Annotated in this window: 59 protein-coding genes, 1 pseudogene and 1 riboswitch (2 of these 61 only partly in view); of the genes and pseudogenes, 25 read left to right on the forward strand and 35 right to left on the reverse strand. The window is 45.4% G+C overall.

Annotated features, from left to right (window positions below):
• The 3 genes in view from ACT6R0_RS15685 to ACT6R0_RS15695 are tightly spaced (at most 23 nt apart) and all read right to left on the reverse strand, a layout consistent with a single transcriptional unit that may run on beyond the window.
• Nucleotides 1-630 carry the 5' portion of a bifunctional UDP-3-O-[3-hydroxymyristoyl] N-acetylglucosamine deacetylase/3-hydroxyacyl-ACP dehydratase gene (locus ACT6R0_RS15685; protein WP_444654600.1) on the reverse strand. Its footprint begins 759 nt before the window's first position, so the window shows 630 of its 1,389 coding nt (coding positions 1-630); it begins with the start codon at nt 628-630; the stop codon falls past the left edge of the window.
• Nucleotides 631-642: 12 nt separating this feature from the next.
• Nucleotides 643-1,668, reverse strand: a complete 1,026-nt coding sequence (gene lpxD, locus ACT6R0_RS15690; RefSeq protein ID WP_444654601.1) for a UDP-3-O-(3-hydroxymyristoyl)glucosamine N-acyltransferase — start codon at nt 1,666-1,668, stop codon at nt 643-645.
• 23 nt (nt 1,669-1,691) lie between these two features.
• Nucleotides 1,692-2,936, reverse strand: coding sequence for an HD domain-containing protein (locus ACT6R0_RS15695; protein WP_444654603.1), 1,245 nt, complete (start codon nt 2,934-2,936; stop codon nt 1,692-1,694).
• A gap of 180 nt (nt 2,937-3,116) precedes the next feature.
• On the opposite strand from ACT6R0_RS15695, the gene ACT6R0_RS15700 reads away from it, so the two are divergent.
• Complete coding sequence (locus ACT6R0_RS15700) at nt 3,117-3,395, forward strand: hypothetical protein (protein ID WP_444654604.1); 279 nt, start codon at nt 3,117-3,119, stop codon at nt 3,393-3,395.
• A gap of 197 nt (nt 3,396-3,592) precedes the next feature.
• Nucleotides 3,593-5,197, forward strand: coding sequence for a class I SAM-dependent methyltransferase (locus tag ACT6R0_RS15705; protein ID WP_444654605.1), 1,605 nt, complete (start codon nt 3,593-3,595; stop codon nt 5,195-5,197).
• Nucleotides 5,198-5,299: 102 nt separating this feature from the next.
• Here the strand turns inward: ACT6R0_RS15705 and ACT6R0_RS15710 are convergent, their stop codons facing one another.
• Complete coding sequence (locus ACT6R0_RS15710) at nt 5,300-5,695, reverse strand: hypothetical protein (RefSeq protein WP_444654607.1); 396 nt, start codon at nt 5,693-5,695, stop codon at nt 5,300-5,302.
• Between the two features lie 362 nt (nt 5,696-6,057).
• The gene (locus ACT6R0_RS15715; RefSeq protein ID WP_444654609.1) at nt 6,058-6,432 is read right to left on the reverse strand and encodes a hypothetical protein; all 375 of its coding nucleotides are present in this window, start codon (nt 6,430-6,432) and stop codon (nt 6,058-6,060) included.
• Nucleotides 6,433-6,584: 152 nt separating this feature from the next.
• On the opposite strand from ACT6R0_RS15715, the gene uvrA reads away from it, so the two are divergent.
• From uvrA to ACT6R0_RS15735, 4 genes are all read left to right on the forward strand, one after another.
• Entirely contained in the window at nt 6,585-9,422 is a 2,838-nt protein-coding gene (uvrA, locus tag ACT6R0_RS15720; protein WP_444654610.1) for an excinuclease ABC subunit UvrA, read from the forward strand.
• Between the two features lie 33 nt (nt 9,423-9,455).
• Nucleotides 9,456-10,181: an LOG family protein gene (locus tag ACT6R0_RS15725; protein WP_444654611.1), complete on the forward strand. Its 726-nt coding sequence runs from the start codon at nt 9,456-9,458 to the stop codon at nt 10,179-10,181.
• Between the two features lie 291 nt (nt 10,182-10,472).
• Nucleotides 10,473-13,286: an aminopeptidase gene (locus ACT6R0_RS15730; protein ID WP_444654612.1), complete on the forward strand. Its 2,814-nt coding sequence runs from the start codon at nt 10,473-10,475 to the stop codon at nt 13,284-13,286.
• A 244-nt stretch (nt 13,287-13,530) separates the two neighbouring features.
• Nucleotides 13,531-15,936 carry an alpha-ketoacid dehydrogenase subunit alpha/beta gene (locus ACT6R0_RS15735; RefSeq protein WP_444654613.1) on the forward strand — a complete coding sequence of 802 codons (2,406 nt, stop codon included), beginning with the start codon at nt 13,531-13,533 and terminating at the stop codon, nt 15,934-15,936.
• A 78-nt stretch (nt 15,937-16,014) separates the two neighbouring features.
• Here ACT6R0_RS15735 and ACT6R0_RS15740 read toward each other — a convergent pair whose 3' ends face one another.
• The 3 genes from ACT6R0_RS15740 to ACT6R0_RS15750 all read right to left on the reverse strand — a co-directional run bounded on the left by ACT6R0_RS15740 (nt 16,015) and on the right by ACT6R0_RS15750 (nt 18,033).
• Nucleotides 16,015-16,395: a hypothetical protein gene (locus tag ACT6R0_RS15740; RefSeq protein WP_444654614.1), complete on the reverse strand. Its 381-nt coding sequence runs from the start codon at nt 16,393-16,395 to the stop codon at nt 16,015-16,017.
• A 99-nt stretch (nt 16,396-16,494) separates the two neighbouring features.
• A complete protein-coding gene (locus ACT6R0_RS15745) occupies nt 16,495-16,671 on the reverse strand; it encodes a hypothetical protein (protein ID WP_444654615.1) in 177 nt (58 codons plus the stop codon).
• 9 nt (nt 16,672-16,680) lie between these two features.
• The gene (locus ACT6R0_RS15750; protein WP_444654616.1) at nt 16,681-18,033 is read right to left on the reverse strand and encodes an NAD-dependent succinate-semialdehyde dehydrogenase; all 1,353 of its coding nucleotides are present in this window, start codon (nt 18,031-18,033) and stop codon (nt 16,681-16,683) included.
• A 126-nt stretch (nt 18,034-18,159) separates the two neighbouring features.
• Here ACT6R0_RS15750 and ACT6R0_RS15755 point away from each other — a divergent pair, with 126 nt between their 5' ends.
• Both ACT6R0_RS15755 and ACT6R0_RS15760 read left to right on the forward strand, forming a co-directional pair.
• A complete protein-coding gene (locus ACT6R0_RS15755; protein ID WP_444654617.1) occupies nt 18,160-19,431 on the forward strand; it encodes an OmpA family protein in 1,272 nt (423 codons plus the stop codon).
• 76 nt (nt 19,432-19,507) lie between these two features.
• Nucleotides 19,508-19,906, forward strand: coding sequence for a glyoxalase (locus ACT6R0_RS15760; RefSeq protein ID WP_444654618.1), 399 nt, complete (start codon nt 19,508-19,510; stop codon nt 19,904-19,906).
• A gap of 69 nt (nt 19,907-19,975) precedes the next feature.
• Here ACT6R0_RS15760 and ACT6R0_RS15765 read toward each other — a convergent pair whose 3' ends face one another.
• The 19 genes from ACT6R0_RS15765 to ACT6R0_RS15855 all read right to left on the reverse strand — a co-directional run bounded on the left by ACT6R0_RS15765 (nt 19,976) and on the right by ACT6R0_RS15855 (nt 37,168).
• Nucleotides 19,976-20,653 carry a DUF2461 domain-containing protein gene (locus ACT6R0_RS15765; protein ID WP_444654878.1) on the reverse strand — a complete coding sequence of 226 codons (678 nt, stop codon included), beginning with the start codon at nt 20,651-20,653 and terminating at the stop codon, nt 19,976-19,978.
• Entirely contained in the window at nt 20,650-21,069 is a 420-nt protein-coding gene (locus ACT6R0_RS15770; protein WP_444654619.1) for an META domain-containing protein, read from the reverse strand. Before ACT6R0_RS15770 ends, ACT6R0_RS15765 begins: the two co-directional genes overlap by 4 nt.
• An 81-nt stretch (nt 21,070-21,150) precedes the next feature.
• Entirely contained in the window at nt 21,151-23,178 is a 2,028-nt protein-coding gene (locus ACT6R0_RS15775) for a hypothetical protein (RefSeq protein ID WP_444654620.1), read from the reverse strand.
• A gap of 29 nt (nt 23,179-23,207) precedes the next feature.
• The gene (gene fabG, locus ACT6R0_RS15780; protein ID WP_444654621.1) at nt 23,208-23,954 is read right to left on the reverse strand and encodes a 3-oxoacyl-[acyl-carrier-protein] reductase; all 747 of its coding nucleotides are present in this window, start codon (nt 23,952-23,954) and stop codon (nt 23,208-23,210) included.
• 224 nt (nt 23,955-24,178) lie between these two features.
• Nucleotides 24,179-25,180, reverse strand: coding sequence for a TerC/Alx family metal homeostasis membrane protein (locus tag ACT6R0_RS15785; RefSeq protein ID WP_444654622.1), 1,002 nt, complete (start codon nt 25,178-25,180; stop codon nt 24,179-24,181).
• A 14-nt stretch (nt 25,181-25,194) separates the two neighbouring features.
• On the reverse strand, nt 25,195-26,709 hold the full coding sequence (locus ACT6R0_RS15790) for a helix-hairpin-helix domain-containing protein (RefSeq protein ID WP_444654623.1): 1,515 nt from the start codon (nt 26,707-26,709) through the stop codon (nt 25,195-25,197).
• A gap of 268 nt (nt 26,710-26,977) precedes the next feature.
• Nucleotides 26,978-28,366, reverse strand: coding sequence for a PP2C family serine/threonine-protein phosphatase (locus ACT6R0_RS15795; RefSeq protein WP_444654624.1), 1,389 nt, complete (start codon nt 28,364-28,366; stop codon nt 26,978-26,980).
• Nucleotides 28,366-29,430 carry a TerY-C metal binding domain-containing protein gene (locus ACT6R0_RS15800; protein WP_444654626.1) on the reverse strand — a complete coding sequence of 355 codons (1,065 nt, stop codon included), beginning with the start codon at nt 29,428-29,430 and terminating at the stop codon, nt 28,366-28,368. Before ACT6R0_RS15800 ends, ACT6R0_RS15795 begins: the two co-directional genes overlap by 1 nt.
• 69 nt (nt 29,431-29,499) lie before the next feature.
• Nucleotides 29,500-30,135, reverse strand: a complete 636-nt coding sequence (locus tag ACT6R0_RS15805) for a vWA domain-containing protein (protein WP_444654627.1) — start codon at nt 30,133-30,135, stop codon at nt 29,500-29,502.
• Nucleotides 30,136-30,145: 10 nt separating this feature from the next.
• Nucleotides 30,146-30,562, reverse strand: a complete 417-nt coding sequence (locus tag ACT6R0_RS15810; protein WP_444654629.1) for a hypothetical protein — start codon at nt 30,560-30,562, stop codon at nt 30,146-30,148.
• Nucleotides 30,563-30,565: 3 nt separating this feature from the next.
• Entirely contained in the window at nt 30,566-31,228 is a 663-nt protein-coding gene (locus ACT6R0_RS15815) for a TerD family protein (RefSeq protein ID WP_444654631.1), read from the reverse strand.
• Between the two features lie 46 nt (nt 31,229-31,274).
• Nucleotides 31,275-31,631 (reverse strand): hypothetical protein, encoded by a 357-nt coding sequence (locus tag ACT6R0_RS15820; protein ID WP_444654632.1) that lies wholly within the window; start codon nt 31,629-31,631, stop codon nt 31,275-31,277.
• A gap of 32 nt (nt 31,632-31,663) precedes the next feature.
• Entirely contained in the window at nt 31,664-32,212 is a 549-nt protein-coding gene (locus ACT6R0_RS15825) for a TerD family protein (protein ID WP_444654633.1), read from the reverse strand.
• A 12-nt stretch (nt 32,213-32,224) separates the two neighbouring features.
• Nucleotides 32,225-33,202 carry a hypothetical protein gene (locus tag ACT6R0_RS15830; protein ID WP_444654634.1) on the reverse strand — a complete coding sequence of 326 codons (978 nt, stop codon included), beginning with the start codon at nt 33,200-33,202 and terminating at the stop codon, nt 32,225-32,227.
• Between the two features lie 194 nt (nt 33,203-33,396).
• A complete protein-coding gene (locus tag ACT6R0_RS15835; protein ID WP_444654635.1) occupies nt 33,397-34,485 on the reverse strand; it encodes a toxic anion resistance protein in 1,089 nt (362 codons plus the stop codon).
• Between the two features lie 10 nt (nt 34,486-34,495).
• Nucleotides 34,496-35,104 (reverse strand): TerD family protein, encoded by a 609-nt coding sequence (locus ACT6R0_RS15840; RefSeq protein ID WP_444654637.1) that lies wholly within the window; start codon nt 35,102-35,104, stop codon nt 34,496-34,498.
• A 4-nt stretch (nt 35,105-35,108) separates the two neighbouring features.
• Complete coding sequence (locus tag ACT6R0_RS15845; RefSeq protein WP_444654638.1) at nt 35,109-35,660, reverse strand: TerD family protein; 552 nt, start codon at nt 35,658-35,660, stop codon at nt 35,109-35,111.
• Nucleotides 35,629-36,489: a phosphoribosyltransferase family protein gene (locus ACT6R0_RS15850; protein WP_444654639.1), complete on the reverse strand. Its 861-nt coding sequence runs from the start codon at nt 36,487-36,489 to the stop codon at nt 35,629-35,631. The genes ACT6R0_RS15845 and ACT6R0_RS15850 overlap by 32 nt, the downstream gene beginning before the upstream one ends.
• A complete protein-coding gene (locus tag ACT6R0_RS15855) occupies nt 36,464-37,168 on the reverse strand; it encodes an HAD family hydrolase (RefSeq protein WP_444654640.1) in 705 nt (234 codons plus the stop codon). Before ACT6R0_RS15855 ends, ACT6R0_RS15850 begins: the two co-directional genes overlap by 26 nt.
• Nucleotides 37,169-37,299: 131 nt before the next feature.
• On the opposite strand from ACT6R0_RS15855, the gene ACT6R0_RS15860 reads away from it, so the two are divergent.
• The 11 genes from ACT6R0_RS15860 to ACT6R0_RS15910 all read left to right on the forward strand — a co-directional run bounded on the left by ACT6R0_RS15860 (nt 37,300) and on the right by ACT6R0_RS15910 (nt 43,819).
• Nucleotides 37,300-37,665 carry a VOC family protein gene (locus ACT6R0_RS15860; protein WP_444654641.1) on the forward strand — a complete coding sequence of 122 codons (366 nt, stop codon included), beginning with the start codon at nt 37,300-37,302 and terminating at the stop codon, nt 37,663-37,665.
• A complete protein-coding gene (locus tag ACT6R0_RS15865; RefSeq protein ID WP_444654642.1) occupies nt 37,665-38,207 on the forward strand; it encodes a GNAT family N-acetyltransferase in 543 nt (180 codons plus the stop codon). The genes ACT6R0_RS15860 and ACT6R0_RS15865 overlap by 1 nt, the downstream gene beginning before the upstream one ends.
• Complete coding sequence (crcB, locus tag ACT6R0_RS15870; protein ID WP_444654644.1) at nt 38,204-38,581, forward strand: fluoride efflux transporter CrcB; 378 nt, start codon at nt 38,204-38,206, stop codon at nt 38,579-38,581. The genes ACT6R0_RS15865 and crcB overlap by 4 nt, the downstream gene beginning before the upstream one ends.
• A gap of 163 nt (nt 38,582-38,744) precedes the next feature.
• On the forward strand, nt 38,745-38,885 hold the full coding sequence (locus tag ACT6R0_RS15875) for a hypothetical protein (protein WP_444654646.1): 141 nt from the start codon (nt 38,745-38,747) through the stop codon (nt 38,883-38,885).
• Between the two features lie 421 nt (nt 38,886-39,306).
• Nucleotides 39,307-39,513, forward strand: a complete 207-nt coding sequence (locus tag ACT6R0_RS15880) for a hypothetical protein (protein WP_444667415.1) — start codon at nt 39,307-39,309, stop codon at nt 39,511-39,513.
• A 16-nt stretch (nt 39,514-39,529) separates the two neighbouring features.
• On the forward strand, nt 39,530-39,724 hold the full coding sequence (locus ACT6R0_RS15885) for a hypothetical protein (RefSeq protein WP_444654649.1): 195 nt from the start codon (nt 39,530-39,532) through the stop codon (nt 39,722-39,724).
• Between the two features lie 43 nt (nt 39,725-39,767).
• Complete coding sequence (locus tag ACT6R0_RS15890) at nt 39,768-40,052, forward strand: hypothetical protein (protein WP_444654650.1); 285 nt, start codon at nt 39,768-39,770, stop codon at nt 40,050-40,052.
• Nucleotides 40,053-40,139: 87 nt separating this feature from the next.
• Nucleotides 40,140-40,595: a DUF6146 family protein gene (locus tag ACT6R0_RS15895; RefSeq protein WP_444654651.1), complete on the forward strand. Its 456-nt coding sequence runs from the start codon at nt 40,140-40,142 to the stop codon at nt 40,593-40,595.
• Nucleotides 40,596-40,624: 29 nt separating this feature from the next.
• Nucleotides 40,625-40,930: a DUF6787 family protein gene (locus ACT6R0_RS15900; protein ID WP_444654652.1), complete on the forward strand. Its 306-nt coding sequence runs from the start codon at nt 40,625-40,627 to the stop codon at nt 40,928-40,930.
• Between the two features lie 211 nt (nt 40,931-41,141).
• A riboswitch (SAM riboswitch) is annotated at nt 41,142-41,252 on the forward strand.
• A 144-nt stretch (nt 41,253-41,396) separates the two neighbouring features.
• The gene (locus tag ACT6R0_RS15905) at nt 41,397-42,575 is read left to right on the forward strand and encodes a trans-sulfuration enzyme family protein (RefSeq protein WP_444654653.1); all 1,179 of its coding nucleotides are present in this window, start codon (nt 41,397-41,399) and stop codon (nt 42,573-42,575) included.
• 11 nt (nt 42,576-42,586) lie between these two features.
• Nucleotides 42,587-43,819, forward strand: a complete 1,233-nt coding sequence (locus tag ACT6R0_RS15910; protein ID WP_444654655.1) for a homoserine dehydrogenase — start codon at nt 42,587-42,589, stop codon at nt 43,817-43,819.
• A 294-nt stretch (nt 43,820-44,113) separates the two neighbouring features.
• On the opposite strand, the gene bshB1 is transcribed toward ACT6R0_RS15910, so the two are convergent.
• The gene (gene bshB1 / locus ACT6R0_RS15915; RefSeq protein ID WP_444654657.1) at nt 44,114-44,830 is read right to left on the reverse strand and encodes a bacillithiol biosynthesis deacetylase BshB1; all 717 of its coding nucleotides are present in this window, start codon (nt 44,828-44,830) and stop codon (nt 44,114-44,116) included.
• Between the two features lie 234 nt (nt 44,831-45,064).
• Between bshB1 and porX the strand changes: the two genes are divergently transcribed.
• From porX to tnpA, 4 genes and pseudogenes are all read left to right on the forward strand, one after another.
• Nucleotides 45,065-46,618 (forward strand): T9SS response regulator signal transducer PorX, encoded by a 1,554-nt coding sequence (gene porX / locus ACT6R0_RS15920; RefSeq protein WP_444654659.1) that lies wholly within the window; start codon nt 45,065-45,067, stop codon nt 46,616-46,618.
• 14 nt (nt 46,619-46,632) lie between these two features.
• Entirely contained in the window at nt 46,633-47,040 is a 408-nt protein-coding gene (tsaE, locus tag ACT6R0_RS15925) for a tRNA (adenosine(37)-N6)-threonylcarbamoyltransferase complex ATPase subunit type 1 TsaE (protein ID WP_444654661.1), read from the forward strand.
• Nucleotides 47,041-47,089: 49 nt separating this feature from the next.
• Complete coding sequence (locus tag ACT6R0_RS15930; protein ID WP_444654879.1) at nt 47,090-48,289, forward strand: alanine dehydrogenase; 1,200 nt, start codon at nt 47,090-47,092, stop codon at nt 48,287-48,289.
• A 401-nt stretch (nt 48,290-48,690) separates the two neighbouring features.
• Nucleotides 48,691-49,153, forward strand: a pseudogene (gene tnpA, locus ACT6R0_RS15935) (IS200/IS605 family transposase).
• Between the two features lie 17 nt (nt 49,154-49,170).
• On the opposite strand, the gene ytxJ reads toward tnpA, so the two are convergent.
• A complete protein-coding gene (gene ytxJ / locus ACT6R0_RS15940) occupies nt 49,171-49,563 on the reverse strand; it encodes a bacillithiol system redox-active protein YtxJ (RefSeq protein WP_444654663.1) in 393 nt (130 codons plus the stop codon).
• A gap of 128 nt (nt 49,564-49,691) precedes the next feature.
• Between ytxJ and clpB the strand changes: the two genes are divergently transcribed.
• Complete coding sequence (gene clpB, locus ACT6R0_RS15945; protein WP_444654665.1) at nt 49,692-52,298, forward strand: ATP-dependent chaperone ClpB; 2,607 nt, start codon at nt 49,692-49,694, stop codon at nt 52,296-52,298.
• 67 nt (nt 52,299-52,365) lie between these two features.
• On the opposite strand, the gene ACT6R0_RS15950 is transcribed toward clpB, so the two are convergent.
• Both ACT6R0_RS15950 and ACT6R0_RS15955 read right to left on the reverse strand, forming a co-directional pair.
• Entirely contained in the window at nt 52,366-52,989 is a 624-nt protein-coding gene (locus ACT6R0_RS15950) for a porin family protein (protein WP_444654666.1), read from the reverse strand.
• Between the two features lie 72 nt (nt 52,990-53,061).
• On the reverse strand, nt 53,062-54,195 hold the full coding sequence (locus ACT6R0_RS15955) for a cysteine desulfurase family protein (RefSeq protein WP_444654668.1): 1,134 nt from the start codon (nt 54,193-54,195) through the stop codon (nt 53,062-53,064).
• A gap of 96 nt (nt 54,196-54,291) precedes the next feature.
• Between ACT6R0_RS15955 and ACT6R0_RS15960 the strand changes: the two genes are divergently transcribed.
• The gene (locus tag ACT6R0_RS15960) at nt 54,292-55,263 is read left to right on the forward strand and encodes a hypothetical protein (protein ID WP_444654670.1); all 972 of its coding nucleotides are present in this window, start codon (nt 54,292-54,294) and stop codon (nt 55,261-55,263) included.
• A 31-nt stretch (nt 55,264-55,294) separates the two neighbouring features.
• Here the strand turns inward: ACT6R0_RS15960 and ACT6R0_RS15965 are convergent, their stop codons facing one another.
• The 4 genes from ACT6R0_RS15965 to rocD form a co-directional block, all read right to left on the reverse strand.
• Complete coding sequence (locus ACT6R0_RS15965; RefSeq protein ID WP_444654671.1) at nt 55,295-55,855, reverse strand: Smr/MutS family protein; 561 nt, start codon at nt 55,853-55,855, stop codon at nt 55,295-55,297.
• The gene (locus ACT6R0_RS15970) at nt 55,842-56,036 is read right to left on the reverse strand and encodes a hypothetical protein (protein WP_444654672.1); all 195 of its coding nucleotides are present in this window, start codon (nt 56,034-56,036) and stop codon (nt 55,842-55,844) included. The genes ACT6R0_RS15965 and ACT6R0_RS15970 overlap by 14 nt, the downstream gene beginning before the upstream one ends.
• Before the next feature lie 82 nt (nt 56,037-56,118).
• Nucleotides 56,119-56,574, reverse strand: coding sequence for a hypothetical protein (locus ACT6R0_RS15975; RefSeq protein ID WP_444654673.1), 456 nt, complete (start codon nt 56,572-56,574; stop codon nt 56,119-56,121).
• A gap of 31 nt (nt 56,575-56,605) precedes the next feature.
• A protein-coding gene (gene rocD / locus ACT6R0_RS15980) for an ornithine--oxo-acid transaminase (protein ID WP_444654674.1) crosses the window boundary here: on the reverse strand, nt 56,606-57,199 show its end. It continues 651 nt past the right edge of the window; 594 of the gene's 1,245 nt are visible here — the last part of the coding sequence; its start codon lies beyond the right edge, outside the window; it ends in the stop codon at nt 56,606-56,608.

Genomic DNA, 57,199 nt, shown 5'->3' on the forward strand with positions numbered 1-57,199 from the left:
AAGGTCGCCGCCTTTTATAAGGCCATTATCCAGCAAAGCCTCTAATTCATGAAGAAAGCTGAAAGTCCTGGATTCTGATATCTCTGCTTTAAAATCGCTGATGTGCTTCAGGGTAGCGTTTTGTGTGCCCAATACTTTAGTACCAAAGTCAACCATTGTAGTTACCTGGTATTCATCGGCAGGCATCACTATTATCTCGCTGCCGGTAGCCTCATCTGTATAAGAGATAACTTCCTTCACGATATATTCGATACGCTCTGCATTTTGCTCCACTACGCCTACTTTCTCTATGGCTTCCACAAAGAATTTAGACGAACCGTCCATGATCGGCGGCTCAGATGCGTCAAGCTCTATGATAACGTTGTCCACGTCGCAGCCCACAAAAGCGGCAAGTACGTGTTCTGAAGTCTGTATCTTGACACCTTTCTTCTCAAGGTTGGTGCCTCTTTGGGTATTGACAACATAATTGGCATCAGCCTCTATAACGGGCTGACCTTCCAAATCTACCCTAACAAAAGTATACCCGTTATTTATTGGAGCCGGTTTAAAGGTCATTGTTACTTCCTTGCCTGTGTGCAGGCCGACACCCTTGAGGGATATTTCACTTTTGATTGTGGTTTGTTTAACCATTACCTATACTGTTTATTGTTTGTTTATTTTCTGTTTGATATCTTCAATGTCCGATACGATCTTAGGGAAATTCCTAAAGTGCACATAGGATTTATTGAAGTCGTTGTACGCCAGTGCCGGGCTTCCCTGAATAATCTCGCCATCAGGAATGCTTTTACCCACACCCGATTGCGCCTGGATGCGTACATTATTGCCTATTGTAATGTGCCCGACAATACCCACCTGCCCGCCAATGACACAGTTCTTCCCGATCTTGGTAGACCCTGCCACACCGGTTTGCGAAGCAATTACTGTATTTTCACCTATGGTTACATTATGGGCTATCTGTATCTGGTTGTCAAGCTTAACGCCTTTCTTGATGATGGTCGAACCCATTGTGGCCCTGTCCACTGTTGTACACGAGCCAATATCAACGTTATCCTCAATGATCACGTTGCCTATCTGTGGTATCTTGGTATACGACCCGTCCTCGTTCGGCGCAAAGCCAAAACCGTCCGACCCAATGATAGAGCCGGAATGTATCGTGCAGTTGTTGCCTATTTCGGTTTCAGAATATACACGTACGCCGGCAAACAATATGGTATTGTCACCAATGACCACATTATCGCCCACAAAAGTATTAGGGTATATTTTTACGTTCTCGCCAATTTTTACATTCTTTCCAATGTAGCAAAAGCTGCCAAGGTAGAGCCCGTCGCCATAGGTAGCGCCTTCGGAAATAACCGATGGCTGCTCGATACCGCTCTTCATCAGCTTGACCTGGTTGTAGTACTCCAGTAATTTTGAGAAGGACTGGTAGGCATCATCCACCTTGATAAGTGTAGTGGTAAGGCCGTTCTCAGGCTCAAAGGACCTGTTCACAATGGTAATGGTCGCCTGTGTGGAATATATATAGGGCAGGTATTTGGGGTTGGCCAAAAAGGTAAGCGACCCATCGGTGCCTTCCTCTATCTTGGACAACTTATAGACTTCTGCCTGCGGATCACCCACAACATCGCCTTCCAGTATGCCTGCTATCTGTTCTGCTGTAAATTTCATCCCGACAAAAATATAAAATTAAATTAAATTGCCGCTTCTTCCAAAAGTACTTTTGGAAAACACAGGTAATACTTGGTCACGGGCTTTGAGAGTGCTTTCAGGTTCAGCTGGTCAGAAGCTTCTACCACATCCTCAATGGTCTTGTCTTTTTTCAGTATATGTATCGGCTCGCCGGTCTTATTATAGGCCTGGTTCTTTATCTTTCCTTTAAATACAAAGTACTCCGCCTCCTTATCCGTAATACCCAGCTTCGTGATCAGCTGCTCTCGCAATACTTCCACCTGTGCCTTATCTACTTTTTCAGCACGCATTTTTATTTTTAAAAGGTCGCGGTTAATGATCATGCGGCTCAGTTCGCTCAGCACATGGTCATTGTGGAACTGCCATGACTTGATGGCACACATAATATCGAAATCGTCCAGATAAGAGAATTTCCTGAGGACATCATCATTAAAGTCCTCCAGGCTTATCTTATTCTCAAGGAAGAACTGCAATGGCGTGCTGGCTCCCAAATGCTCCCCTTTTTGCGTAAGCTCTTTGGCACGCTTTAGTATTTTAGTAAGGATAAGTTCTGCCGCAACACTTGTTTTATGCAGGTAGCACTGCCAGTACATAAGCCTGCGCGCCACAAGGAATTTCTCTACCGAATAGATCCCCTTTTCCTCGATCACCAGTGTATCGTTATGCACGTTGAACATTTGTATCAGGCGCTCGCTGTTGATGTTGCCCTCGGCAACACCGCTGTAAAAGCTGTCCCGCTTCAGGTAATCCATCCTGTCCATGTCCAGCTGGCTCGAAATGAGCTGCAGCATGAACTTCCTGTCATATTCACCTCTGAATATCTTTATGGCAAGGTCCAGCTTTCCGCCAAATTCCTCATTTAGCCTGTCCATGAACAATAGCGATATCGACTCGTGGTGCACATTCTCTACAATGCTGCGCTCCATGGCGTGGGAGAATGGACCGTGGCCAATGTCGTGGAGCAATATGGCAATGTCGAGCGCGGTCTCTTCTTCCTGTGATATTTCTATACCCTTGAATTTTAGCACCTGTACCGTACGCTGCATGATGTGCATGCAGCCCAAAGCATGGTGGAAACGCGTGTGGTGCGCACCGGGATAGACCAGGTAGGACAATCCCATTTGCGAAATGCGGCGCAGGCGTTGAAAATAAGGGTGCTGGATAAGGTCGTATACCAGCGGATTGGTTATGGATATGAACCCGTAAATAGGGTCGTTGAGTATTTTAAGCTTGTTGATCTCGCTCACAGGAAGGCAATTTATGGCAAAGATAGTAATTAACCCCGCGCGTAGCGAGGATTTTTAACAATACCCGTAAGGATAGTTAACTTAAATTATTAATAGGCGTTAAAATGAGGTTAATCAATTGATTAATAGATAGACATTACATAAAGATCGCCTAATTTTACTAAACAAACAAATGACGCTATGAAAAAGCTATTAGTCACATCCGCAGCGTTCCTTGCCTTTACGGCACTGGCAATTGCCCAGGAAAAGCAGGACGTGACCCAGCGCATACAGCCTGTCATCACCCACCAGCAGGTAAAAAATGATGAAAAGGCAGCAATTGAGCAGCGTAAAAAGCTGGAAAAAGAGCGTCATGCCCAACTGGAAAAGCAAAAGCGTGAGGAGAGCACAAAAGTCACAAGCACAGATAATGATAAAATACTGCCTAAGAAAACTTCAACAACTGTCGGAGAACAATAATAACGTTATTTTTTGTTACTTAGGTTATTGAAGGAGAGCCTTGCAAAGGAATTTGCAGGGCTTTTTTTATTAGCCGTTGCCCAAAGGAGTACTTCGCGCCCCTACCTTCCTCCTTCTAAAAAAGGAATTTAGCCAACATCTGCCGGTGTGGACTTAAGAATAATCCTTATTTTTGAGAAACAAACACTCTCAAGACCATGACAGACAGATCCCAACTCCGCAGTTCTATTTTCAGGCACCTCGACGGATTAGCCGTTGCACCGGTAGCAATAGCACTGAAGAATAAAGGCATTTGTGACCACATACTGAAGGAAAAAAAGCTACATCTGTCTGAACTAACAGCTTACGGATCCAATGAAGGCTACCTCAATGTAGGTCTGAGGGTGCTGGCATCGCAGGGATTTATAAATTATGAAGTGGATAATGCCACACAGGAGATCACCATTTCGGTCAATGAAAAAACGGATACTGCCTTTTCACTGTTCTATTTATACGAAGATGTGGTCGACCTGCTGCAATTCTCCACGCAATTCCACCCACGGTTGTTCGAGGACGCCCCGTTCGAAAAGCTTAACCTCATTTTTGAGAAGTATAAAAAAAATTACGGCATTGACTTTTCGGAAGACAGCCTTATCAATACGCTACAGCATCAGGTCTTAAAGCATGTCGAAGGTTACCTCATAGGGCCAACGGTCGTACGGCTGGCCATGAACGGGATGTTCCATAAGTATTTCATGGAAACCTCGTTCAGTCCGGAGGAGTTCCACAAAAGCCCTGAGAATTTCAAGAAGATACTCGATTTTTTTGTGCATCTTGGATGGTTTTTGGAAAAGAACGGCAATTACCAGTTTACTGAAACGGGATTGTTCTATGCCCGGCGAGCGAGCGCATATGGCGTTACGGTCTCTTATCTGCCTACATTTGCCCGGATCGAAGAACTTATGTTCGGCGACCCGGCAGCCCTGCGCATGGTTGCCGATGGCGAGAACGAGATACACGTAGACCGCGAAATGAACGTATGGGGAAGCGGCGGAGCGCACGATACCTATTTTAAAGTCATCGATGAGATCCTTGTAAGATTGTTCAACCTACCCATCGAGCAGCAGCCCAAAGGCATACTCGACATGGGCTGCGGCAACGGGGCTTTCCTGCAGCACATTTTTGAGGTGATCGACAGGCAAACCCTCCGTGGCAAGATGCTTGACGAGTATCCGCTGTTCCTTGTGGGTGCCGATTATAACCAGGCGGCATTGAAAGTGACCCGCGCCAACCTCATCAAGGCCGATATATGGGCGAAAGTGATCTGGGGCGACATTGGCCGTCCGGACCTGCTGTCGGATGACCTGATGGAAAACTACAACATCGACCTAAAGGATCTGCTGAACGTGCGCACGTTCCTGGATCACAACCGCATTTGGGAAGACCCAAAGAACTTTAGCGAAAGCAGGGTAAGCCAGTCGACCGGGGCGTTCGCGTACAGGGGCAGGCGCATCAGCAACAACCTTGTAGAAGATAACCTGCTGGAACATTTGCAAAAATGGTCGCCGTATGTGCGAAAGTTCGGCCTCCTGCTGATCGAGCTGCATACTATCGACCCAAAACTTACCGCCGCCAACCTTGGCCGCACCCCCGCCACTGCCTATGATGCCACCCACGGCTTCTCCGACCAGTACATTGTCGAGATCGATGTCTTCAATCGCGTTGCCGCCGAGGCAGGCCTGTTCCCCGACCCGGCCATCTTCAGGCGCTTCCCTGATGCCGATACGGCTACGGTGAGTATTAATTTATTGAAGGGGGAGTGATATTTTTCGGAACACGGATGACGCGGATTGGGCGGATGGTCGCGGATTTTCAGGCATGAGTGAAGCTGTCATTGCGAGCGGAGGAACGGAGCGCGGCAATCTTTATTCCTCAATCGTAGCAATCTTCCACTCGGAACCATCAAAAGTCAAAAATATTTTGTTATAGTAAAAAGTCCCGTCAGGGTACGTTACTTTTTCATTTAAATAAAACAGATCACCATCAGCTTTAGAAATTTCGGAAAACTCAACTTCTACTCCCTCGAAATTCGGAAAGCCGTTTTCCTGTATCGACCTGATCAATGAAAGTTTTAATAACTCAGCTGTTTCAGAAATCAGTTCTTCGTCATTTGGCTCAAAACCAAGAGAGACCTTATCTAAAATTATCTTTGCCTCAGCAATGAAGTCTTTTGAATTTATTATCGCCTCCATATCTCTATTATTATATGCGGATTCTAAGGAAAGGATGGCGTTTTGGGGGGTATTGTAGTTGTATGTCATTGCATTCTAATATGTCCTCCTTTTACCTTACGAGCAACATGGTGTGTCAATGCTATTGCGCTATTTTGCTTTCAGGATTATATTTGATTACACCTCAAGCTAGTTGTGATCTTGGAGATTATTAAAAATAATTTAATTTCATATATTAATATTACTTTTTTCTAATATAGATTAACTTTCCAGTACCTCCATAGGCAAGAATCTTAGAGTAAACATCGTCACCTTTTTGTAATGATTTTTGAAAATTAGTATGTCTAATTCTTTTTGCTTGTTCTGACATTTTCCCTTTTCTTTCAAGAGCATGGAGGAAACTACTCAGCATATTTTCTGTACATATAAATTCCTCAGCAGACAATAAATCACTAGGACTGCTTAAATATTTGTTTCTGCTGCAATAGATTTAATAATCGTTCAACTCTTATTTCAAGACTATTTGCAATATTTTCAATGCTAAAATTTCTAAGATACGATAGCATTGGATGATGATTCGAATTTAAATTGTTTTTTATCTTTATTGGTTTAAATTTCTTTACAATATTTTCGGCCTTAGTCTCCTCTTTGGAAAACGTTTCATATTGCATAATTTTTAATGCAATTAGTCCATGAATATATCTTCTATCTTTTTTATCCTGATATGTTTTATCTATATCAGTAAGAAAAGACAAAAGTTCTCTATCATTAAAACTTTCATTGCTGAAAAAAATTTCAACTTCAGGAAATGCAGATGTTAAATTCATAATATAATATTAACCAATTTAAAAGTATAAAAATTTTATTATCTTAATTAAATTTATACAATTCAAAACTTTATTTTAACATTCCCTTATCCTCCGCCCCCACCTAAACTCTCCCCAAAAATCAGTAGCTTTGCGGTTTGCACAAAAATGCTATGCCAGATACCGATTTTTCAGAAAATATAGAAGTGTTGGGCGCCCGTGCCCACAACCTCAAGAACATAGACGTTACCATTCCGCGTGAAAAGCTTGTAGTCATTACCGGGCTTTCTGGCTCGGGGAAATCGTCGCTCGCGTTCGACACCATTTATGCCGAAGGGCAGCGTCGCTACATCGAGACGTTCTCGGCCTACGCACGCCAGTTCCTGGGTGGCCTGGAGCGCCCGGATGTGGACAAGATCGACGGACTCTCGCCCGTTATCGCCATCGAGCAGAAAACGACCGGCAAAAGCCCGCGCTCGACCGTAGGCACCATTACCGAGATCTACGACTTCCTGCGCCTGCTGTATGCCCGTGGCGCCGATGCCTACAGCTACAACACCGGCGAAAAGATGGTGAGCTATACCGACGAGCAGATAAAGGAACTCATCGTAGAGAAGTTCGACGGCAAGCGCATTACGATACTGGCACCGATCGTGCGTTCGCGTAAGGGCCATTACCGCGAGCTGTTCGAACAGATCTCCAAGCAGGGCTTTCTGAAGGTGCGCGTGGACGGCGAAATAAAGGACATTGAGAGCGGCATGAAGTTGGACCGCTACAAGGTCCACGACATTGAAACGGTGATCGACCGCATGGCGGTGGATACCACTCCCGAAACCGACACCCGTCTGGCCAACAGCATTAAGACCGCCATGTACCACGGCGAGGACGTGATGATGGTCATTGAGCACGAAAGCGGCGAGGCGCGCTACTACAGCCGTAACCTTATGTGCCCGTCATCGGGCATCTCCTACCCCAACCCGGAACCGAACAACTTTTCATTCAACTCGCCTAAGGGCGCGTGCGACTACTGCAACGGACTGGGTGTCATCAATGAGATCAACCTTAAAAAAATAATCCCGAACCCGAAACTGTCCATCAAGCAGGGCGGGTTTGCGCCGCTTGGCGAATATAAAAGTTCCTGGATATTCAAGCAGCTGGAGACCATCGGCGAGAAATTCGATTTTAAGAATACTGACCCTATAGAGAAAATTTCTGCGGAAGCGATGGAGATGATACTCAACGGCGGGAAGGAAAAGTTCACGGTCTCCTCCAAAACACTTGGGGTGAACCGCGAATATAAGATCGATTTTGAAGGCATCTCCAACTTCATCAAGAACCAGCACGACGAGAGCGGTTCGGCCTCCATAAAGCGCTGGGCCAAGGATTTCATGGACGAGGTGGAATGTCCCGTTTGCCACGGTTCGAGGCTGAAAAAGGAATCGCTCTACTTCAAGGTGAACGGGCAGAACATCGCCGAACTTTCGGCCATGGACATATCCGACCTTGCCGAATGGTTCGAGAACCTGAACGACAACCTTTCTGAAAAGCAGAAGGCCATTGCTTCGGAGATCGTAAAAGAGATCAAGGCACGCCTTAGCTTTTTGGTGGATGTTGGCCTGAACTACCTATCTCTTAGCCGCAGTTCGCGCACGCTTTCGGGTGGTGAGGCACAGCGCATCCGGCTGGCCACACAGATAGGATCGCAGCTTGTGGGCGTACTGTATATTTTGGATGAGCCGAGCATCGGCCTGCACCAAAGGGATAATGAAAAACTCATCAAATCATTAGAACAACTGCGCGACATAGGCAACTCGGTAATTGTGGTAGAACACGACAAGGACATGATAGAGCGCGCTGATTACGTGATTGACATAGGCCCGGCAGCAGGGCGTTTCGGCGGGCAGATCGTCAGCAAGGGAACACCCGCAGAACTCCTGAAAGAACATACGCTTACGGCGGCCTACCTAAACGGCGAAAAAGAGATCGCGGTACCCAAAAAACGCCGCGAAGGTAATGGCAAGTTGCTGAAGCTGACAGGCGCTACCGGCAACAACCTCAAAAACGTTTCCATTGAATTGCCTTTGGGCAAAATGATATGCGTTACGGGTGTGTCGGGTTCGGGGAAATCGACACTGATCAACGAGACACTCTACCCTATACTTAACGCGCATTTCTTCAATGGCGTAAAGAAACCCGCACCATACAAAAAGATCGAAGGCCTGGAGCATATCGACAAGGTGATCGACATCGACCAGTCGCCTATTGGGCGCACGCCACGTTCCAACCCTGCAACATACACTGATGTATTCAGTGAGATACGCTCCCTGTTCACGCAAACGCCGGAGGCCATGATACGCGGCTATAAACCGGGAAGGTTCAGCTTCAACGTAAGCGGCGGGCGCTGCGAAACCTGCGAGGGCTCAGGTTTGCGCGTCATTGAGATGAACTTCCTGCCGGACGTATATGTGGAGTGCGAAACCTGCCAGGGCAAGCGCTTTAACCGCGAAACGCTGGAGATACGCTACAAGGGCAAGTCCATTTCGGACGTGCTGGACATGACGGTTGATGATGCGGTGCCGTTCTTTGAGAATATCCCCAAGATATACCGTAAAATTAAAACGATACAGGACGTTGGACTGGGCTACATCACGCTGGGGCAGCAAAGCACAACGCTTTCCGGTGGCGAGGCACAGCGTATCAAACTGGCATCGGAACTGTCAAAAAAAGATACAGGAAATACCTTCTACATACTCGATGAACCAACGACCGGACTTCACTTTGAGGACATCCGTGTACTGATGGAGGTCATTAACAAGCTTGTGGACAAAGGAAATACTGTACTGATCATAGAGCATAATATGGATGTGATCAAACTCGCCGACTACATCTTAGACATTGGCTATGAGGGTGGTAAAGGCGGAGGACAGCTTGTTGCGAAAGGAACACCCGAAGAAGTGGCGAAAAACAAAAAAAGCTATACGGCGCATTTCCTGAAAAAAGAACTATCTTAGGCGCCGTTTGTTTAAAATTTTAAGACGATAATTATGGCAAAAGAAAAATATAACAGTGAAGACGAATGGATCCACGAAGGGCTGAAGCAAAAGCCTTGGAATGAGATCCGGAGCAATGACTCGTGGGCGATCTTCAAGATCATGGCAGAGTTCGTGAACGGTTTTGATACCATGGCAAAAATTGGCCCGTCGGTATCGATATTCGGTTCGGCCCGTACCAAGCCCGATGACAAATACTACCTGCTGGCAGAGAAGATCGCCGAGAAGATCGCAAATGCCGGTTATGGTGTGATCACAGGCGGTGGCCCGGGTATCATGGAGGCCGGGAACAAAGGCGCAAGCCGTGGTGCAGGCCCGTCGGTGGGGCTTAACATCGAGCTTCCGTTCGAGCAACATTTCAACCCGTACATCGACCATGACAAGAACCTGAACTTTGATTACTTCTTTGTAAGGAAAGTAATGTTCGTGAAATATTCTCAGGGATTTGTCGTAATGCCGGGCGGTTTCGGTACCCTGGACGAGATGTTCGAGGCGATCACGCTCATCCAGACGAAAAAAATAGCAAAGTTCCCGATCATTCTTGTTGGGCGTGAATTTTGGGGAGGACTGATGGACTGGATCACTACCGTAATGATCGAGCGTTACCACAATGCCAGCCCGGACGACCTGAAGCTGATAAAGATAGTAGACACAGAGGATGAGGTGCTGGAGGTTATTGATACCTTCTACAAGAAATACAGCCTGAGCCCGAATTTCTAATGTGTATTAACCACATAGATACATAGGCATAAATTGACCGCAAGGATTTTATAGCAGCACAAAGTGAAGCGTTGCTTCATTCTATGTGACATTATGATCCCTAAACTCAAAAACTATGGAAAGTATGTACCTATGTGGTTAAACTATTTTCGGACAGTGTTGTCCTTTTAACACTCCAAAAAGCAACCCAGCGCACAATTTTACATCTTTAAAAAAGTTATATACGCCTAACAAATCCATGCAGCAACAAATACCGTAATCTATAACGTGAAGTTTACAAAGTCTTACCTATTGCTTTTATTACTGTTTTCAGGCTTTTTGCATGCCCAGCATCAAAACCGCCTGCTCGCAGAGGTGGACTTTGAGGCCAAAACAATTACGGTCCGGCAGGAGATCGTGTTCCGCAACACATCCGCTGATACCCTGCATGAGTTCATACTCAACGACTGGAATAATGCATATTCCGGTAAGGAAACACCACTGGCGAAACGCTTTTCTGACGAATACATCCGCGCCTTCCACCTGGCAAAGGATAACGACCGCGGTAGCACTACGATAACATCTGTAACAGACAACAACAACCGCGCCCTGAACTGGAAGCGCCCCAAGGGCCATCCAGACCTGGTAGAACTGCAGTTAGCCAACCCCATTTATCCCGGCCGTACGGTAAGCTTTACTTTTGAATATTTGGTAAAGGTCCCCAATGACCGCTTTACAAAATACGGCTTTGACAACAATGGCAGCTTCATGCTAAAGGACTGGTACCTGGCGCCTGCAAGACTGGAAGGTGATAAATTCGTGCGCTACAGCAACGAGAACCTGGATGACATTGCCAATTCGCTTTCCGATCACGAACTGACACTGACCGTACCTAAAGGCACATTTGTAGCCTGTGAACTTTATCAGGGCAACAAAGTTGATAAAGGCGACCGGCAGGAATATTACTTCATAGGAAAAGCGCGAATGGGCTTCATGCTGGCACTGGAAAAGAAAAACACTTTTGAGATCCATTCCGGCAGCCTTGCGGAAGTAAGCACCAACCTGAAGAACAATGGCGTGCCGGATATTCAGAGGGCAGCGCTGATCAGCGATATCGTGCAATTTACCGCCGAAAATCTTGGTCCTTATCCTCATGGCAAAATACTGATCACACAGGCACAATACGACCGTAACCCTGTGTATGGGCTTAATCAGCTCCCCTCCTTCCTGAGGCCTTTTCCGGACGCGACCATTTATGAGTTGCGCTTCCTGAAGATCTATCTGGACATTTACCTTAAAAATACGCTGAGGCTCGACCCAAGAAAAGATAACTGGATATACGATGCCATCCAGATGCAGCTGATGATAAAGTATATGGACCGGTACCACCCCGACCAGACGATGATGGGTACACTGTCGAATGTAGGCATCCTGAAGGGGCACAATCTGTTCAACATACAATTCAACGAGCAGTACAGCTACCTGTGGCTGCTGATGGCACGGAAGAACCTCGACCAGCCCATAGGCGAACCCAAGGACACGTTCATTAAATTCAACGAGCAGATCGCGGGAAAATACAAGGCCGGGCTTGGCATTGCCTATTTAGATGATTATCTGTGTAATGATGCCGTAGAGCATTCAATTGCGGAATTTTACAAACTGAACACAATTCAGGCGGAAACCGACCGAAAGGACCTTGAAACCATCCTGAGATCGAGAACGGACAAGAATATTGATTGGTTTTTTGAGACCGTTGTGGACAGCCGCAAGCTTATCGACTATAAATTTGGCGATGTAGACCGCACCAAAGATTCGATCACTGTGACCATAAAAAATGTTACAGGTACCAATGTGCCTGTATCAGTTTATGGGATCAAAAAAGGCAATGTGGTATTTAAGCAATGGCTGGAAAATATCAGCACCGACAGTACGTGTACGTTTACCTTTGCCAGGCAGGATGCCGACAGGCTGGCCATTAACTACAACAATGAGATCCCGGAGTTTAACCGACGTAACAACTGGTACAGGCTGGGCGGATTGTGGCCAAATGACAAGCCTTATAAATTCACCCTCTTCCAGGATATTGAAGACCCCAGGTACAATCAGCTTTTTTATGTGCCGAGCTTCATTTTTAACCTGTATGACGGTATATCGCCCGGACTGCGTTTCCATAACAAGTCGATGCTGGATAAGCCGTTCATTTTCGACCTTAACCCGGTGTACTCTATCAAAACCGGGCAACTGATAGGCTCGTTCTCGATGATGTACAACCAATATATACGCGAGCAGGAGCTGTTCAATATCCGTTATGCTGTAGGCGGCTCGACGTTCCATTATGCACCTGATGCACGCTATATAAAATTCACCCCGTCTGTGCAGCTACGCATACGCGAGGAAGACTACCGGGAGAACAAAAGGCAAACGATAATGCTTCGCCAGGTATTGGTCAACAGGGAGGATTCGAAATATGTAGCCACTACCGACCAAACCGAAAACTATTCGGTATTCAACGCACGCTATAGCAAATTTGAGTCGGAGATCACACGCCACTATAATTTCTTTACTGACCTTCAATTAGCCGGACAATTCGGGAAATTGTCAGGAGAGATACAATTCCGGAGGCTTTTCAACGACAACAGGCAGATCAACCTAAGGCTGTTCGCGGGAACATTCCTGTACCGCAGCACTTCATCGGAATTCTTCAGCTTTGCGCTCGACAGGCCAACCGATTACATGTTCGACTACAACTTCTACGGGCGTTCGGAAACTACCGGATTGTTCAGCCAGCAATTCATCATGGCAGAAGGCGGCTTTAAATCGAAGTTCGAAGACCGCTACGCCAACCAATGGATGACCACGGTGAACGGTAGTTTCAATATCTGGAACTGGGTGGAGGTATATGGCGATGCCGGACTTTTCAAAAACCATTTTGACGGCGCCCGGTTTGTATACGACAGCGGCATACGCCTGAACCTCGTACCTGACTATTTCGAACTGTATTTCCCGGTATACTCTTCTAATGGATGGGCCTTCAGGGGGCCGGATGCCTACAGCGAAAAGATACGCTTTGTGGTAACCATCAGTCCGGGTACTCTTATTAATTTGTTTACGCGCAAATGGTTCTGATTTGGGTCAGCACGATATGCGAAGGTCTTTATCATCCCTTTTACTTTTCTTTAAATACCATAAATATCTTTAAGATCGCAAAATAAATGTACTATGTGTAATTTTTATTTTGTTTCACTGCAAAAATATCATTCAACACTCAGTTATTTCTGTTTTCATTATTAATAGTGAAATCAAATTTCGATCCACTTTTTATGTTATCTCATTCTTTTAATTACATTTGTATCCTTACAACACCAATTTTATGACGGAGACAGAAACTAAAAGATCGCTTTCTTTCGAAGATTTCAGGGCCGAGGTGCTCAAAGATTATACGCTTGCCGTAGTGAGTCGTGAGTGCAGCCTGCTGGGCCGCCGCGAAGTGCTTACCGGAAAAGCCAAATTCGGCATATTCGGCGATGGTAAGGAAGTGCCACAGATTGCCATGGCGAAAGCCTTTAAAAATGGCGACTTCCGTTCGGGCTACTACCGCGACCAGACCTTCATGATGGCTATAGGCCAACTCGACATACAACAATTCTTTGCCGGGCTATACGGCCACAGTGACCTGGAGCATGACCCTATGTCGGCAGGCAGGCAGATGGGTGGCCACTTTGCCACACACAGCCTTGACGAGAATGGTAACTGGAAGAACCTTACGCAACAGAAGAACTCAAGTGCCGACATATCTCCTACCGCCGGGCAAATGCCAAGGCTGTTAGGATTGGCGCAGGCCTCTAAAATATACCGCAACGTAACGGGGATCGAGAACAAGACCAACTTTTCAATTAATGGAAATGAGGTGGCCTGGGGTACGATAGGAAACGCCAGTACATCGGAAGGGCTTTTCTTTGAGACCATCAATGCAGCAGGCGTACTGCAGGTACCGATGGTTATGAGCGTATGGGATGACGATTACGGCATCTCTGTACACGCCCGCTACCAGACTACAAAAGAAAACATATCAGAGATACTGAAAGGCTTCCAACGTGATGAAAATGCCAAAGGATATGAGATAATAACAGTAAAAGGATGGGATTACCCTGAGTTGGTTTCAGCTTATGAAAGGGCTTCGGAAATTGCCCGTAACGAACACGTTCCGGTACTCATCCACGTATACCAACTGACACAGCCGCAGGGACACTCAACCTCCGGGTCGCATGAGCGCTATAAAAACACTGACCGCCTTGCATGGGAGACAGAATACGACTGCCTTGCACAAATGAGGAAGTGGATGCTGGAGAACAACATTGCAGGCGAAGATGCTCTGGTCGCGATAGAGGAACAAGCTAAAAAAGATGTGCTTGAAGGAAAGAAAGCTGCCTGGGCCGCTTACGTAGATCCTATTAAGGAGGAACAGAAAGAACTCGTTGCCGTGCTGAACGCAGTGGCTTCGCAAAGTGCCAATAAAGTATTCATCGAAAAATACATAAATGAACTTTCATCCATAAAGGAGCCAATACGCAAAGACCTTTTGATAACTGCGCGTAAAGTATTGCGCATGGTATCGAAGGAGGACTGCAAGGGCGCACTATCACAATGGATCACTGATTATACCGAAAAGATACAGCCGAAGTTCAGTTCGCACCTGTTCTCACAGTCGGACAAAAATGTATTTGCCGTTAAAGAGGTCGCCCCTCAATATGACGAGAATGCCGAAGATGCCGATGGCCGCATGGTAATGCGCAACAACTTCGACGCTATTTTTGCAAAGCACCCCGAGACAATGGTCTTTGGTGAGGATTGTGGCAACATAGGCGACGTGAACCAGGGCCTTGAAGGCATGCAGGAAAAATACGGCGACTTCCGCGTCTGCGATGCGGGCATCCGTGAAGCAACTATACTGGGACAGGGTATTGGGATGGCGATGCGCGGCTTACGCCCTATTGCAGAGATACAATACCTTGATTACCTGTTATATGCCATCCAGATAATGAGCGACGACCTTGCCACCCTGCAATACAGGACAGCGGGCAGGCAGAAAGCTCCGCTGATCATCCGCACGCGCGGGCACAGGCTGGAAGGAATATGGCACTCGGGCTCACCGATGGGCATGATCATTAACGCCATCCGCGGCATACACGTATTGGTACCAAGGAACATGACCAAGGCTGCAGGTTTTTATAATACATTATTAGAAACTGACGAACCGGCACTGGTGGTGGAATGCCTAAACGGTTACCGCCTGAAGGAAAAAATGCCTACTAACCTTGGGGAATTCAAAACCCCTATAGGTGTGGTGGAAACAATAAAAGGAGGTTCGGACATCACATTAGTATCTTACGGCTCAACGCTGCGCCTTGTGGAGCAGGCCGCAAAAGAGCTGTTGGAGGTCGGCATTGATGCCGAGATCATCGATGTGCAATCGCTATTGCCATTTGACATAAACCACGACATTGTAAAGAGCGTGGCTAAAACCAACAGGCTCCTTGTGATAGATGAGGATGTACCGGGTGGCGCGTCGGCATTCATACTACAGCAGATACTGGATGAGCAGAACGCTTACAAGCATTTAGACAGCAAGCCGGAAACGCTTACCGCCAAAGCGCACAGGCCATCGTATGGAACTGATGGTGACTATTTCTCGAAACCGTCTGTCGAAGATATTTTTGAAAAAGTATACAGCATAATGAGCGAAGTGAAACCGAATGACTTCCCCGAACTTTATTAAGTTTTCACCACGGTTAACGCCATAAATGAAAGCCGCCCGAAACTATCGGGCGGCTTCTTTTTACTATATGCTTAGCTTTTATAGAAAAGCAATTATAACGGCAAATACCAACTGTAACAGTACCAGTACCCACAGAACGGTTTTGTTTGGAGCAACGGCCTCCTTTAGCGCACTGATCGCCCTTTGCTTTAAAAGTTCGTACACATCCACATTACCCTTAAGGTCATCATCCGTTATCTTGATCTTTCTAAGTCCATACCCCAATGCCCTCCGCACCCATGCATTTTCAGAACTGTCTTTAACAGCCTGCAGCATCCGCAATTTTTCGCCGGCGTATACTTCTACGGCCCTGCCACGGTGGTTAGCGGTAGTCCTCATCCTTTCGATCACTTTATCTAACACCGGATAAAGCAGTGGTTCGGCTTTATCGCTTACGAGCCGGTGGATCACTTTACTCACGACATATTTATAGCCGAGCGTAACCAATACCACCGAGCAGCAAAATATAAGGAATATCAGCAGGCTTTCCCATGGCTTTGCTATTATTATTCCTAATAATCAGGGCTTTCCCCCCACATGCGGTGCGACGGCACCCGGGCCATCTTCATTGAGCAGGAAGATAAAAGCAATAGTTAGACTGATAACGAGGGTAGCTGCTGCCAGGTCATAAATTTTTAAAAGTGTTATGACAGCCATCGATGAAACTTTGGCGAAGTATTTAATTTTATCTAACATACCTGACAGTTATTTTATATAAACAGTTTTTACATTCACAAATTCTTTCAGCCCGTCCTCTGCAAGTTCACGTCCAAAGCCTGAGTTCTTTACGCCACCGAATGGCAGTGCGGGATCCGACTTTACCATCGCGTTGATAAATACGGCGCCTTCATTAAAAAGGTGCGCTTTTGCAGCCACGCCTTTGGTATCCTTCGTGAATATGGAAACGCCAAGCCCAAATTCGGTAGCATTGCTAAGCTGCACGGCCTCTTCAAAAGTACTGAATGTCGTTACCGCGGCAACCGGGCCAAAAACCTCTTCCCTAAATACAGGCATATCAGTTGTAACGCCTGTTAATATTGTAGGTGTATAAAAAGCATCCTTCCGCTTTCCTCCGGTAATTATCTCAGCTCCCATTCCAACCGACTTTTCAACCTGCTTTTCTATTTCAATGGCAAGGTCCTCCCGCGCCATCGGACCAACTTGCGTCGACTCATCCATGGGGTCGCCGGCCTTTAGCGTTTCCACTCCTTTTTTGAAACCATCAAGGAAAACATCGTATAGAGTGTCATGAACTAAAAAACGCTTGGCAGCAATGCAGCTTTGTCCGGTATTCTGCATCCTTGCATTTACAGCTACAGCAATTGCATCTTCAACGTCAGCATCTTCGCAAACAATGAAGGCATTGCTGCCGCCAAGTTCTAAAACTGCCTTCTTGATCTGTTTTGCTGCCGCTGAGGCTACCGCAGCGCCTGCCTTTTCACTTCCGGTAAGTGACACTGCCTTAACTATCGGATGGCTGATAACAGCCTCTACCTGTTCACCTGAAATGAGCAGGTTCGAATAGATCCCCTCGGGAAAACCTGCTTCCCTAAAAAGTTCTTCGATCAATATCCCGCAACCGGCAACATTTGATGCATGCTTTACTACCACCGTGTTCCCGGCAATAATAGCCGGTATGGCAAAGCGAAAAACCTGCCAGTAAGGAAAATTCCATGGCATTACACCTAATATAACACCAAGCGGGTCATATCTCGCATAACTCACTGCCGCATCGGTAACGATCGTTTTAGGTTGCAGAAAATGTTCGGCGTTATCAATGTAGTACTGGCATAAAAGAGCACATTTTTTTACCTCTGCCACGCTTTGCGCGACGGGTTTCCCCATCTCAACAGTACACTTTTCTGACAATAAATGTTGGTTTTTTGTTAATGCAAATACTAAAGTTTTAATAAAATCAACCTTCTGACCCACTGGTAGTTCACTCCATCCTTTAAAAGCGTTATCACCCCTTGTAAGCACCGTATTTACCTGTGATTCAGAAAAATAATCGTATTTTGACAAAAAATATTTGTTAAAAGGATTGGTTGTGAAAAACATTTTCTACTTTTGTTTAAAATTCTGTTATAAAAATAACACAATTTCTTAAACTAAAAATAGTTACTTTTGCCCCAAAATAAAGTATCTTTAATTAACGACAATACTGATAAACAATAAACAATTATTATGAAGAAAGTTGTACTCCCATTATTAATGCTATGTCTTGCCCCGGCGGCGTTAAGAGCCCAGGAAGATACTAAAGTCAGCAACGACTACAATAAGTGGTCGATAGATGCCAACTTTGGTACCAACAAAGCTGCTAACCCACTTACAGAAGGCTACCACATGCAGGTAACGAACCTTTTCCACGCTGACCTTGGATTCAGGTACATGTTCAATACTAAATTTGGTCTTAAGCTACACGGTGGTTACGACGTACTTAATGACGATGGTGACGGAAGTCTTGAGTTCCAGTCAAAGATCATCAGCATCGGACTACAGGGATATGCCAACCTTGGGCGTATCATGGAATTCGAAACATGGACAAAAAGGCTGAACCTGTTAGGCCACATGGGGGTTGGAGTATCTCAATTCACTAATGATAAGCGTGAAGGCGATACAGCATTTGAAGGTGAAGACCACCTTGGTAACTTTATAATAGGTATGACAGGACAGTTCAGGATATCTGACAGGGTTTCCCTAAATGCCGATTTCACTATGATAAATAACTTCTCACAACACAAAACGTGGGATGGTGGCGAATATGATCAAACGTACCAGGGCTTTGACAGTACTCTGTACAATGCAACTATCGGTCTTTCTGTTTACCTTGGTAAAAACCAGAAACACGCTGACTGGTTCGTTGAAGAAAAATCAAATGAGCTAATGGATCTTGAAGATCGCCTTGCAGAACTTGAAACAATGATGAACGACACCGATAAAGATGGTGTGCCTGATTATCTTGACAGCGAGCCGAACACGATCACAGGAGTTGCTGTTGATAGCAAAGGAAGAACTATTGACAAGAACCAGAACGGTGTTCCTGATGAGCTTGAGTCGTACATTGAGAACAACAACAAGCAAATGGAGCAGAAGATCACACAGGTTGGTGCCGGAGTTGAACAACTTATCAATGATGGTTACGTGAACGTATACTTCGACTTTAACAAAGATACGCCGAACGCACAGTCTGTAAATGGTATCAACTTCCTTATCACATACCTGAAAGAGAACCCTGGAAAATCTGCTGACGTAATTGGATATGCTGATGAAGTTGGAAATACAGATTACAACAAAGACCTGTCTGAAAGAAGGGCCAAAAACGTTAAGCAAATACTTGTTGATGCTGGCATCGATGCAGGAAGGCTTAATATAGTTGGTAACGGTGCACAAAGCCTTGGAAATGATTCTAAAGCTGTTCGCCAGACCGTAAGAAGGGTTACCTTCATACTGAAATAGTAAGTAGTTAATAACTATATGAAGATCCCCCGCCAAAAGCGGGGGATTTTTTTTATCTTTAAAAGAAACAAGCATAATGAATGATCGCGATAAAGGATTGATAGCATTACGAGGTAATGCCATAGGCGAGATATTACCTAACTCAGGCAGGGAAGAGATATTCCAAAACCAAACCATAAGACCCATACTCAAGCTGCAAAACGACATTTTTGTAGAATCCTTCCTCAATTACGTGAACAAGTCGAAAAGCGATTTTTACGGGTTCTCAACAGAAAAAAAAATGCAGTTCATAGACAATGCTGTCCACAAGGATATCAAGTTCAGGAATGCTTTAAAAGGAATGGTAATGGCCATGTTTACCGTAGAGGAATTCAGGGAGTACACACTAAATTCATCCAACCTTAACAAGCGTATGATGAACATGCTCATAGAAAGGCTAAAGGACCAGATACAGCTGCTGGTAAGGCAGGAATAAAGAGATAGCCACGAATTGAATGAATTCCCGAACTTAGAGAATATCATCACAATTGGTGGCTATTACTTACTATTCAATAATGCTTTCACCATTAAGATCGGTAGAAAGCACATCGCTCATATAGTCAAAAAAGGGGCGCATAGCCTCAAATGTGGCGATCACTTCCTCTTTAAAGTTTTTAGAAAGCACTTCCTTATCGGAAAAGTTTCGCACCAACAGGAATTGCTTCTTTTTGATCAGCTCGATGGCAGGATGGTTTTTATCAAATCCTTTGGGCGAGGTCTTTACCCCTTCGCCCCTAAGTTCACCAAAATACTGAATGAATTGAGCGTCGGATGCTATAGCCTTTATCTCGCTGTCATCCATCTCAAACTCTTTGCGTATGCGAAGCAGGTCGGGGGCATTGGGTTCCCAAAATCCGCCTTCCACAAAGCTGTTGCCTCCCGGCTGTATGTGCAGGTAATAGCTTCCCCGCAAGGCAGGCTTAGTACGTGAGAACCATGCGCTGAAATGATTTTTATACGGTGTCTTGTCTTTTGAAAAACGGATGTCGCGATATATGCGGAAGATCTGCATCTTGTCTATAGAGTCCAGTTTGCGCAGTTCTTCATCTACTTCATTAAAAAAAGACTTTACCAGCGCATCATTTGCCTGGAAAGCCTTTTTGTTATCTGCGAACCATTCCCTGTTGTTATTCTCTGTAAGGTCCTTTAAAATATCGAGAACGGGTTTTGTTATCATAATTATTTCTTCGGCACGAAGACAAGGCGCTCATCCACCCCTTCCATTAGGGTAAGCTTGTCCTTCTCTACTTTAGCCGTATTTATTTTTTCAATTGCCTTAAAATATTCGTTCTCAATGCTGCCCTCACAATACATCTTGGTCGCCATTATCTGGCTGACATTCATTCCTCCTTCATCATTCAGGTTGTACGAGCCTCCATAGCCATTGCAGCTACTGTTACCTGAGATCTTGTGCTCCTTGTCGAATATCGCGGTCGGAACACCATTCGGCAGGCTGGCGGCATCCACTTTCTTTCCGTTAATGGAAGATAGCTCCCACGCAGTTTGTGTAAGCAGGTCCATGGGCTGTGTTGCTTTGGCACTAAGGCATCCCGTAAGCCCTAAAGCAACTATGCTGAAAATTGCGAAGATTTTTCTCATGTGTTTTAAATTTAGTTATTTTACCAAATTTAGTCACTATTACGGTAAGAAAAATAGCATTTATAATAACTTTAGTACTGCCTACAGCAGTCCGTTGTACTTGCGTATGAACCATTCCGCAGCAAGAGATACAGCAAGGATGACCAGCAGCCACACCCAGTCGATGAGTGGCGATCTTTTAATTATCTCTTTTTGTGTGGCTTTATAATCCTCATTTTTCAGGAGGAATTCTGCCAGTTGATCTGCCTGTGCCGGGTAGTAGACCGCACCGCCTGTATTGGCAGCTGTTTGCTTCAATCGTGCAAGGTCAGGATTTACGAATTGTTTCTCTATCTCAAAATCAAGTACTTCAAACGCGCCATTGTAGGAAGTGTTGGATGAAGCTTCTCTTACCGTAAAGCTGTACTGCCCTGCGGCAAGCCCGTCGAGATTTACTTTATACTCATTGCTGCCTTTAAGGAAATCATAGTTTTTAGACGCTCCTGTCAGCTTATTTTTCAACTGGATGGAAAGGCGTGCATTCTCCTCAAACTCATAGTTCTTATTAAAATACTGGGCCGTGACCTGTATGACTTCACCCGAATTGTAAAAGCTTTCATGGTTTACTACCAATGATCTGCGTTTCGAGTTCGATGCCAAAAACTGTATCGTCTTATCCATGAAAATATCAAACTGCTCGAACGACTTTGTGTTCTGGTGGCTTTCCATCCTCCATTTCCAGATGTTCTCTCCCAAGAGGTATGCACTGCGCTGTGGCCCGTTCTCCGAGAAGACCATAAGTGGGTTCTCTGTACGCACATTGCGTATTCGTGCCTGCAAGAGTACGTTCGTATTCTCTCTTGGCGTAATTGTCCCAAAAGGGTGCTGTAATGGCGGGAACTGCCCGAAACCAATATCGGTGGCCGCAAACAGGTTGAACTGGCTTTCGAAGTCGGCAAGGTAGTCCTCCCGTTGCGAGCTCATCCTGAAATTCAGTTGATCTTGCGTTTGGTTCAGCAAATTAAAATCGGTAGAAAGGCCGGTAATTGTAAAAGTATTCAATCCTGTGGCCTTGTTCATTTCCAAAAGCTGGCGAAACGATGCATCCGGCTGGTACAGTATCAATATATTGTAATCCTGCAAGGACGTAACTTCATTAGGCTTCAATACTGTTACCTTGCGTTGCTGGTTGGTTTCTATCGAACGCTTCAGCGCACCTAAGTCAGGGTGGTTTACTGATGCTACCAACGCTACTTCCGAACGTTGGTCGATAACCTCCACCGCAAAATTCTTGGTGTTATTGTATTTGTTCTTTTCCATTTCCGCAGAAGAGATCACCGCGCGGAACGTCTGCACGCCCACTTTGGAGGCGTCTAAAAGCACAGAGAGCGACTGTGCCTTCTTATCTTTGGAAAAGGCTACGCTTTGCTTATTCAATACTGAATTGCCCTGCATGATGCTAAAAACAGCATTCACATCCTTGTTGCCGCTGTACTGCAGGAACACTTCCACAGGGAATTTGTTCTTTAAAAAGGCATATTTGTTCACATTCACCTGGCTCACGCGAAGGTCAAGAAATGTAGTTGTGTCGCCCAATACAAGTGGGTATACCGAAGTATTTTCGCGGAAACTGTACACATAGTCGTTACCTATCGTCTGGTTGCCGTCTGACAATAACACCACAGGATAGGCAGCATTGCGGTACAATTGCTTCAGGTTCTGCGCCGCCTGGTCAATGTGTGTCTGCTTCCCTGTAAAGTCAGGAGTTTTACCCGATTCAAAAGTTTCATCAAAGGTATAGAGCTGTACATCGAATTTGTCTTTCAACGCACTGTTCGAGGCTAGCTTTTCGGCCAATTGTTTTGCGAGGGGATCCTGCCCCAATTCCTTTATGGATAGCGAATTGTCCAGCAATATGGGCAACGGTGTTTTTACCGTTTCCAGGTCCTTGCGCGTGATCACAGGGTTGATGAGCAGTACGAAAACCGAGAACAACGTTATAAAACGAAGCAAAGCCAAAAAGATATGCAGCCTGCTTCTCTTTTTGGCTTTAAAAAGATATTGGTAAAACGATAATGCAAATGCTGCCAGTGCCGACAGTAGTAGCCATAAAACAGTGGATGCAGTCATTCTATAGTATCGTCAGTTTTTGATTTTTATTATGTAAGCATTCCGCCATCCACGTTAAGTGTCTGTCCGGTGATGTAGGCCGACATTTCCGAAGCAAGGAATACGCAGGCATTCGCAACATCTTCAGGAGAGCCGCCACGTTTTAGCGGAATCGCATCAGCCCAGCCTTTTACTACATCTTCAGGAAGCTTGCCTGTCATTTCAGTTTCAATGAAGCCCGGTGCGATCGCGTTGCAGCGAATGTTCCTTGAACCCAGCTCCAGTGCCACCGACTTTGTGAAGCCGATCACACCTGCCTTAGATGCCGCATAGTTGGTCTGCCCGGCGTTACCCTTCACACCTACTACAGAGCTCATATTGATGATAGATCCGCTGCGTGCCTTTAACATGGTGCGCTGTACTGCCTTGGTCATGTTGAAAACCGATTTTAGGTTCACCTCGATCACTTTGTCGAAATCTTCTTCCGATATCCTCATCAGGAGATTATCTTTTGTTATGCCCGCGTTATTGATAAGGATGTCTACCGTACCAAAAGTCGCTACAACATCGTCAACCAGTTTTTGCGCCTCATTAAAATCGGCCGCGTTGCTCTGGTAGCCTTTCGCCGAAATGCCATAGCCTTTAAGTTCTTCCTCAAGTGCCTGTGCCGCCTCGACAGAAGCGCTGTATGTAAATGCCACATTGGCGCCGTGCTGTGCAAAAACAACAGCAATGCCACGGCCTATGCCCCTGCTCGCGCCGGTAATGATAGCCGTTTTTCCTTGTAATAATTTCATGTTCTGTTTCGTTAGTTTTGTCTGTAAGAACAGCAAATATAATAAGAGTATATTTAATTTACCTAAATACGGATATTAGATTTCCTAATAAACTTATGTGTCGGATCTTTTCAGATCTTACCCCCTCCCCAATAGCTATCGGGAGGGGGCGAGGTTAAACATTAAAAAACCTGACAGGCTAATAAAACCTGTCAGGTCTGATGATATTTATAAAACTCATGTAGTTACTCCGCAGCCTCTTCTTTCTTTTCCGGGAATAGGACCGATGCCAGTACCGAAAGCACCAATACGCCGCCCACTACCATCAATGAGTGAATAGATTCGATATGGAATATAGGCGCAATGACCATCTTAACCCCAATAAACGCAAGGATAATCGCAAGGCCGTATTTCAGCTTGCTGAACAGGTGGATGAAGTTCGCCAACAGGAAGTACAGCGCCCTTAGTCCCAATATCGCGAATATATTCGATGTATACAGGATGAACGGATCGTCCGGTGCGATGGCGAAAATAGCCGGAATGGAATCTACCGCGAACAAAAGGTCGGTAAACTCGATAACACCCACCACAACCAATAGCGGCGTTGCAAGTTTCTTACCGTTCTCGATTGTAAAGAATTTATCACCGTCATAGTTCTTACTCACTTTAAAGAACTTATGTACTACCCTTGCTCCCGGGCTTGTATTGAAATCCTTTTCTGCGTCGTCATCGTCTTCGGCAAACCATGATTTGATACCGGCATAGATAAGGAAGATACCAAACAGCGTCATTACCACGTTGATCTTAACCATATAACCAAGCACCTCCATTTCAGGAAGATAGGTCAGCTTTATCAATCCTACTCCACTGAAAATGAATATTGCACGGAGCACCAATGCCCCTATGATACCCCAGAATAGCACCTTATGATGATTTTCCTTAGGAACATTGAAGAACCCGAATACAAGGATGAATACAAAGAGGTTATCTACAGAAAGCGCCTTCTCGATCCAATAGGCCGACTGGAATTGAGAGAATTTCTCAATACCCATGTAGTAATAGATCACACCGCTAAAAGCCATAGACAACGTGATCCATACCAGCGACCAGGCGATGGCTTCTTTATTGGTCACCGTGTGGCTCTTCTTATTGAATACCCCAAGGTCAAGCAATAGCATCAATATGACGACGACTGAAAAAACGGATATAATACCCGGGTGATTAATTAATGAGTCTACTTTCTCCATCTCAAATTTTAGTATTAATTGTTATTAGTAATAGTGATCAGTGCAAGCCTGCCTCCTTCCTGCGAAGATAGCAGTATTTTCTTTCCGTTGGTCAATTCTACCATCGAACCTGCCGGTATATCCTTTCCTTCGCTAACATCCTTCATGTGTTCCAGTTTTTGGTTCACGAAAACCCATTTGCCTTCAAAGAATGTAAAGTACCCTACCGGTAACTTCTCCCTGGGGTCAAGCCTTTCGTTGCGCACAATATTCCGGTTCACGTGCCAGTTGAAAAGGTACTGGTTATTATACACCATCAGCCTTTGGTTGTCGGGCTTCCACACCCCGGGGCTGAACTCGTAATAAAAATCCAGCATCGGGAGCGTCCCCTGGTGCTTGGTCCCGCAAAATGGGCATTTCGGAACGCTCGAGTTGTCAAACACATACCATTGCTGGGTGCAGTTGGCATTATCGCATTTCTGCATCAGGTCAACGGTCTTCAGCAAGGCCTGCTCCCATGCTTCGGCAGGTGGCCGCATTTGGGGATCGTGCAATCCTTCAATGAACGCGCGGTTGAACATTTCCGTGAGGTACGGCCCCAAAATGGTGTATGGCAGCGCGTTGATGTCGGCCCACGGCATATCCCATTTCGAGAACCTGTTGGGCTTCGGCCTGTTGGTCTGGTCGGTAGGGTGTTCAATGAACAGCGCCTTCTCCCCCATCGACAGCAGGTCGTCTTTTTCAGTGTCCAGATCATGCACCTTGCCGCCCTTTAGCGGGTGGCGGTGAAGCAGGAACATATATATCAGTACCGGAAGCGCGTGCAGGTCGGTTAGCCTGCTGGGTAATTTCCGGTTAGGGTCATTCTTGTTTAAATGTTTTGTCGCCAAAACTTCGGGCGCGATAAATTCGGCAGTGCCAATTACTTCGGCAGGGAACAATCCCGGCACCACCAACCCGTCAAGGTCGATCATGCAGGCGGCCTTTTCTACCGGGTCGATCAACACGTTGTTGTAAGAAAGGTCAGAGTGTGCTAGTCCCATCGCGTGCATTTTCTTTACGCCGCGCACCAGGTTCACGCATATCTGGAAATAGCTCAGCCAGTTGCCAAGTTCCGATCTGGCCACCCTTAACGGGAACTGCTCATTCCTGAACTTAGCGGCGGCAAACCATTTACCGTTCTTCTCCTTGCCTTTAATAAGGTCGCCCGTTTCATGTCCTTTCGCAAAAAAGAACTTTCCTTTGTAGGCCGGCACGATAATACCTGTGAACCCATTCTGTTCTACTACATCGGTTGGCCAGCGGAACACTTCTTCAAGATAATAATCCGCTGCTTCCTTATTCTTTATCTGCGGGAGGTAATAGCCGGTAATGCGCTTGAGGCGTTCCTTTTGGTTATCATCCAGCTTATCGCGAAAAAATGCCACCACATAACTCTTGTCGGGGCTGAAGTACACATCTTTCATTCCGCCGCGCATCGGTTCGCCATTATCAGCAAACTCATACGTTTTATTAGGGTCGTTCACCGAACGTACAGTTCTTATTTCCATTATACTTTTAAAATGTGGCTGCTATCAGGCCAGATGTTGAAAACAATTTAACCACATAGATACATAGCCTATGTTTCTCAATACATTGTTGTCCATCAATCAGGACACATAAGTTTGAAGCTTTGCTTCATTCTATGTATGACTATTCAAAATGTAATGCCTTCCTAACTTTTTAACCACACGGAAAGCCTATGTCCCTATATGGTTAAAAAATAATTCAAGCGACAAAGCCATTAACAAATCAACCCATCAACAAATCAACTTTTTCTCAAAATAATATGGCCAGCGTACGATCATCATGGTTGCCGGGGCTCCAAAAATCCATCCAGGTGGCAAGCCTGTCCCGTATACCATCATTGCCCCTCCTCATTCCGATCAGCTCTTCGTGATGCTGGCTTTCAAGGTCAATATCCTCAAAAAAGCTCCGCCACTTCTCTATTTTAACAAGGTTGGCCTCCACTTCAAATTTCGGGTCGTATATCCCGTCTGTCATTAGTACAAAATATGAGAGATCTGTTACAATTTCAACGTTAGATCGCTCATCAAAATCATCTGCCCTGAAAATTTCGGGCATAGTGATGAAGCGTGTCCCGCCACCAAATTCGCCCACGTCCAGTTTATTCATCAGTTTCACTTCCGTCATGTCTTTATTGATCAAAGCCATCGGACAGTCGCCAACGCTGAAGGTCATGAAAACCGACCCCTCAGGGTAGTGCTTTACCAACGCAAAGATGAGTGTGGCATGAAAGGCATTGAGTGGCATCTCCGCTTCACGCGAAAAATCCTCTATTTCCTCAAAAGCATAGTTAGCCGCCCCCGAAAGGTACGGCAATGCCAATTCTTTTATTTTTTCTTTGGCATTCGACGAAACTGCTTCGTCAATTACTACCGACTGTGCAGCAGTAAACCGCTGCTTCAGGTAGTAAACTACAGCATTGCAGGCGATCTCCGAGCCTTTTCGCCCTGCCGGTGCCGAACCTGCGCCATCTGAAACTGCGATGACATTCCAGCCATTCTCCAGTTCTGCGTAATCGTAATCATCATCGCGATAGCCGCCTGTATTGGCGTGCGACCTGCCGCGCCAAGAGGCTACAACAAGCGTCTTGCCACCCAACTGAACTATTTCAGCTACATTATCAGGTTTGGCATACAGCCCGTTGGCATCGCTGGGAATATCCTTCCATAGCGACTTTGGGTCGGCATTGATGATGATCGAAAGCTTTTTGACATTGGGCTCCGCGCCTTCTTCCTCGCCTTCAAAGTTATAAGAGAGTTCGATCGTTATATCGCCTGCCTGTTCCGGTGTTCCTGATATTGTGCCTGAAGCCTTATCATATTCAAGCCCTGATCCTTCAAAGCCCGAAAGTGAATATTCGGTAAGGTCATTAAGGTTTAAGGCATCTAGATCAAACACCGCAGTGTATGGCTTGCCTGCCATCCCGTTAGGGAAAGTAATGTACTGTCTGGCTATGTCCAGCCGCCTTGCCCTAATTTGCCATGCCTGTGTCATTTGTACCTGTAGTTGCCTTATGAGGCTTACGTTCTTAATGTTTTCCTCCCGCGCGGCAAATTCAAGGAACTCCTTTTCAAATTGCTGCGGGCTGTGTATGCCCTGGTTGCCCAGGAGCGTAAAAATGTATTTCTGGATGTCGTTCATTATCCCTGCGCCCTGCCAATGTTGAAGCCGCCATTGCCTCCTCCACCAGAGGTATATTTACCCTGGGATCCGCACCACGGGCACGTGCTCACTTCTTCCTCACCTATGCAATGTATCTTGCGGCAGCAGCATACAGCCAGTCCGTACTGGTTGCCACAGCAAGGGCAGGTAGGCGCGCCTATCAGTTCGTCGCTGCTAACATTGTTCTCGTACGACTTATCGGCCAGCTCATAGTAGGAATTGTCCACAGGATACGCCCCCATCAGCCTGAACGCCCGGGTCTCAAAATTCATCCCGCCAAAATTAGAGGGTTGGGAAACTTTGCCATACTTCATCAGGTAAGGGCGCTTGGTGTTTTGGCACTGCGCGGCAAATACCACAAAATTATCGTCAACATAGCCGCCTCGGTCATAGTCGCCGGGCTTACTCAGGTCGATCTTCGATATTGTCTCATCATCCGTCTTGGCAAGTTCAAAGCCCGTGGAATTATTCTCCACACTGATGCTACTTGTCTTGATAGAATCGGTAACCCATTTAAAGAATGCTTTATACGACTGTGCACTGGTGTTCTTAAAATGCATCACATCGTTGCTCAGTTCGCCCAGCAGCCTCATGTCGGTCTCATCCCCAAAAGAAATGGAAACCATATTGGCCGTGCGTGCCCAGTTCTGTTTCCATTCGGCAATAGCAGCCGAGGTATCATCGGTAGGCACGCCATCGGTAAACAGGAACACGATCGGTTTCCAATCGCCTTTCTGCTCATAGGTTGTCTTTACAATATTGCTGCGAAGCTCGTACATCAGGTGGCCTAATCCTTTGCTAAGGGAGGTGCCACTGCCAATGGGGAACTTCGGCGGGTAAAAGCTCACGATCTCCTGAAGAGGGACCAGCGTTTTTGCCTGCCCGGCAAACACGATGATAGAAACCCAAACGGTTTCCAGCGCATGCGGATCTGATTTTAATGCCTGTATGATGGTGGCAAGCCCTTCCTCCACTTGCTGGATGGGTTCGCCTACCATGGACTCTGAAATGTCGATCAAAAAATATATCGGAAGCCTTCTCATAGTTTTTTGTTTAACCTCACCCCCAGCCCCTCTCCAAAGGAGAGGGGAGCAGGGCAACGTTGATTATAATTAAATAACAACCGTAATTTCATCAGGTGGTGGCGGGAGGCGTGTTTCCTCGCCTGTACCTTGGCTCTTGTTGCCCTGCTCAATGGTTTCAGACACCCATTTGAAGAATGTCTTCAATGTTTGGCTATCTGCCGAATCAAGGTGTACCACATTATCGGTCAGTTCCTTCAGCATGGCATCATTGGCCAAATGCCCGGCGGCACAGCCTACTACCGCTCCAAAGTTGTACGCACGCACCTGCACCGTTTTTTCGCGGTACAGTTGTATGTCAGACGGTTTGCCGTCGGTGAACAGGAACAATAGCGGCTTCCAGTCGCCCTTTTGGGTTTCTGAGCTTTTGATGATGTCCTGCTCCACTTTATTAAGTACGAAATCAAGCGCCGCGCCGGTATTGGTCGGCCCGCTCTGAGGGCAGGTGATCTCCGGCAGGCGGAACTGTACCAGCTCTGTGAGCGGCACAACTTCCTTCACCTCTCGGTCGAAGGTTATGATGCTCAGCCATAGCGAATCCAGTGCCTGGGCGTCGCTGCGCAGCGTATTTACCATCCCGCTAAGGGCATTGTTCAGGGCATGTATGGGCTCGCCATACATGGACCCTGATGTATCGAGTAAGAAATAGACAGGTAATCTTCTCATGGTCGGAGTATTAGTTCCTTGGGACATTATAGGTAGGCTGGTCGTCGTTTTTCGGCTGCGTGTTGTATGAAACATTCCCGTTAATGTTATACGTAGACGTATCGGCTTCCGGATCGTTCTGTATCAGGTCGCTCATTACGGCACCGGTCACATCCTTGCCGCCGCTAAACTGGTTGTACATCGCCCCTATGGTGTAGATAGGACCCCATGGGATACCCCACCAGCCCACTACAGCATTAACGGCCACATGCTTGTAAGAATATTTGAAAGTACCTTCGCCCGGCCTTATAAAATAAATGGACGACGGCCTTTTAAATGTCGCCAATACAACAGATATAGTGTAAGGAAAGTAAACGAATTTCCCACCCTGCCCTACCATTTCCTTTATCTCGGAAACGCGCAGGCCTTCAATATTTTTTATTTTCATGGCTTACAGGTACGACTGTACGATCCTTTTGATGGTCTGTCCGAGGAATACATCCTCTGTAGGATCGCCTATCGCACTGAATTTCCATTCATTGTTCCTCTTGTACAGTTTGCCCATGATTATCGACTGCTTGCCTGCATATTGTCCTTCGGCAGAAACGTTGTATTGCGCAAATACCGAGTTTACCCTTGTAGGTGTGCCTTCATACATCCTGATCTTTGAATAAGGTATCTGAGAGAAGTCCTCGCGCCCTGCATTATTCAGGAAGAAGAATATCTGGTTAACGTTCGCGTTGATACGTGTAAGATCTACTGTAATGATCTCATTGTCAAGGCCGTCATCGCCGCCGGTATCACCCTGAAGGTCATCACCCGTGTGCTTAAGCGCATTGTCAACAGATACGAGCTTGCCTTTAGGAAGGCCAAATTGCTGTAATACCTCAACCCTGTAAAGCGGAGAGTACAGGTGGTCGCATATATTGTTCTGCTCATCGATCATGATGCAGCTAAGGTCAAGGTCGATATTGGTTACTTTTTTGCCAAGGCCAAGGAAACCGCCTTTAGTTTCGATAGCACCCCAGTTCACACCTACGCAGAAGTTGGTAAGGCTTTCGCCCGAAGATTTTCTAAGGTCAATTTTTTGGCCTTTCGTTAAATTAATTGCCATTTGTTTTATGTTTTATTGGTTGATAATAGCTTTATAATATTTCAAATTAACTGACTAAATAATCTCTCCAGCCAGCTACAATATTCCTGAAGTCGATTGTTGCTACTTTAGGATAATCATCTGTATTTTCTATATAAAAAACGGTAAAAAGAGGGTCGACTAAAACCAAAAACCTGTCGGATCCAGTCTCAAATTCATGAATCTCACCCCTTAATACAGCTTCTATGCCTGGCAATAATGCTTCGTTAATCATTTCAACATCTCGCCAATCAATTAAAAAACTTGAAAGATAAATATTATTTGTTTCTGCGATTTTTACCTTACGGGAAGGATGGCCTCCTTGAAAAATGAGCAACTTTTCGCGAAAAACAATCTCATATTTTTCTATCAATGACGAATCCATTTTAAAGAAATGTTATTTCTAAAATTGAATATTTAATTGTATTTACCCAAAAAGTCCTGCAGGCCGCCTTTCATACCATTGCCTACAGCTTCGAATTTCCATTCGTCGTTCCTTTTGTAGATGCGGCCAAACTCCACCGCTGTCTCTATAGAGAAATCTTCATCCAGCTCATATTTCACAAGCTCAGTACCGTTAGTATCCACGATCCTGATGAACGAATTGCGTATCTGCCCGAAGTTCTGCCTCCTGTCCGCAGCCTTGTGGATGGTTACCACAAAACATATCTCAGCAACATCCGCCGAGATCTTCGACAGGTCTATCGTTACGGTCTCGTCATCACCGGCACCTTCGCCGGTAAGGTTGTCGCCCGCGTGAACCACAGCGCCATCGGGAGATGTGAGGTTGTTATAGAATACGAAATGGCTGTCGCTAACCAGCTTGCCGTTCGCGCCCAATATGAATACCGACCCGTCGATGTCATAGGCTTCACCGCTGCCGGTATTAGAGTCCCATCCAAGGCCCACAGTGAACTTTGGGGCCGATATATTTTGTCTTTGTCCTTTTTCTAAATTAATTGCCATTGGTTATATTGGTTATTTCGAATTAATATTAATATTCAGCATTGCTCTTAAAATGTTGGTCTGCTCGTCTACGTTCTGTAACTCATCAAGAAAATCTACCCCGGATATTTTTTCAAGGTAGCCTTCCAGCACTTCTTCCACATTGGCAGGAAGAAACGTTTTTACAGTTGCCTGCTTTTCCTTGAGCGCATCGGTCTTTGCCTTCAGGTCGATAATGATCCTCGTCTTGGACGAAAGGTTCTTCGACAGGTCAAACCCCTGTGCCGTCTCAGTGTCCAGAAAATAAAATGCCTTGGCACTGCCTATGAAAACGAATTTATCATTCGAGTCTAAAAAATCATATACCTCAACGATCTCGTTCCCGTGCACCAGCCCGCAGGCGAACTTTACCCTGAAGCGGTTTTTGTTGAGGCGGCCCAACAGCTTTTTCTCTATACTTGCGAACTCGTTGCGGTAACAGCTTCTTGCATCCATGTCGGTCAGTGCGAGGAACTGCGATGCATCGATCTCGCGGTAAAACTCCCCTGCCCTTTTGGCGGCGAACAGCATGACATCACCCCACCCGAACACTACCTGCTCGCCTGTAGCAAGCATACTGTATAGCTGTTGCAATTTGGCAGCCATATTGGCCGAATGCTCCCTCACTTCTGCGGTGAAGTCAACAGCTATAGTCTCACTTTGCAGCTTGCGTACGATGTCCTCATTAATGTAGATCTCGTCCGAGATAAGCAAATACTGCTGCTCTTTGGACTTTTTCAGCTTTTGGAACAGGTCGATCAAACTACTTGTATACTGCACGTGGAACAACTCCAGCTTGTGCGGGTCGAGGTTCCTGTTACCGTCGAACAGATTGTGTATCACCTGCGTACGGATAAAAACAGCAAAGAGGTCCTTGTGGCTGAAAAAGTTCGATAGCGTCTTTAAAACCCTTAGCCTCTTACTGCTGTCCTTAATTATTTGTGCATATATTTCGTCCTGCTCCTGCGTCATCTACATTTTATCTTCACCTCATGATAAAAGTGTGTACATATTTTAACCACATAGATACATAGCTTTTTGTAGCTATTGCATAAAGCGGTATAGTCGATCATAGAATGAAGCTTTGCTTCATCCTGTGTGTAACTATCCAAAACTATAATTTCACACTCCACACTATGTATCAATGTGGTTAATAATTTACGTGTTTAGCTTACAACACCTTTTTTCAATTCGGCCTCCAGGTTTTGCAGCCCGGCATCGAGCTCCCTGCGTGTCTGGTTGCCCTGCTCGTGTATCTGCTTCACTTCGGCAAGCGTATCTATAAGCGATTTTGTGGTTTCCCTAAGTGTATCAAGCGACACTATGGTATTCTCATTCTCCCTTGCCACCTCAATGCTGTTCTGCTGAAGCATCTCGGCATTTTTCCTGAGAATGGTATTTGTCGTTTCCGATACCTTGCGCTGCACCTCAATGTTCTGCCTTTGCCTTTGCAATGCTACTGCAAGCGTAAGCTGGTTTTTCCACACCGGCATAGTGGTGGTCAGTATCGACTGCGCTTTTTCAGCCAGCGACGTATTGTTGTTCTGTACCACGCGTATCTGTGCCAGCGATTGTATCAGGATAAAGCGCACCACCTTCATGTCGGCCAGCCTTTTATCAAGCCTGTTAATAAAGGTACGCTTGTCAGATATTTCATAATCCTGGTACTGTGAAGCATTGGCCTCCATCTGTGCCAGTTCTTCGTTCAGTTCCTTGTAGCGGATCTGCCCGGCGATGATGAATTTTTCGATCTCCTTAATAAGCTGAACATTCCCATCGAACATGGTTTGCAGCGAAGTATTATCTTTAACGGAATTGATCATCCCGGCCTTTACCTTGTTGCTGATCCTGTCTACGTTGGCTGTGATCTTATCATATTTCTGGAACAGCTTCTTCACATCGGTCACCATCTTACTAAGCAAAGGTATCTTCGAAATGAAGCGTTGGAACGCGTTCTGGTTCAACTCATCTACATCAATGTAATTCAGTTCGGCCAAAAGCTCGTTGATAAGCGTGCCTACATCACCAGCCTGCTGTGCCCTAACATTACTCAGGAAGGTATCACTCTGTTTTGATATGGTATTCTGTATCTCAGCCCCATAGTTCAGTATCGAATTGGCATCCTTTTCATTCAACTGGTTGGCAATAGGCCTGTAATCGGCCATTTGCTGTTCGGTAATGGCAGCAAGGTTCACATTCCCTTCCTTATCCATTGGCCCCGAAAGGGCTGTTACCGTAACTTCGTTATTTTCCATTGTTTTGGTTTTACAGGTGGTTTTGCTGTATCGTTACCACGGTTTCCTCAAGTTTCCTGTCGCGTGTAGGCACACCCACCGCGTTGAATTTCCAGTCGCCATTCCTTTTGTAGAATACACCTAACACCATCGATACGCTGCCTTCAAAAGCCTTATCGTTGGCAACGTCATACTTGGCAAATACCTCCTGCACACGGGTTGGCGTACCTTCGTAGATCCTGATGGACGCGAAGGGGATGTCCTTAAAGTCCTGGCCGCGGAAGCTGTTGATAAAAAAGCCCAGGTAATGCGCGTTTGGCGACACTTTAGAAAGGTCTACCGTGATCACCTCATTGTCCAGGCCGTCATCGCCGTTAAGGTCGCCCGTAAGGTCGTCACCGCTGTGGCGGATGGCCTGGTCGTTGCTCTTCAGCTGCCTGAAGCTTACCGTATCAATGTTCCTTTTATTTTCGTCATATATGGCGCAGCTCGCGTCAAGGTCTACCGGCTCTTTCTTGGTACCGAATAATCCTTTTTTCTCGATCGCGCCCCAGTTAATGCCTACGCAAATGTTCTGCAGTTTAGAGCCGTTACTCTTTTCGAGGTTGATGCGTTGCCCTTTTTCTAAGTTTATAGCCATTTTATTAGTTGTATTTATTTAGGTATTCCTGAAGTCCGCCACGCTGTCCTACTCCTACCGCCTCAAATTTCCATTCGTTGTTCCTCTTATAGATGCGGCCGAATTCTACGGCAGTCTCGATAGAGAAATCTTCTTCAAGCTCATATTTTACAAGTTCTGTACCGTTGGCATCTACTATGCGTACGAATGAGTTCCTTACCTGGCCAAAGTTCTGCTTGCGCGCCTCAGCATCGTGAATGGTTACTACTATGCATATTTCAGAAACCCTTGGGTCAACCTTTGACAGGTCAACGTTGATCGACTCATCGTCGCCATCGCCATCACCTGTAAGGTTGTCGCCCGTATGCTCTACCGCTTCATCCGGAGACTTCAGGTTATTATAGAATACAAAAAACTCATCGGCAACAAGCTTCCTGTTCTCATTCATAATGAATACAGAGGCATCAAGGTCAAATGACGCACCTGTAGATGATGTGTTGGTGTCCCAGCCGAGGCCTATTGTAAATTTAGGTGCGTTCAGCGTTTCACGCTGGCCTTTCTGTAAATTGATAGCCATAATTATTCGTTTTTTTATTGGTTAAACTATTGTTGATATGATCAAGATTAATCTTATACTCATCTATTGTATGGTAGTTATTGCTTACTGCGAGGGCAAACAGCATTTGCCGCATTTTTTTCTTCATGGACGATAAAAGTAGCGAAAAATCGTTCTCCTCCAACTTCAAAATGTATTTTACGATACGGGTATTGAACTCAAAAGTATCCGACCGCATTACATCCATAAGGCTTTGCACATCTTTAACAAAAAAATAATTATAGTAGTTCTCAATGTTGGGGTGGATGTCCTTATTGATAAGTTCGGCAAAATAAAGGAATACGAATGTCCCCTCAACTTCATACTGGTCAAGGATCTTTTTCACGATGTGCTCATGGCTGCCGGTTATCTTAATATCGTCCAGCAGCAGGCACAGCTTGTTGCCAATATAATTCCTGTCGATGTAGTAGGTATCATTCCCTATCAGCCTTACCCTCTCGGCATAATCAAGATTGCCGTAATCAGTAGTATAGGTCTGGTTGCGGTATATTTTTGATTCCGAAAGCGCCCTCCTTCCATTCTCGTAAAGGAAATGGTTCATGCGTAATTTGAAATAATGGCACAGGAAGTTGGAAGCCGTAGGTATCGCGTGGTACGGGCTGGGCAAGATCACGATGTCGGTATGCGACAGGATCAGGTCCTTATGCTGTGCGATGAATCCTTCGAACAGCTCATCGGCAAATTTTTCGGCATAAGCATTCTCCCCGAACTTAAACCTGCTGTACTCGGCTTCGCTAAATGGGCAATCGTTCTTATCGGTAATTTTATGCAGGCTGTAGGTGTGGTTCATTAACTGGTGTATTGGTTACTAAATAGGCATCGAAGCCAAAGGCAAGCGCCCCGTTGTAGTCGGACACTTTATTGTCGCCTATGTGGAGAACTTCGGATCGTGAAATGTCACCGATAGTAATGATCTCGTTATATGCCAACTGGTACATATCCTGTGAAGGCTTGGAAAACCCTGTTTCATCAGAATATAACTGGAAGGCGAAATATTTGTCCAGTCCGTGATGGGCAAGGACCTTGCGCAAAGCACTGCCTTTAATGAAAGCCGTATTGCTGAGGATATTCATCGTGATACCTTCGGAATGCAGCTTTTCTAAAAATGCCGGAATGTATTCGTGCAGCACTACGGGCTTGTATCGCATTAGCAGGTCTTCGGTAAGGGAATAAAATTCGGCAAGCCGGGTACTTTCGAACAATTCGATGTCGATACCCAAATGATCTAAAATAAGGTAGTAGATCTCGAAGGTATCGAAATTCTTGCCTGCCTTTTCGTTGATGGTGTTGGTAAGGATGTCGAATTTGCGGATCGCGGCCGCGACCTCCTCAATAGGCTTATCAATATTGAAATGCTCTTTGAATAAGAGATCCCTCCTGTTCTTGAATTCGAAATTCGACTTTATCAGTGTGAGCCACAAGTCAAAAGATATATGTTTGTATTTATATAAGTCAGGTATCCTCTCCATCTAATTATAACATTTCGATATATAAACGATGGTAAATATAAAAATTTAATCTTTTTACAACAATTTAAAATACGATTTACAAGGTTTAAGCGAAATAATTTAACTTTGAGGTAATCAAAGATCAATAAAAAATGAGATCAGCAATTCTTGGATTAAGGACAGTGGGTTATAAGGTGGGCGATCTTGAAAAAGCGAAGGCATGGTACGCCGAAGCCTTTCAAACCCAACCCTATTTTGACGAGCCTTTCTATGTGGGCTTTAACATTGCGGGCTACGAGCTTGGACTGCAGCCGGACGAAGCCATTGTGGGGGATAATACCGTAACCTACTGGGGTGTGGATGACATTGAAAGTGAATATAAACGCTTCCTCAGCTTGGGCGCTACAGCTCACGAAGCCCCGCAAAATGTGGGCGGAGAGATCGTGGTTGCTTCTGTAAAAGACGAGTGGAGCAACATCATTGGGTTGATATATAATCCTGAATTTAAATTGCCTTAATGAAGATAAAACCCATGATCCGTTTTACGGCTGACGGTAAGGAGATCACCATCCGTGAGGCAGTGGAGGAAGATGCGCTGAGCCTCATCGAACTGAAGAAAAGCTATATTAAAGATACCCGATCCATTCCGTTATATGAGTTCGAATATAAGAACGACATAGCAATGGAGAAGGATCTGATAAAGCGCTTTGCGGATGAAGAGAACAGCCTGCTGTTAGTGGCTGAACATGGCAACCAACTCATAGGCAACATTGACCTTTCAGGCAGCCAGCGCAAAAAACTGTTCCACACCGCCATGATAGGCATGGGCATTGCGTACGAGTGGCAAAATCGGAAAGTAGGCGGTTTTCTAATGGAAGCTTTGCTGGACTGGGCGGCAAAAAGTTCTCCGCTGAGTATCATCTGGCTGGACGTGTATTCTACCAATATAGGTGGGCAAAGGCTCTATGAAAAATATGGTTTTGAAAAATGCGGGATGATAAAGGATTTTTTTATGGAAGAAGAGCCCGCTGATAAAATAACGATGGTGAAATACTTATGATACGATCAATGCTGCTTGTGGGTTTGGGCGGGGCGACAGGAAGCATACTGCGATACCTGTCCGCAATGCTTGTAAATAAGTACTGGAACAATGCCTTTCCGCTGGCTACGTTCCTTATCAATATGTTAGGCTGCCTCCTCATTGGCATGCTTATGGCATTCATCGAAAAACAGTCGGGCATTAGCGATAATTTCAGGCTGTTCTTCATTACCGGATTCTGCGGAGGCTATACTACCTACTCCGCTTTTGCGTACGAAAATACCACACTCATGACCAATGGGCAGACCCTTATCGCCTTTGCCTACATTGCTGCCAGCGTACTTGCGGGGCTGCTGTTCGTATGGCTTGGGATGATGGCAGGCAGATGGTTTTAAATTTCATTACACGAAATTCCCTTTTCACTGCAAAACAACTGTTTAAGTATTAAAGTTTTGCTAATAACCGCTATCAGATCTACACCTGTTTTGTATTTTTGTGTCATAGTAAGGGCGAAAAATAAATATTCGTCAAAAAATGCAACCCTTAAAATAGCACACCATGAAATTACTTAAATTTTTATTCGCAGCGTTGGCCGGATTTGGCATAGTTAAGTTATTCGGATATGTAACCGAAGCAGAACTTGAGGAAGGCGTTGAGTATGACATTTACGATGAGGAAGACCATCCACTTTTCGTGTAATGATAATACTTTAAGCCTTTAATAAACTAAAATATATTAGGCTACTATACATGCCTTATCTTCTATAATATTGACCAAGATCCTCCGCACAAACGGGGGATCTTTTATATACTGTAGGTTGTCAAATGTATATAATAGTCACCCTTTTAACCGTGCGTCATACTTTCCCTGAGGCCAATACAACTGAGTAGAGATCGTGATCAGATCTTCAGTAATTAAAGTATTTATTCAGATCGCAAAAGTGACAATTCCCAATTCCTTTAACAGCATTTCTTCGTTTTCACAACTTAAATATAAAGCCGCGTTAAATCCTTCTTATAATGCCAGATTTTAAGATAATGTTAGCAGCAACAGGGTTTTACAATGATTAATTTAGTAAAAGAATTGAGAGGCATACCATTAATGATAAATGAAAAAAGCCATGGGAACGACACATCAAAATACGGACTGCACAAGGGAAAAAGGCTGCATCGACAAAAATGATGCGACCGGCACAAAACCAAACAGGAACAATTACGAAACAGCTGCCTACACTTCGTATAAGCAGAATTTTACAATGGTCCCTGACAACCATACAGCGGCAGGTGAAAGGCTGTTGCACCCTGACAAAGGAGAATTACATAATTAACCTAAAATACAAGATCATGGTACAATCAGATAACAGGGAATACATTCCTGGGGAAAATGGTGACCAACCTAATACACCTGCCCCACAGCACAACATGGGTAAAGGCTATGAAGAGAAAGCCAACGCGACCCGCAATTACGCCGAGAACATGAATGAGAACGAAAGGCGTAACCTTAATGCCGACCAGGAAAAAAGGGACAACAAAAAATAATATCCAATAATTTAAATAATTCACTAATTCTAATTTAACAGGTATGAGTAACAAAAAATTGATCATTGGGATCGCAGCGGGAGTTGCAGCCCTTGCAGTAGTAGGAATAATCCTTAAAAGAAAAGGGTATCTTGACGGAGTTATCAGCAAAGCAGAAGAGCTTGGGAGCGACCTTGCCGACAAGTACGAAACAGTTAAAGAAACTGCTAAAAAGAAATTTGACGAAGTAGTGCAAAAAGGTGGCGAGATCGCTGAGAAGGTATCAGGCCATGCGGCGGATGCAGCTTCAAAAGCCAATACTACTCCTCCTGCCACAGGAAGGGCATAAGGTTTCCGATCATGGAATAATAAAGGCACCGGATGTGATCATTAGGTGCCTTTATTTTTTAAATTTATATCCTAATAACTTCATCCCATGAAAGCATACGTGATCGTTATCTTCGTTATATTAGGCATAGCAATAGGATGCGGCGCGAAGAATGATGCCCTTTACACTGCCAATGGCAACGCAAATGCAGCAGGAACTGCCGTCGCGGGTGCTGCTGGTGACACCCTGCGTATTGCCAACGACTCCCTTGAATACGAGGTGATCATTATCGATCCCGGATTTAACAGTTGGCTCGTATCGCGGGCAAGGCAGCGGGGTTACTACAGCCAGCAATACCTGGAAGCCAAGAACCGCCTGTGGGTGATGGAATGGAACAGCCGCGTACTGCAGGCACAGCGCTATGGTAATATGTATCAAATGCATATCGATTATGAGCCTGGCGTAGATTATGGCTATGAAGTAAATTATTTGCTTTATAATTATTTGGTCTATTTCCAGATAACTAACAATCAAAAGCTCGGCGGGGTTGTTCCGTTCCCATAAAACCGGTATATTTGCGGCAGCAAGCCGATATGGAAAAACTAAAAAAACGATGGGGAATAACGAGTAACTACCAATTGGTGGTCATCTTTATCGTTTTTGCGGTTACCGGCTCCTCCTCCGCCCTCGTATCTAAACCCGTGCTGGCATACTTCGGTTTTACTAAGGACCTGCTTTCCCCATGGTTGTACTGGCCATTGTACCTTATACTAATTTTCCCTATTTACCAGGTGCTCCTGGTTTTCTTCGGGTTCATTTCCGGGCAATTTAAATTCTTTTGGGCTTTTGAAAAAAAGATGCTGAGATCAGTTGGATTGGGTTTCCTATTTAGAGATTAATACCCTTTTACCTCCCGATCATGAGTATCCCTATGTACCATCGCTAAGTATAAAAGCAAAGATCTGGCTTTTGAGAATCCTTAATGTATATTTTACAAAACGCAATCATATAATTTTCAGTAATTTATAAATTAATTTTAAATTTTAAAAAATAAATTTGGAAATTAAAAAGTTTGTCCATTACCTTTGCTGCAAGTTCTTTAAAAAAGTATTCTTATCCAGAAAGACCGAGGGAATTGACCCTATGACGTCTTGGCAACCTGTCGCTTCATTGCGATAAGGTGCCACATTCAACCCCCTGCGTTGCGGGGAAAGATAAGCTTAGAAAATAGTAGATAATACATCAAAATATTATATGCTCTTCTGACTTGTCGGGAGGGCATTTTTTGTTTTAATGCCCTTTCGATACAACTGGTTTAGGATTTTTTTTATTGACTAAAAAGTTTAATAATTTAAATCAACAAAAATGAAAGAGCAGACACAAATTTTACACAGCATTCCGGTAGATCCGTTAACAGGCAGCATCTCCACCCCGATTTACCAAACATCAACATTCGTGCAGGATGCGCCTGGCGTACACAAAGGGTTTGACTATGCCCGCAGCAACAACCCGACACGCAAGGTGCTTGAAGATTCGATAGCCAAACTCGAGAACGGTACCAACGGCTATGCCTTTGCCAGTGGCCTTGCAGCTATAGATGCAGTGATAAAACTTTTGGAAGCCGGTGATGAAGTCATAGCTGTTGACGACATTTACGGCGGCGCGTTCCGTCTGTTTACCCACATTTACCAGAAATTCGGTATCAGCATAAAATACGTGGATACGACAAATGCCGCAAATGTAGCCGATGCCATTACTGCCAAAACAAAGCTTATCTGGATCGAGTCGCCTACCAACCCTACTTTGAAAATATCGGACATTGCCGCTATAGCCGGGATAGCAAAAGCTAACAACCTGTTGTTGTGCGTAGACAATACCTTTGCCTCGCCGGCAGCGCAGAAACCGATCAACCTTGGTGCCGACATCGTGATACACAGTGCTACCAAGTACCTTGCCGGCCACAGCGACCTTATAGCGGGATTGGTGGTAACAGCAACAAAGGAACTGGGTGACAAGATAAAGTTCATCCAAAATGCGTCAGGGGCTATTTTAGGGCCGTTCGACAGCTGGTTGGTAATACGCGGTATTGAGACGCTTACCCTTCGCATAAAGCAGCATTCGGAGAACGCGCAGAAGATCGCCGAATACCTTCTTGAAGAAAAGCTTATCAGGAATGTCTATTATCCCGGGCTTCCTTCACACCATAATCACGAGATCGCCAAAAAGCAACAAAAGTACTTCGGTGGCGTGATCGCGTTCGACCTTGTGGTGGATGATAAGGACCTGGCTTCACAGATAGTTTCGTCAACCAAATTATTCAAGTTGGCCGAAAGCCTTGGCGGCGTAAAGAGCCTGTGTTGCCTGCCGTGCGAAATGACCCATAAATCGATTCCCGCAGAGAAGCGTTACCAGTCGGGCGTGACCGACAGCCTTATACGGCTATCGGTCGGGCTTGAAGATGCCGATGACCTGATCGATGACCTGAAGCAGGCTTTTGTCCTGGCTTTCGCCGATAATACAATAGCTGATACTGTAACTGCCTAATTCAAAATGTAATGTCAAGAAAAACTTTAAATATCGGATTGTTCGGATTTGGTTGTGTGGGACTTGGACTTTATGAAGTGCTTCAAAAAACACCGGCACTGAAAGCCAGCATTAAGAACATTTGTGTAAAGGACAGAGAGAAAGAGAGAGCCATCGGGAAGGAGAACTTTACCTTCGACAAAAACGACATACTGGATGATGAAAGCATCAATGTAGTGGTAGAGCTCATTGATGATGCCGATGCGGCTTTCGAGATCGTTTCGGCAGCATTGAGGAAAGGTAAGGCAGTGGTATCGGCCAATAAAAAAATGATCGCTGAGCACTTTGCCGAACTGCTTGAATTGCAAAAGGAATATAATGTCCCATTACTCTATGAGGCAGCGTGTTGTGCCAGCATGCCAATAATTCGCAACCTTGAGGAATACTACGACAATGACCTGCTGGAGTCGATCGAAGGGATAGTGAATGGGTCAACCAACTATATCCTGACCAAAACTTTTGAAGAGGACCTGTCCTATGATGAGGCTTTGCTTCAGGCACAGGAAAAAGGCTTTGCGGAGAGCAACCCGATACTCGACACAGGTGGTTTTGATGCCAAATACAAACTTACGATACTGCTTGCCCACGCCTTTGGCCATGTGGCGAAACCTAAAGACATCTTCAATATAGGCATTGATAACATAGGTGAACTGGAACTTAAATATGCAAAGGAAAAAAAACTGAAAATCAAGCTGGTAGCACAAGCCTATAAACAAAATGATGGCAGTATTTCGGCCTATGTCATACCTAAATTCATAACGCCGGATGACAGGCTTTATAATGTTGATGATGTGTTTAACGGCGTGATCACCAAGACCAGCTTTGCCGATACCCATTTCTTTGTTGGGCGGGGTGCGGGTTCGCTGCCAACGGCTTCGGCTGTGCTGTCGGACATATCGGCGCTGAGCTATGATTACCGTTATGAATACAAGAAAATATATCGTGAAGAAGACACGAACCTAAGCAACGAGACTTTGGTAAAGGTACTACTTCGCCACAAGAAAGCCGACTCGGAGGCATTGAAGGATTATTTTGAAAATGTGGAAGAATCGTACAGCAACAACGATCTGGGATATATTACCGGCACCATTTCCCTGAACAGCCTCATTGCTATCCACGGCGGCAATACAGGCGACCGATCGTTCATACTGATCGATGTGGAAAAAGAAGCAACGGTGGAAAAAGCTTTTGCATTGGTTGATTAACTACCCCTAAGCCCTGAAATTCTAAATTGAATTTCGGGGTTTATTACTTTATGGAATACTTCGACATCCTGAATAAATCCCCTTAATGTCGCCGTGAAGAGCTTGAGGATGAAGCAAAAAAAAAAGGCTGCCTTACAAAGACAGCCTTAAAATAAGGGTGAAAGACGGGGCTCGAACCCGCGACCTCCGGAACCACAATCAGGCGCTCTAACCAACTGAGCTACAATCACCATTTGTTTTTCGTGTGCAAATATAGGGCATTTCCCCGTTTTTGCAAATAAAAAAATATCTTTTTTATATCAAATCTCCTAAGCTGTTCACTGCCAAATACCTTTCTACAGTAAATCCTTCGGCATACTCCGAATTTATGAGCCTTCCGAGGTCGGCAGCACGGTATAGTATGCTCTCCTTAAAGTTCTTTGTGGCGATTGGGGTAACCGGTTCATCACTGTTCGGGTCATAGAATTGCGACTTGTAGGCCATCAGCGAGGCCACTTTTACATCCATGAATCCCGTAACATCTACAACAAAGTCGGGTTCAAGATTTTTCCATTGTATGTAGTGATACACCAATTTTGGCCTCCATGCTTGCTGTGCCGTGCCCTCCATTTGTGTCTCTATCCTGCGAAGGCCGGATAAAAAACAAGCATCAGATACCAGTTTACTGCCCTTACCATGGTCGATATGGCGGTCATCTACAGCATTGCATATTACTATCTCAGGTCGGTATTTGCGGACCATTTTAATAACCTCTATCTGGTGGGCTTCATCATTTGTAAAAAATCCATCGCGAAAACGCAGGTTCTCCCTTACCGAAACACCTAATATTTCTGCCGCGTCGGTTGCTTCCTGGTCACGGATCTCCGCCGTGCCGCGCGTACCGAGCTCACCACGGGTAAGGTCAATAATACCGACTTTTTTGCCAAGGGAGATTTCCTTGGCTATGGTAGCGCCGCAGCTCAATTCTACATCATCAGGGTGCGCGCCAAAAACAAGTATATCTAATTTCATGTAAATGTTCGAATGTTAGTACAAAGGTAGCAAAGTTTGCGGTTAGGAAGATCGCACTCCTGTAAGGTTTTCAAAGTCTTGTAGGTGTTTATCAAGGCCTACAAGGCATTAGTAACCTTGCAGGTCGGTCGTGTCCAAAAAATAAACATCTACATTTATAAAATATTTAGGAAGAAAATCGTTTAATAGCCATAACTTGCAGGTAGCAATTTACGAACGAAAATACCTCATAAAATGAATGAGATAAAGATACTTTGGGTGGATGACGAGATCGACATGCTGAAGCCCCATATTCTTTTCCTGGAAAAGAAAAACTACAAGGTGACCACAGCCAATAATGGCCAGGATGCGCTTGACCTGTTTGACGGAGAGAACTTTGACATAGTTTTCCTTGACGAGAATATGCCGGGCCTTAGCGGGCTGGAAGTGCTGGGAATGATGAAGGAACGGAAATCATCAGTACCCGTTATCATGATCACCAAGAGCGAAGAGGAATACATCATGGAAGATGCCATTGGCTCCAAGATCGCCGATTACCTGATCAAGCCGGTAAACCCTAACCAGATATTGCTTTCGCTGAAAAAGAACCTTGACCATTCGCGTCTTGTTTCGTCTAAAACCACGCTGGACTACCAAAAGGAATTCCGCAAAATATCCATGGATATGGGTATGGTGAATTCATGGGAAGACTGGATCGATATGTACAAACGCCTTGTATATTGGGAAATGGAACTCGAAACTATCGAGGATCATGCCATGGTAGAAATACTGGAATCGCAAAAGGTAGAAGCGAATAGCCAATTCGGCAAGTTCATCGAGAAAAATTATGAGGATTGGTATGAACCTAAAGCAGATAAGCCGGTGCTTTCACACAACCTGTTCAGGGAATTGGTGGTTCCTGAGATACAAAAGAAACAGCCCATACTTTTTGTGGTGATCGACAACCTGCGCTACGACCAGTGGAAAGCATTTGAAAGCGTTGTAGCCAACCATTACAAGCTGGAAAAGGAAACTTCCTATTACGCCATCCTGCCAACGGCAACACAATATGCACGTAATGCGATATTCTCGGGCCTTACGCCTTTGGAAATGGAGAAGAAATTCCCGCAATATTGGAAAAATGACGTTGACGAAGGCGGTAAGAACCTTTATGAGGGCGAGTTCCTTACCGAACAGCTGAAACGCCTTGGCCTGCAGAACCTGAAGCAGGAATACTACAAAATAACCAACTTCCGCGACGGGCAAAAGCTCGTGGACAATTTCAAGGGATTAAAGGGCAACGACCTGACAACGATAGTATACAACTTTGTAGATATGCTCTCGCACGCCAAGACCGAGATGGATGTTGTGAAAGAACTGGCCAGTAACGACAAGGCCTATCGCTCCCTTACACTGAGCTGGTTCCGCAATTCGCCACTGCTCGAAATGATCCAGCAGGCACAACAGATGGGCTTCAGGCTGATCCTGACCACCGACCACGGCACCATCAACGTGAAGAACCCTAGCAAGGTTATAGGCGACAAGAATACCAGCCTTAACCTACGCTACAAGACCGGCCGCAGCCTCACCTATGAGGATCGCGACGTATATGCAGTACGCGACCCGAAACGCATACAGCTACCGTCCATCAATATGAGCAGTTCCTACATATTTGCCAAGAATGACCATTTCCTGGCCTATGTGAACAACTACAACCACTATGTGAGCTATTACCGCAACACGTACCAGCACGGGGGCATTTCGTTGGAGGAGATGGTCATCCCGTTCCTGGTGTTCAACCCTAAATAACTGGCTTAAAATATATGGAGATCACATTTTCCCTTGAGGAAATAGACACCGCAGCAAAGCAGGTACTGGCGCAAAACATAAAGAGCATCATAACTTTCCATGCTACTATGGGGGTAGGCAAGACTACCTTCATCAAAGCATTGGCAAAGCAGATGGGTGTAGGGGACATGACCTCAAGCCCCACCTTTTCATTGGTAAATGAATATGAAACAGAGGACGGCAGGACGCTGTACCACTTTGACCTGTACCGACTCAACAGCGAGTCTGAGGCTTACGACATGGGTATTGACGAATATTTTTATTCAGGTAACCCGTGCTTTATAGAGTGGCCCGAAAAAACACCTAACCTCATACCACTGGACCATACCGCAATAACCATAAAAATGCTGCCCGACGGCAGGAGGCAGCTCATTGTAAAATAGTTGCTGCCGTTCCGATTCTTTTTGTAAATTAGAGCCAAATATTCGATACCTGACCATGTCCTTAACACCTTTTACAAAGCAGCAGCTGCTCCCGCAGGAAGAGAAACTTGAAGTAGCCCGTCAAAAGAGTGAACTTTTTATCGGCATGCCTAAAGAAACCTCCTACCAGGAGCGAAGGATATGCCTTACGCCCGACGCGGTAAACTCACTCACAGCCCACGGACACAGAGTAATGATAGAGGCCGGCGCCGGATTAAGCTCCAGTTTTAGCGACAGGGATTACAGCAACGCAGGCGCCGAGATCACACAGGATACAAAAAAAGTTTTTGGATGCCCTGTAATACTTAAGGTAGAGCCGCCATCCGTTACAGAGATCGAAATGATGAATCCGGAGACTCTCATCATTTCGGCGATACAGCTAAAAACTCAGAGGAAAGAATATTTCGAAGCGCTTGCCAGGAAAAAGATCACTGCTCTTGCATTTGAGTTCATTAAAGATGAAGACGGCTCCTACCCTGCCGTAAAATCATTGAGCGAGATAGCAGGCACGGCATCGGTCCTTATTGCCGCCGAACTCATGATCAACCAAAAGATAGGTAAAGGACTTTTATTAGGCAACATTACAGGTGTACCCCCTACAGAGATCGTGATCATTGGCGCAGGAACAGTAGCCGAATTCGCTGCCCGTACAGCTTTGGGGCTGGGTGCAAGTGTTAAAGTGTTCGATAACTCCATTACGAAACTGCGCCGCCTGCAAAACACACTGAATCACCGTATATTCACGTCGACAATACAGGAAAAATCATTGCTTAAAGCACTGATGCGATGCGATGTAGCCATCGGCGCCATGAAAGGCAAGAACCGTACACCCATCATCGTCTCTGAAACCATGGTGGAACACATGAAAAAAGGTGCTGTGATCATTGACGTATGCATTGATACCGGCGGCTGCTTTGAAACCTCCGAAGTTACTACCCATGAGAAGCCCACGTTTGTCAAGAACAATGTGATCCATTATTGTGTACCGAATATCCCGTCACGTTACTCTAAAACGGCATCAATGTCGATCAGCAATATCATTAGCCCATTTTTATTGCAAATGGCCGACGATGGTGGTATCGAGAGCGCCATACGCTGCAATGCCGGACTTAAAAATGGTATTTATTACTACCATGGGTTATTGACGAACCGCTCGATCGCGGACTGGTTTTCGCTGTCGTACAGGGATATTAATTTGATCGTGTTTTAGGTCTACCGAAATTAATTCCCTAACGGAAAATTGGAATTAATGCGCTATATTATTCTACCGAAATGGAGAAATTGGCATTGATGCGCTATATGTTCAATCGAAATTAATTCTCTAACGGAAAATTGGAATTGATGCGCTATATTATTCTACCGAAATTAATTCCCTAACGGGAAATTGGAAACCTTTTACCCACTTGCTACCGAAATTGATCCCCTAATGGGAAATTGGAATTGATGCGCTATATTATTCTACCGAAATGGATTCCCTAATTTGAAATATATCGGCATTACTATCCCGTAGGGATTAAATTCCGGTAGAAATTTCAATTCAGGTATTCGATTTTCCCGTTAGGGAATTAATTTCGGTTGGTATATTTATTATGTGTGTCAAAACAGCAATCAATAACAAACACCTACACCCAAATACATATACAATTCGTCTTCCCGGTAAAATACCTATACGGAATTATTGCACTGCAATGGAAAAAGGAATTGAATTCTTATATTTCGGGGATAGTAGAAAAACAAGGACATAAGCTTTTGGCAATAAATGGCATGCCAGACCATACATATTTTCATTGGCATGTGCCCAAATCAACCTGTTTCAGACTTATTACAGGATATAAAGAGAAACTCTTCTCTATGGATCAATCAAAAAGGATTTGTCAACGGTAAATTCGAATGACAGGAGGGCTACGGGGCATTCTCATACAGCAAATCGCACACCAAAGCTGTCATTGAATATATTGAAAACCAGGAAGTAAATCACAAAAGGAATACCTTCAAAGAAGAATATTTAGACTTCCTTCGGAAATTTGAAATTGACTATGATGAACGATACATATTCAGTGACCTGATCGATTAACAATAATCATCAGGGCATCACACCATCTCCCCAACCTTCCCCGCGTCTATGTCCCCGTGCGAGGCATGGTAGATCACCACACCGTCTTTTAGCACAAGTAATTGTGGCGACTGGTGCTGCACATGGAATATTGTTGCTATCTCGTTCGAAATGTCGCGGTGCTGCAAAAGATCGAGGAAATACGGCTTAGCGCTTTCAGCATCTATAGCATACTCCTTTTCAAATCCGCTCAACGCCATACGGCTAATACCACAGCGTGTGCTGTGCTTGAAAATGATTACCGGCATTTCTGCTGACTCCTGTATAATGTCATCAAGCTGTTGAAGAGATGTTAAAACGTTCCATTCAATTCGTGAAGATGACGTACCTTTAGTATCAGATTCGCCAAACATATTATTAAAAAAGCCCATAATTGTCGTTATTTAGGACATTTTGTCATATAAATCTACTTTGAATAGTGATAAATAAGACAATTTGTCGGTTTCTTAATTGCGGAATATAAATTGAAATAGTCTTATCAAAAATAATAATTAGATATATGAATTTTGCCAATTTTACGATAAAATCACAAGAAGCGATACAGAGGGCGCAGCAGATCGCTCAAAGCTTTGGCCACCAGCAGATAGAGAACGAGCACATCGTGAAGGCTATACTGGAAGTGGACGAGAACGTAACGCCTTTCCTCCTTAAAAAACTGAATGTAAACCTGCCCATTTTCCAACAGGTGCTGGACAGGGTGATTGATGGCTTCCCAAAAGTTTCGGGTGGCGACATGGGACTTTCGCGCGAAGCGGGCACTGCATTGAATGAAGCCTCCAACATTGCCCGCAAGATGAACGATGAGTTTGTTTCCATCGAGCATTTGCTTTTGGCCATATTCGCCTCAAAAAGCAAGGTAGCCCAGATCCTCAAGGACCAGGGCGTAACAGAGAAGGCCTTTAAAGCCGCCATAGAGGAGCTGCGCAAGGGCGAAAGGGTAACATCCGCCAGCGCGGAGGAAACCTACAACTCGCTTAATAAGTACGCTAAAAACCTCAACCAGCTGGCCAACGACGGCAAGTTGGATCCGGTAATAGGCCGTGACGAGGAGATACGCCGCGTGCTGCAAATATTGTCACGACGCACCAAGAACAACCCGATGCTTGTGGGCGAACCCGGCGTGGGTAAGACCGCCATTGCCGAAGGCCTTGCACACCGCATTATACAGGGCGATGTACCCGAGAACCTGAAGACAAAGATCGTGTACTCCCTCGACATGGGGGCGCTGATCGCAGGTGCCAAGTACAAAGGCGAATTTGAGGAACGCCTCAAATCTGTGGTTAAGGAAGTGACATCGGCAGATGGCGACATCGTATTATTCATCGACGAGATACATACTCTTGTAGGAGCGGGTGGTGGCGAGGGCGCCATGGATGCCGCGAACATACTTAAGCCAGCCCTGGCCCGTGGCGAACTGCGCGCGATAGGCGCTACCACACTCGACGAATACCAGAAATATTTTGAAAAGGATAAAGCCCTCGAGCGCCGTTTCCAAAAGGTAATGGTAGATGAGCCGGATACCGAAAGTGCCATCTCTATACTTCGTGGTATCAAGGAAAAATACGAGACCCACCACCAGGTACGCATTAAGGACGATGCTATCATTGCGGCAGTAGAGCTTTCGCAGCGCTACATAACCAACCGTTTCCTGCCCGACAAGGCGATAGACCTTATGGACGAAGCAGCATCAAAGCTTCGCATGGAGATCAACTCCAAACCAGAGGAACTGGACGTCCTGGACCGCAAGATCATGCAGTTGGAGATCGAGATCGAGGCCATCAAACGTGAGAACGATGAGCCCAAGCTGAGATCACTCGGCATGGAGCTTGCCAATATGAAGGAGGAGCGTAACGAGATCTATGCCCGCTGGAAAAGTGAGAAGGATGTGGTGGACAACATCCAGGCTGCCAAGACCGAGATCGAGAATTTCAAGGCTGAAGCCGAAAAAGCCGAACGCGAAGGCAACTACGGTAAGGTAGCCGAACTGCGTTACGGTAAAATAAAAGAATCTCAGGACAAACTGGATACCCTTGAAAAACAATTGGCCGAAAGCCATAAAGGACAAAGCCTGATAAAAGAAGAAGTGACCCACGAGGACATTGCCGAGGTAGTAGCCAAATGGACCGGCATACCGGTAACCAAGATGCTGCAAAGCGAGCGTGAAAAGCTCCTGAACCTTGAAGCCGAACTGCACAAGCGCGTGGTAGGCCAGGAAGAAGCCATCGAAGCAGTAAGCGATGCCGTGCGCCGCAGCCGGGCAGGCCTTCAGGACCAGAGGAAGCCAATAGGTTCGTTCCTGTTCCTTGGCACAACAGGTGTGGGTAAGACAGAGTTGGCGAAGGCCCTTGCCTCCTACCTGTTCGATGATGAAAATGCTATGACCAGGATCGATATGAGCGAATACCAGGAACGCCACAGCGTCAGCCGATTGGTGGGTGCGCCTCCGGGTTATGTGGGCTATGATGAAGGCGGGCAGCTTACCGAAGCCGTACGCCGCAAACCCTACTCTGTTGTACTTCTGGACGAGATCGAAAAAGCACACCCGGATACCTTCAATATATTGTTGCAGGTACTTGATGAAGGACGTTTAACGGATAATAAAGGCCGTGTAGCCGACTTTAAGAACTCGATCATCATCATGACCTCCAACATGGGAAGCAGCATCATACAGGAGAAATTCGCAACCTTTAAAGGCAATATCGAGAATGCCATTGAAGCCGCAAAAGTAGAAGTGCTGGGACTGCTGAAACAAACGGTCCGTCCCGAATTCATTAACAGGATAGATGACATCGTAATGTTCACCCCGCTAAGCAGCGACAACATCAAAGAGATCGTGGGACTGCAGGTGAAGTCGGTAACTAAATTGCTTGCAAAGCAAAACATTACGCTTGATGCTACGCCCGAAGCCATCAGTTACCTGGCACAGAAGGGATACGATCCTGACTTTGGCGCAAGGCCGGTGAAAAGGGTGATCCAGAAGGAAGTGATGAACGAGCTTTCGAAGCAGATACTTTCAGGCAAAGTAACGACTGACAGCATCATACTGCTCGACAGCTTCGACGGGCAGCTGGTGTTCAGGAACCAGGGGGATCTGGCTAAGAACTAAACATTTACATACAACAAAAAAACGGATGGCATCAACCATCCGTTTTTTCATCCTATTCCTATGTCAACTACAGCATGAAATTCACACCAACATTGAATGCGCTCCTTGAGTTGAGCACAGGATCAAAACCGGCACTATCTTTAAAGATATCAATAAAACCTGCCTGTTCCTGATACTCAATGAATATTTTTATAAAATTGTTTACCGGTATTTTTACACCTATTCCCAATGCAAGCCCGGCATCTGTGGTATTATAAGCATCTTTAAGGTCGGCCTCAAACTCAGTATCCTTTGCACTCATCAAAAATCCAACATATCCGCCAAAGTTAAGGTACCAGTTCCTTTTTGCCCCAAAATGCCAGTTCGCCATTACCGGAATGGTAAGATAGTTCAAATTAATGTCGGTTTCGAAAGACTGTCCGGTCTCAAGATCAGTGATGTAACCATTGTCCCAGCCTTTCCTGTCATACATTAGTCCTGCTTTGATACCCCATCGGTCTGAAAAATAATATTCCGCAGAACCATTGAAGTTAAAGCTCACATTTGTGTCGGGATTGCCGTAAAAGTCAGAGCTGCTTATGGTAGAAAGGTTAAGGCCAGTACCTAAACCAAATTCAACATTTCCTTTCGACTGTGCATTTACAGCAGAAATTCCCGCCATCGCAAGCAGGGTAAAGATAATTTTTTTCATGTGTTCGTTTTTTTGGCAAACGTAACAAAATTTATGCCACCAAAAAATTGACCTTAACAATTTATCTTAAGTTCACACCGTCTTCAGTGCATCGATAAGCAGATCAATATCTTCTTTGGTATTGAAATGACTTAGGGATATTCGGAGCGAAGGCCTCCCGATCTCTTCCTCCGGCAAGATCTCCTTCAGTACGTGCGAAGGCCTGATGCTACCCGACTGGCATGCACTTCCCCTTGATACGGCAACGCCCTTCATATCGAGATGGAACAGTATCATAGCGGTTTTCTCTTCGCCCAAAGGCAGCAGCACATTGACAATGTTATAAAAAAGTTCTGTGTTCGCCAACTGCCCGTTCACTTTAAATCCGGGAAAATTCGATTCGAGCTGTTCGAGTAGATAGGTTTTCAACGAGGTAATATGCTCCCTGTCATTTTCAAGCGACTCGTAAGATAGCTGAAGCGCTTTAGCCATTCCCGCAACCTGGTGTACTGCCTCAGTACCCGCACGAAAGCCCTTTTCCTGCTCACCGCCAAATATCATTGGTTGTAAAGCAGTATTCTTTCGTACAAAGGCAAATCCCGCACCCTTGGGCCCGTGGAATTTATGCGCGCTTGCTGTCAGAAAATCAACATCGAGGTTTTTTAAGTCCAAATTCACTTTACCTACAGACTGTACCGCATCAGTATGGAACAGTGCCCCCCCCTGTTTGCAAATGCGCGCTGCCCTTTCGATGTCAAGCACACCGCCCGTTTCGTTGTTCACGTGCATGAGGCTAACGAGCGTGGGTACGTTTTCCGACAGTAGCTTCACAAGATGCGTAAGGTCGGCCGTGCCATCCGGCAAAAGGTTCACGTACTGTATATCAATGCCAAACTCTGAGTTCATCATTATGACCGTATTCAAAACCGAATGGTGCTCAGCCCTGCTGCTGATGATGCGCTGCACCTTCAGGTCTTTTACGGCACTGCGGATGACCCAGTTATTGGCCTCGGTACCGCAGGACGTGAAAATAATTTCGCGTGCTTCGGCGTTAATGAGTGAAGCGATGGTTTTGCGCGCCGTTTCCAGCACCACTTTGGCATTACGCCCCGTGGCATGGGTAGATGACGGGTTGCCGTAGTTATCAGACAGTACACGCACCATTTCGGCTATCACTTCAGGGTGGATGGCAGTTGTAGAGGCATTGTCGAGGTAAGCTTTGTTCATGGTGCAAAATTACAGAAAAATGGCTTTCAATCATATTTTATGCAATGACGCTCAAAACCCGCCAAAAACATTATTTTTGTTGAAAATTACTTTTGTATGAAAAAGATATTCGGCCTTATAGCCGCTTTGATACTGGTCATGGGATGTGACGATGGAGAAATGAGCTTCAATTCGTTCGACTTCTCAGCAGGGACCCCAAGCCTTTGCTCACAAAGCAATATTTATTATAAGATAAATGGCAGCGAAGTGCTGTTGATCGACCTTTCCGGAACACCACTTACCAATGTAGCTACGCAACCCGGCCAACCCCGCATGATAACCATCGAAGGTGGCAACAGTATCACTTACAGGAATTACAGCGACACACCCTCTTCAGGTTCTATCTGCTCCTTCCCTGCCCCGGCATCACCTACTGTACTCGAGGAATGGACAGGTGAGGGAACGATCAGTGTAATTACGACCGTGATACGAAATACAAGTGATATAGTTACCGGCTACAGCCACAAGATAACACTGGTCGACCTTTCCTTTAGCAAAGACGGCGAAACCACGCGCATTGTCAATAATGAGTTCGGATCGATCACGATACCAATCGGGTTTACTTTTAATTTTGGTATAGAAACAACCGACCTCGACCTGAGATCATGTGATGAGAATGACCTTGTTTATAAAAGGAAAGCAGGCGAAGTGCTTATCCTTAACCTTGACCCTTCACGATATCCATCATCTGTAGGGACAACAGGGCCAATTGATGTTGCTACCCTTACCGATGAAGGTGTATTGTTCCTTGTTTATAACGGCTCTATTGGCGATGGGCATATATGCGATGTGATCGCGCCTGTAAGCCCTACCATAAGGGAACGCTGGGAAGCCATAAGCGGCACTATAACCATTATAACCGAAGAAGTGCCCGGCGGCACCGGGGCATTGCAGTATAAGATCCGTTTCAGTAATAATATGGTCTTTGAAAAAGTTTCCGACACTACTGGCCAGACATTTATACTATCTGACCTTGTAGTTCCAATATCCGGGGAAACTGATTATTACTTTGGCTTGTACCAAAATTAACACAATAGATATATAGTACGAATCCCGACACTTACCTGTCGGGATTCTGCTTGATATAGACTTCAGTAGCACCGAGGCCGTATTTTTGGTAATCGGCGTCCTGAAATGAGATACCTTCATAGCGGCCCAAAAGGAAATCGAGCTCTGCTTTTAAGATCCCCTCTCCCACCCCGTGAATGAGGACTACTTTGGGCATCCGGTTGCGAATGGCAAATTCTATCTGGCGTTTGGCAGTTTCAGCCTGTAAAGTTAGGATGTCATAGTTGGACATTCCTTTTTTGTTAGGCACCAGCTTTTCGATATGCAGATCGACCTCCAGTACAAACCCATCTTTTTTAGATCTCTTTTCTTTTACGAAACTGCGTTTTTTGGGCTCTTCCTTTTCTTTAAGGATGCGCCCCAGCGACTGGGAAGAGACAAATGAACTGATGTCGGTCGAGTTGTGCAGCTTCACCAATTCATTTTCGGCAAATTCCAATTCGAAGCCTTCAGTAGTTTCAATGATAACACTACTGCCTTTATAGCTTTTTACCCTGCCGGAAAAAGAATCGTCCAGCACAGCCACCTCATCGCCCGGTTTAAATGTTCTCATCGTCATTATCTTCTGCATTACGTTCACCCTTGCCGGGCACTTTCGACATAAGCCTGCTGAGGCCGTACACAAAAGCCAGCATGGCAGCTATCATTATATACTTATTAGGCTCAGCCCTGGACTGCTCGAACAGGGCTACGAAAGCAAGTGCGAATATCAATAGGATATAAATGGTTTTCATGGCTTCAAAAGTAATAAATGTAAAATAAAAAAGCCCCGCATTGCGGAGCTTTGTATGCTAACAACTTGTTGATGTGAACAAATTAGAATTGAGAAGCTACAGTTGCAGCCATCACAACCACAAATATGATCGTCGTTACAAATATCACGATCACAGCGATAACTGCCGACATAAAGTGGTTCTTGAGGTTTTTGAACGAGTCCGTAAGCTGCTGGTTATTGTTCTCGTCGAGCGCACGCTTGGCGTTGTTAGAGAACTTGAGCAGGAAAAGCATAGGCAGGAAATACATTACCCCCATTATAAGGTAAAGAAAGCCCATTGAAGCGGTAGGCATGCCAGATTGTGTCCCTCCTGTCGCTATCAATACCAGGGACATAAGCAATATAAGGCCGGAGCCTATAAAACCAAGAATGGCAAAGCCCATGCCCCAGCTTGCCGCTCCCCTGAGGAATTCTTTGGCATCGTTGTTAAGCTGCAATTCAAAGGAATCGAAAGTAGAACTCTGTTGTTCTGAAAATGGTGATTTTTCTAAATTCATAGATGTTTTTGGTTATAGATGTTCAAATGGTTTATTTCTCAAACGCTTTAAGGGTTTTCGTAATGATCGCAACACAATCCGTCAGCTGCTCTTCGTTCATTACCAACGGCGGCGCAAAACGAATGATATTGCCGTGCGTAGGCTTGGCAAGCAGGCCGTTGTCCCTCATCGCCATACAAATGTCCCAGGCCGTCGAGCTGTCCTCGCTGTCGTTGATCACAACGGCGTTCAGGAGGCCTTTACCCCGCACGAGCGTAGCGATATTACTCGTTGCAATATACTCATTCATTTTTTCACGGAAGATCTTTCCGAGCTTTTCTGCGTTCTCCGCCAGCTTTTCGTCTGTGACTACTTCAAGTGCGGCTATGGCTACCGCAGCAGCAACAGGATTTCCTCCAAAAGTGGATCCGTGCTGGCCCGGCCTGATCACGTTCATGATCTCATCATTGGCCAATACCGCAGATACGGGGTATGCACCACCCGATAATGCTTTGCCAAGGATAAGGATGTCCGGCTGCACATCCTCATGGTGTACCGCAAGCAATTTGCCAGTACGGGCAATACCAGTCTGCACCTCATCGGCAATGAAAAGTACATTATGGCTTTGGCACAATTCCTTCGCTTT

The sequence above is a fragment of the Flavobacterium sp. genome (genome assembly GCF_052437795.1).
Classification (GTDB): domain Bacteria; phylum Bacteroidota; class Bacteroidia; order Flavobacteriales; family Flavobacteriaceae; genus Flavobacterium.

What these genes read in the sequence shown, in the direction of transcription:
- lpxD (WP_444654601.1), bottom strand. Translation starts at nt 1,668, where the DNA reads ATGAAATTTACAGCAGAACAGATAGCAGGCATACTGGAAGGCGATGTT.
- ACT6R0_RS15700 (WP_444654604.1), top strand. Translation starts at nt 3,117, where the DNA reads ATGAAAAAGCTATTAGTCACATCCGCAGCGTTCCTTGCCTTTACGGCA.
- ACT6R0_RS15705 (WP_444654605.1), top strand. Translation starts at nt 3,593, where the DNA reads ATGACAGACAGATCCCAACTCCGCAGTTCTATTTTCAGGCACCTCGAC.
- ACT6R0_RS15710 (WP_444654607.1), bottom strand. Translation starts at nt 5,695, where the DNA reads ATGACATACAACTACAATACCCCCCAAAACGCCATCCTTTCCTTAGAA.
- ACT6R0_RS15715 (WP_444654609.1), bottom strand. Translation starts at nt 6,432, where the DNA reads ATGAATTTAACATCTGCATTTCCTGAAGTTGAAATTTTTTTCAGCAAT.
- uvrA (WP_444654610.1), top strand. Translation starts at nt 6,585, where the DNA reads ATGCCAGATACCGATTTTTCAGAAAATATAGAAGTGTTGGGCGCCCGT.
- ACT6R0_RS15725 (WP_444654611.1), top strand. Translation starts at nt 9,456, where the DNA reads ATGGCAAAAGAAAAATATAACAGTGAAGACGAATGGATCCACGAAGGG.
- ACT6R0_RS15735 (WP_444654613.1), top strand. Translation starts at nt 13,531, where the DNA reads ATGACGGAGACAGAAACTAAAAGATCGCTTTCTTTCGAAGATTTCAGG.
- ACT6R0_RS15745 (WP_444654615.1), bottom strand. Translation starts at nt 16,671, where the DNA reads ATGTTAGATAAAATTAAATACTTCGCCAAAGTTTCATCGATGGCTGTC.
- ACT6R0_RS15750 (WP_444654616.1), bottom strand. Translation starts at nt 18,033, where the DNA reads ATGTTTTTCACAACCAATCCTTTTAACAAATATTTTTTGTCAAAATAC.
- ACT6R0_RS15755 (WP_444654617.1), top strand. Translation starts at nt 18,160, where the DNA reads ATGAAGAAAGTTGTACTCCCATTATTAATGCTATGTCTTGCCCCGGCG.
- ACT6R0_RS15760 (WP_444654618.1), top strand. Translation starts at nt 19,508, where the DNA reads ATGAATGATCGCGATAAAGGATTGATAGCATTACGAGGTAATGCCATA.
- ACT6R0_RS15770 (WP_444654619.1), bottom strand. Translation starts at nt 21,069, where the DNA reads ATGAGAAAAATCTTCGCAATTTTCAGCATAGTTGCTTTAGGGCTTACG.
- ACT6R0_RS15775 (WP_444654620.1), bottom strand. Translation starts at nt 23,178, where the DNA reads ATGACTGCATCCACTGTTTTATGGCTACTACTGTCGGCACTGGCAGCA.
- fabG (WP_444654621.1), bottom strand. Translation starts at nt 23,954, where the DNA reads ATGAAATTATTACAAGGAAAAACGGCTATCATTACCGGCGCGAGCAGG.
- ACT6R0_RS15785 (WP_444654622.1), bottom strand. Translation starts at nt 25,180, where the DNA reads ATGGAGAAAGTAGACTCATTAATTAATCACCCGGGTATTATATCCGTT.
- ACT6R0_RS15790 (WP_444654623.1), bottom strand. Translation starts at nt 26,709, where the DNA reads ATGGAAATAAGAACTGTACGTTCGGTGAACGACCCTAATAAAACGTAT.
- ACT6R0_RS15795 (WP_444654624.1), bottom strand. Translation starts at nt 28,366, where the DNA reads ATGAACGACATCCAGAAATACATTTTTACGCTCCTGGGCAACCAGGGC.
- ACT6R0_RS15800 (WP_444654626.1), bottom strand. Translation starts at nt 29,430, where the DNA reads ATGAGAAGGCTTCCGATATATTTTTTGATCGACATTTCAGAGTCCATG.
- ACT6R0_RS15805 (WP_444654627.1), bottom strand. Translation starts at nt 30,135, where the DNA reads ATGAGAAGATTACCTGTCTATTTCTTACTCGATACATCAGGGTCCATG.
- ACT6R0_RS15810 (WP_444654629.1), bottom strand. Translation starts at nt 30,562, where the DNA reads ATGAAAATAAAAAATATTGAAGGCCTGCGCGTTTCCGAGATAAAGGAA.
- ACT6R0_RS15815 (WP_444654631.1), bottom strand. Translation starts at nt 31,228, where the DNA reads ATGGCAATTAATTTAACGAAAGGCCAAAAAATTGACCTTAGAAAATCT.
- ACT6R0_RS15820 (WP_444654632.1), bottom strand. Translation starts at nt 31,631, where the DNA reads ATGGATTCGTCATTGATAGAAAAATATGAGATTGTTTTTCGCGAAAAG.
- ACT6R0_RS15825 (WP_444654633.1), bottom strand. Translation starts at nt 32,212, where the DNA reads ATGGCAATTAATTTAGAAAAAGGACAAAGACAAAATATATCGGCCCCA.
- ACT6R0_RS15830 (WP_444654634.1), bottom strand. Translation starts at nt 33,202, where the DNA reads ATGACGCAGGAGCAGGACGAAATATATGCACAAATAATTAAGGACAGC.
- ACT6R0_RS15835 (WP_444654635.1), bottom strand. Translation starts at nt 34,485, where the DNA reads ATGGAAAATAACGAAGTTACGGTAACAGCCCTTTCGGGGCCAATGGAT.
- ACT6R0_RS15840 (WP_444654637.1), bottom strand. Translation starts at nt 35,104, where the DNA reads ATGGCTATAAACTTAGAAAAAGGGCAACGCATCAACCTCGAAAAGAGT.
- ACT6R0_RS15845 (WP_444654638.1), bottom strand. Translation starts at nt 35,660, where the DNA reads ATGGCTATCAATTTACAGAAAGGCCAGCGTGAAACGCTGAACGCACCT.
- ACT6R0_RS15850 (WP_444654639.1), bottom strand. Translation starts at nt 36,489, where the DNA reads ATGAACCACACCTACAGCCTGCATAAAATTACCGATAAGAACGATTGC.
- ACT6R0_RS15855 (WP_444654640.1), bottom strand. Translation starts at nt 37,168, where the DNA reads ATGGAGAGGATACCTGACTTATATAAATACAAACATATATCTTTTGAC.
- ACT6R0_RS15860 (WP_444654641.1), top strand. Translation starts at nt 37,300, where the DNA reads ATGAGATCAGCAATTCTTGGATTAAGGACAGTGGGTTATAAGGTGGGC.
- ACT6R0_RS15865 (WP_444654642.1), top strand. Translation starts at nt 37,665, where the DNA reads ATGAAGATAAAACCCATGATCCGTTTTACGGCTGACGGTAAGGAGATC.
- crcB (WP_444654644.1), top strand. Translation starts at nt 38,204, where the DNA reads ATGATACGATCAATGCTGCTTGTGGGTTTGGGCGGGGCGACAGGAAGC.
- ACT6R0_RS15875 (WP_444654646.1), top strand. Translation starts at nt 38,745, where the DNA reads ATGAAATTACTTAAATTTTTATTCGCAGCGTTGGCCGGATTTGGCATA.
- ACT6R0_RS15880 (WP_444667415.1), top strand. Translation starts at nt 39,307, where the DNA reads ATGGGAACGACACATCAAAATACGGACTGCACAAGGGAAAAAGGCTGC.
- ACT6R0_RS15885 (WP_444654649.1), top strand. Translation starts at nt 39,530, where the DNA reads ATGGTACAATCAGATAACAGGGAATACATTCCTGGGGAAAATGGTGAC.
- ACT6R0_RS15890 (WP_444654650.1), top strand. Translation starts at nt 39,768, where the DNA reads ATGAGTAACAAAAAATTGATCATTGGGATCGCAGCGGGAGTTGCAGCC.
- ACT6R0_RS15895 (WP_444654651.1), top strand. Translation starts at nt 40,140, where the DNA reads ATGAAAGCATACGTGATCGTTATCTTCGTTATATTAGGCATAGCAATA.
- ACT6R0_RS15900 (WP_444654652.1), top strand. Translation starts at nt 40,625, where the DNA reads ATGGAAAAACTAAAAAAACGATGGGGAATAACGAGTAACTACCAATTG.
- ACT6R0_RS15905 (WP_444654653.1), top strand. Translation starts at nt 41,397, where the DNA reads ATGAAAGAGCAGACACAAATTTTACACAGCATTCCGGTAGATCCGTTA.
- ACT6R0_RS15910 (WP_444654655.1), top strand. Translation starts at nt 42,587, where the DNA reads ATGTCAAGAAAAACTTTAAATATCGGATTGTTCGGATTTGGTTGTGTG.
- bshB1 (WP_444654657.1), bottom strand. Translation starts at nt 44,830, where the DNA reads ATGAAATTAGATATACTTGTTTTTGGCGCGCACCCTGATGATGTAGAA.
- porX (WP_444654659.1), top strand. Translation starts at nt 45,065, where the DNA reads ATGAATGAGATAAAGATACTTTGGGTGGATGACGAGATCGACATGCTG.
- tsaE (WP_444654661.1), top strand. Translation starts at nt 46,633, where the DNA reads ATGGAGATCACATTTTCCCTTGAGGAAATAGACACCGCAGCAAAGCAG.
- ytxJ (WP_444654663.1), bottom strand. Translation starts at nt 49,563, where the DNA reads ATGGGCTTTTTTAATAATATGTTTGGCGAATCTGATACTAAAGGTACG.
- clpB (WP_444654665.1), top strand. Translation starts at nt 49,692, where the DNA reads ATGAATTTTGCCAATTTTACGATAAAATCACAAGAAGCGATACAGAGG.
- ACT6R0_RS15950 (WP_444654666.1), bottom strand. Translation starts at nt 52,989, where the DNA reads ATGAAAAAAATTATCTTTACCCTGCTTGCGATGGCGGGAATTTCTGCT.
- ACT6R0_RS15955 (WP_444654668.1), bottom strand. Translation starts at nt 54,195, where the DNA reads ATGAACAAAGCTTACCTCGACAATGCCTCTACAACTGCCATCCACCCT.
- ACT6R0_RS15960 (WP_444654670.1), top strand. Translation starts at nt 54,292, where the DNA reads ATGAAAAAGATATTCGGCCTTATAGCCGCTTTGATACTGGTCATGGGA.
- ACT6R0_RS15965 (WP_444654671.1), bottom strand. Translation starts at nt 55,855, where the DNA reads ATGAGAACATTTAAACCGGGCGATGAGGTGGCTGTGCTGGACGATTCT.
- ACT6R0_RS15970 (WP_444654672.1), bottom strand. Translation starts at nt 56,036, where the DNA reads ATGAAAACCATTTATATCCTATTGATATTCGCACTTGCTTTCGTAGCC.
- ACT6R0_RS15975 (WP_444654673.1), bottom strand. Translation starts at nt 56,574, where the DNA reads ATGAATTTAGAAAAATCACCATTTTCAGAACAACAGAGTTCTACTTTC.